This window comes from Desulfopila sp. IMCC35008 (assembly GCF_010646885.2).
Lineage (GTDB): Bacteria > Desulfobacterota > Desulfobulbia > Desulfobulbales > Desulfocapsaceae > Desulfopila.
In genome coordinates this window covers 4,184,704-4,242,374 of sequence record NZ_CP050700.1, presented here as the reverse complement: position 1 = coordinate 4,242,374, position 57,671 = coordinate 4,184,704, and the positions used below count along the sequence as shown (strand labels likewise).

At 46.7% G+C, this 57,671-nt stretch carries 50 protein-coding genes and 1 tRNA gene (1 of these 51 running past the window's edge); 23 read left to right on the top strand and 28 right to left on the bottom strand.

Features of this window, described 5'->3' with window-relative positions:
• Positions 1-9,931 carry the 3' portion of an Ig-like domain-containing protein gene (locus GA520_RS18435; RefSeq protein WP_304511247.1) on the top strand. 12,383 nt of this gene lie to the left of the window's left edge, so only the last 9,931 of its 22,314 coding nucleotides appear in the window; its start codon lies beyond the left edge, outside the window; it ends in the stop codon at positions 9,929-9,931.
• A 510-nt stretch (positions 9,932-10,441) separates the two neighbouring features.
• On the opposite strand, the gene GA520_RS18430 is transcribed toward GA520_RS18435, so the two are convergent.
• The 6 genes from GA520_RS18430 to GA520_RS18405 all read right to left on the bottom strand — a co-directional run bounded on the left by GA520_RS18430 (position 10,442) and on the right by GA520_RS18405 (position 14,297).
• The gene (locus GA520_RS18430) at positions 10,442-11,074 is read right to left on the bottom strand and encodes a metallophosphoesterase (RefSeq protein ID WP_163337884.1); all 633 of its coding nucleotides are present in this window, start codon (positions 11,072-11,074) and stop codon (positions 10,442-10,444) included.
• A 76-nt stretch (positions 11,075-11,150) separates the two neighbouring features.
• Positions 11,151-11,498: a hypothetical protein gene (locus GA520_RS18425; protein WP_163337602.1), complete on the bottom strand. Its 348-nt coding sequence runs from the start codon at positions 11,496-11,498 to the stop codon at positions 11,151-11,153.
• 109 nt (positions 11,499-11,607) lie between these two features.
• Positions 11,608-11,850 (bottom strand): YheU family protein, encoded by a 243-nt coding sequence (locus tag GA520_RS18420; protein WP_163337883.1) that lies wholly within the window; start codon positions 11,848-11,850, stop codon positions 11,608-11,610.
• Positions 11,851-12,193: 343 nt separating this feature from the next.
• The gene (locus GA520_RS18415; RefSeq protein WP_163337882.1) at positions 12,194-13,264 is read right to left on the bottom strand and encodes a linear amide C-N hydrolase; all 1,071 of its coding nucleotides are present in this window, start codon (positions 13,262-13,264) and stop codon (positions 12,194-12,196) included.
• 154 nt (positions 13,265-13,418) lie between these two features.
• Positions 13,419-13,937 (bottom strand): hypothetical protein, encoded by a 519-nt coding sequence (locus GA520_RS18410; protein WP_163337881.1) that lies wholly within the window; start codon positions 13,935-13,937, stop codon positions 13,419-13,421.
• Positions 13,938-14,045: 108 nt separating this feature from the next.
• Complete coding sequence (locus GA520_RS18405; RefSeq protein ID WP_163337880.1) at positions 14,046-14,297, bottom strand: hypothetical protein; 252 nt, start codon at positions 14,295-14,297, stop codon at positions 14,046-14,048.
• A 193-nt stretch (positions 14,298-14,490) separates the two neighbouring features.
• Here GA520_RS18405 and GA520_RS18400 point away from each other — a divergent pair, with 193 nt between their 5' ends.
• From GA520_RS18400 to GA520_RS18390, 3 genes are all read left to right on the top strand, one after another.
• Positions 14,491-14,658 carry a hypothetical protein gene (locus GA520_RS18400; protein ID WP_163337879.1) on the top strand — a complete coding sequence of 56 codons (168 nt, stop codon included), beginning with the start codon at positions 14,491-14,493 and terminating at the stop codon, positions 14,656-14,658.
• A gap of 439 nt (positions 14,659-15,097) precedes the next feature.
• Complete coding sequence (locus GA520_RS18395) at positions 15,098-15,871, top strand: hypothetical protein (protein WP_163337878.1); 774 nt, start codon at positions 15,098-15,100, stop codon at positions 15,869-15,871.
• Between the two features lie 78 nt (positions 15,872-15,949).
• Positions 15,950-16,672: a hypothetical protein gene (locus GA520_RS18390; RefSeq protein ID WP_163337877.1), complete on the top strand. Its 723-nt coding sequence runs from the start codon at positions 15,950-15,952 to the stop codon at positions 16,670-16,672.
• 294 nt (positions 16,673-16,966) lie between these two features.
• On the opposite strand, the gene GA520_RS18385 is transcribed toward GA520_RS18390, so the two are convergent.
• Both GA520_RS18385 and glyQ read right to left on the bottom strand, forming a co-directional pair.
• Positions 16,967-17,710 carry an ABC transporter substrate-binding protein gene (locus tag GA520_RS18385; RefSeq protein ID WP_163337876.1) on the bottom strand — a complete coding sequence of 248 codons (744 nt, stop codon included), beginning with the start codon at positions 17,708-17,710 and terminating at the stop codon, positions 16,967-16,969.
• A gap of 512 nt (positions 17,711-18,222) precedes the next feature.
• The gene (gene glyQ, locus GA520_RS18380) at positions 18,223-19,092 is read right to left on the bottom strand and encodes a glycine--tRNA ligase subunit alpha (protein ID WP_163337875.1); all 870 of its coding nucleotides are present in this window, start codon (positions 19,090-19,092) and stop codon (positions 18,223-18,225) included.
• A gap of 237 nt (positions 19,093-19,329) precedes the next feature.
• On the opposite strand from glyQ, the gene GA520_RS18375 reads away from it, so the two are divergent.
• The 3 genes from GA520_RS18375 to secB all read left to right on the top strand — a co-directional run bounded on the left by GA520_RS18375 (position 19,330) and on the right by secB (position 23,437).
• Positions 19,330-19,752 (top strand): CoA-binding protein, encoded by a 423-nt coding sequence (locus GA520_RS18375; RefSeq protein WP_163337874.1) that lies wholly within the window; start codon positions 19,330-19,332, stop codon positions 19,750-19,752.
• A 25-nt stretch (positions 19,753-19,777) separates the two neighbouring features.
• Positions 19,778-22,639, top strand: a complete 2,862-nt coding sequence (uvrA, locus tag GA520_RS18370) for an excinuclease ABC subunit UvrA (RefSeq protein WP_163337873.1) — start codon at positions 19,778-19,780, stop codon at positions 22,637-22,639.
• A 324-nt stretch (positions 22,640-22,963) separates the two neighbouring features.
• Entirely contained in the window at positions 22,964-23,437 is a 474-nt protein-coding gene (gene secB / locus GA520_RS18365) for a protein-export chaperone SecB (RefSeq protein WP_163337872.1), read from the top strand.
• A gap of 105 nt (positions 23,438-23,542) precedes the next feature.
• Here secB and GA520_RS18360 read toward each other — a convergent pair whose 3' ends face one another.
• From GA520_RS18360 to pilM, 7 genes are read right to left on the bottom strand one after another with little or no spacing between them, the layout of a single operon-like run.
• A complete protein-coding gene (locus GA520_RS18360) occupies positions 23,543-24,565 on the bottom strand; it encodes a hypothetical protein (RefSeq protein ID WP_163337871.1) in 1,023 nt (340 codons plus the stop codon).
• A gap of 54 nt (positions 24,566-24,619) precedes the next feature.
• Positions 24,620-26,368 (bottom strand): pilus (MSHA type) biogenesis protein MshL, encoded by a 1,749-nt coding sequence (mshL, locus tag GA520_RS18355; protein WP_163337870.1) that lies wholly within the window; start codon positions 26,366-26,368, stop codon positions 24,620-24,622.
• 56 nt (positions 26,369-26,424) lie between these two features.
• Positions 26,425-28,308, bottom strand: coding sequence for a secretin and TonB N-terminal domain-containing protein (locus GA520_RS18350; RefSeq protein ID WP_163337869.1), 1,884 nt, complete (start codon positions 28,306-28,308; stop codon positions 26,425-26,427).
• A gap of 3 nt (positions 28,309-28,311) precedes the next feature.
• Positions 28,312-28,848 carry a pilus assembly protein PilP gene (locus tag GA520_RS18345; protein ID WP_163337868.1) on the bottom strand — a complete coding sequence of 179 codons (537 nt, stop codon included), beginning with the start codon at positions 28,846-28,848 and terminating at the stop codon, positions 28,312-28,314.
• Positions 28,849-28,872: 24 nt separating this feature from the next.
• Entirely contained in the window at positions 28,873-29,493 is a 621-nt protein-coding gene (locus GA520_RS18340) for a type 4a pilus biogenesis protein PilO (RefSeq protein WP_163337867.1), read from the bottom strand.
• 35 nt (positions 29,494-29,528) lie between these two features.
• Positions 29,529-30,107, bottom strand: a complete 579-nt coding sequence (locus GA520_RS18335; RefSeq protein ID WP_163337866.1) for a PilN domain-containing protein — start codon at positions 30,105-30,107, stop codon at positions 29,529-29,531.
• Between the two features lie 26 nt (positions 30,108-30,133).
• A complete protein-coding gene (gene pilM, locus GA520_RS18330; protein ID WP_163337865.1) occupies positions 30,134-31,192 on the bottom strand; it encodes a type IV pilus assembly protein PilM in 1,059 nt (352 codons plus the stop codon).
• Between the two features lie 411 nt (positions 31,193-31,603).
• Between pilM and lepB the strand changes: the two genes are divergently transcribed.
• The 3 genes from lepB to GA520_RS18315 are packed head-to-tail and all read left to right on the top strand — an operon-like array spanning position 31,604 to position 34,492.
• The gene (gene lepB, locus GA520_RS18325) at positions 31,604-32,227 is read left to right on the top strand and encodes a signal peptidase I (protein WP_163337864.1); all 624 of its coding nucleotides are present in this window, start codon (positions 31,604-31,606) and stop codon (positions 32,225-32,227) included.
• Positions 32,228-32,256: 29 nt separating this feature from the next.
• A complete protein-coding gene (locus GA520_RS18320; protein ID WP_163337863.1) occupies positions 32,257-33,213 on the top strand; it encodes an aspartate carbamoyltransferase catalytic subunit in 957 nt (318 codons plus the stop codon).
• 1 nt (position 33,214) lies between these two features.
• On the top strand, positions 33,215-34,492 hold the full coding sequence (locus GA520_RS18315) for a dihydroorotase (protein WP_163337862.1): 1,278 nt from the start codon (positions 33,215-33,217) through the stop codon (positions 34,490-34,492).
• Positions 34,493-34,527: 35 nt separating this feature from the next.
• Here GA520_RS18315 and sfsA read toward each other — a convergent pair whose 3' ends face one another.
• Positions 34,528-35,223, bottom strand: coding sequence for a DNA/RNA nuclease SfsA (gene sfsA / locus GA520_RS18310; RefSeq protein WP_163337861.1), 696 nt, complete (start codon positions 35,221-35,223; stop codon positions 34,528-34,530).
• Positions 35,224-35,395: 172 nt separating this feature from the next.
• On the opposite strand from sfsA, the gene GA520_RS18305 reads away from it, so the two are divergent.
• From GA520_RS18305 to GA520_RS18280, 6 genes are all read left to right on the top strand, one after another.
• Positions 35,396-36,613: a type I glyceraldehyde-3-phosphate dehydrogenase gene (locus tag GA520_RS18305; protein ID WP_163337860.1), complete on the top strand. Its 1,218-nt coding sequence runs from the start codon at positions 35,396-35,398 to the stop codon at positions 36,611-36,613.
• Positions 36,614-36,619: 6 nt separating this feature from the next.
• Positions 36,620-37,090 carry a ribosomal protein S18-alanine N-acetyltransferase gene (gene rimI, locus GA520_RS18300; protein WP_163337859.1) on the top strand — a complete coding sequence of 157 codons (471 nt, stop codon included), beginning with the start codon at positions 36,620-36,622 and terminating at the stop codon, positions 37,088-37,090.
• A gap of 1 nt (position 37,091) precedes the next feature.
• Entirely contained in the window at positions 37,092-38,267 is a 1,176-nt protein-coding gene (gene pgk, locus GA520_RS18295) for a phosphoglycerate kinase (protein ID WP_163337858.1), read from the top strand.
• A gap of 39 nt (positions 38,268-38,306) precedes the next feature.
• A complete protein-coding gene (gene tpiA / locus GA520_RS18290) occupies positions 38,307-39,071 on the top strand; it encodes a triose-phosphate isomerase (RefSeq protein ID WP_163337857.1) in 765 nt (254 codons plus the stop codon).
• 10 nt (positions 39,072-39,081) lie between these two features.
• Complete coding sequence (gene secG / locus GA520_RS18285) at positions 39,082-39,465, top strand: preprotein translocase subunit SecG (protein ID WP_163337856.1); 384 nt, start codon at positions 39,082-39,084, stop codon at positions 39,463-39,465.
• 19 nt (positions 39,466-39,484) lie between these two features.
• Positions 39,485-39,570, top strand: a tRNA-Leu gene (locus tag GA520_RS18280).
• 706 nt (positions 39,571-40,276) lie between these two features.
• On the opposite strand, the gene GA520_RS18275 is transcribed toward GA520_RS18280, so the two are convergent.
• Genes GA520_RS18275 through GA520_RS18240 form a run of 8 tightly spaced genes read right to left on the bottom strand, consistent with a single transcriptional unit; the run spans position 40,277 to position 47,672 of the window.
• Positions 40,277-42,409, bottom strand: a complete 2,133-nt coding sequence (locus tag GA520_RS18275) for an FAD-dependent oxidoreductase (RefSeq protein ID WP_163337855.1) — start codon at positions 42,407-42,409, stop codon at positions 40,277-40,279.
• 40 nt (positions 42,410-42,449) lie between these two features.
• A complete protein-coding gene (locus GA520_RS18270; protein ID WP_163337854.1) occupies positions 42,450-43,022 on the bottom strand; it encodes an electron transport complex protein RnfA in 573 nt (190 codons plus the stop codon).
• 11 nt (positions 43,023-43,033) lie between these two features.
• Complete coding sequence (gene rsxE, locus GA520_RS18265) at positions 43,034-43,651, bottom strand: electron transport complex subunit RsxE (protein ID WP_163337853.1); 618 nt, start codon at positions 43,649-43,651, stop codon at positions 43,034-43,036.
• A gap of 14 nt (positions 43,652-43,665) precedes the next feature.
• Entirely contained in the window at positions 43,666-44,253 is a 588-nt protein-coding gene (locus GA520_RS18260) for an FMN-binding protein (RefSeq protein ID WP_163337852.1), read from the bottom strand.
• Entirely contained in the window at positions 44,246-45,241 is a 996-nt protein-coding gene (locus GA520_RS18255) for an RnfABCDGE type electron transport complex subunit D (protein WP_163337851.1), read from the bottom strand. The genes GA520_RS18260 and GA520_RS18255 overlap by 8 nt, the downstream gene beginning before the upstream one ends.
• Positions 45,238-46,560, bottom strand: a complete 1,323-nt coding sequence (locus tag GA520_RS18250) for a 4Fe-4S dicluster domain-containing protein (RefSeq protein WP_163337850.1) — start codon at positions 46,558-46,560, stop codon at positions 45,238-45,240. Before GA520_RS18250 ends, GA520_RS18255 begins: the two co-directional genes overlap by 4 nt.
• A 13-nt stretch (positions 46,561-46,573) precedes the next feature.
• Positions 46,574-47,206 carry a cytochrome c3 family protein gene (locus GA520_RS18245; RefSeq protein ID WP_163337849.1) on the bottom strand — a complete coding sequence of 211 codons (633 nt, stop codon included), beginning with the start codon at positions 47,204-47,206 and terminating at the stop codon, positions 46,574-46,576.
• Positions 47,196-47,672: a hypothetical protein gene (locus tag GA520_RS18240; protein WP_163337848.1), complete on the bottom strand. Its 477-nt coding sequence runs from the start codon at positions 47,670-47,672 to the stop codon at positions 47,196-47,198. The genes GA520_RS18245 and GA520_RS18240 overlap by 11 nt, the downstream gene beginning before the upstream one ends.
• A gap of 678 nt (positions 47,673-48,350) precedes the next feature.
• On the opposite strand from GA520_RS18240, the gene GA520_RS18235 reads away from it, so the two are divergent.
• The 6 genes from GA520_RS18235 (at position 48,351) to GA520_RS18210 (ending at position 52,894) form a co-directional block, all read left to right on the top strand.
• Positions 48,351-48,926 carry a helix-turn-helix domain-containing protein gene (locus GA520_RS18235; protein ID WP_163337847.1) on the top strand — a complete coding sequence of 192 codons (576 nt, stop codon included), beginning with the start codon at positions 48,351-48,353 and terminating at the stop codon, positions 48,924-48,926.
• Positions 48,927-49,187: 261 nt separating this feature from the next.
• The gene (locus tag GA520_RS18230) at positions 49,188-49,427 is read left to right on the top strand and encodes a ferredoxin family protein (RefSeq protein WP_163337846.1); all 240 of its coding nucleotides are present in this window, start codon (positions 49,188-49,190) and stop codon (positions 49,425-49,427) included.
• Between the two features lies 1 nt (position 49,428).
• Entirely contained in the window at positions 49,429-50,490 is a 1,062-nt protein-coding gene (vorB, locus tag GA520_RS18225) for a 3-methyl-2-oxobutanoate dehydrogenase subunit VorB (RefSeq protein WP_163337845.1), read from the top strand.
• Positions 50,490-51,233, top strand: a complete 744-nt coding sequence (locus GA520_RS18220) for a thiamine pyrophosphate-dependent enzyme (RefSeq protein WP_163337844.1) — start codon at positions 50,490-50,492, stop codon at positions 51,231-51,233. The genes vorB and GA520_RS18220 overlap by 1 nt, the downstream gene beginning before the upstream one ends.
• Position 51,234: 1 nt before the next feature.
• Positions 51,235-51,804 carry a 2-oxoacid:acceptor oxidoreductase family protein gene (locus tag GA520_RS18215; RefSeq protein ID WP_163337843.1) on the top strand — a complete coding sequence of 190 codons (570 nt, stop codon included), beginning with the start codon at positions 51,235-51,237 and terminating at the stop codon, positions 51,802-51,804.
• 49 nt (positions 51,805-51,853) lie between these two features.
• Positions 51,854-52,894 (top strand): Glu/Leu/Phe/Val dehydrogenase, encoded by a 1,041-nt coding sequence (locus GA520_RS18210; RefSeq protein WP_163337842.1) that lies wholly within the window; start codon positions 51,854-51,856, stop codon positions 52,892-52,894.
• On the opposite strand, the gene GA520_RS18205 is transcribed toward GA520_RS18210, so the two are convergent.
• Complete coding sequence (locus GA520_RS18205) at positions 52,872-54,185, bottom strand: thiamine pyrophosphate-dependent enzyme (RefSeq protein ID WP_163337841.1); 1,314 nt, start codon at positions 54,183-54,185, stop codon at positions 52,872-52,874. The two genes, GA520_RS18210 and GA520_RS18205, sit on opposite strands and share 23 nt — an antisense overlap.
• Positions 54,182-55,249: a pyruvate flavodoxin/ferredoxin oxidoreductase gene (locus GA520_RS18200; protein WP_163337840.1), complete on the bottom strand. Its 1,068-nt coding sequence runs from the start codon at positions 55,247-55,249 to the stop codon at positions 54,182-54,184. The genes GA520_RS18205 and GA520_RS18200 overlap by 4 nt, the downstream gene beginning before the upstream one ends.
• A 95-nt stretch (positions 55,250-55,344) precedes the next feature.
• Between GA520_RS18200 and GA520_RS18195 the strand changes: the two genes are divergently transcribed.
• Complete coding sequence (locus GA520_RS18195) at positions 55,345-55,683, top strand: tRNA-binding protein (RefSeq protein ID WP_163337839.1); 339 nt, start codon at positions 55,345-55,347, stop codon at positions 55,681-55,683.
• Positions 55,684-55,707: 24 nt separating this feature from the next.
• On the opposite strand, the gene nikR is transcribed toward GA520_RS18195, so the two are convergent.
• Together nikR and GA520_RS18185 are read right to left on the bottom strand one after the other, a co-directional pair.
• Positions 55,708-56,118 carry a nickel-responsive transcriptional regulator NikR gene (gene nikR, locus GA520_RS18190; RefSeq protein ID WP_163337838.1) on the bottom strand — a complete coding sequence of 137 codons (411 nt, stop codon included), beginning with the start codon at positions 56,116-56,118 and terminating at the stop codon, positions 55,708-55,710.
• 88 nt (positions 56,119-56,206) lie between these two features.
• A complete protein-coding gene (locus GA520_RS18185; protein WP_163337837.1) occupies positions 56,207-57,574 on the bottom strand; it encodes an MFS transporter in 1,368 nt (455 codons plus the stop codon).
• Positions 57,575-57,671 lie beyond the last annotated feature (97 nt).

Here is a 57,671-nt window from a genome sequence, read left to right as displayed (position 1 = left end):
CTATATTGAGGCGTTAGGCACCTTGTCAATTGGCTCAGCCGGAGGCATAGTCACCGATGGTGGTTCTGGTGGTAGTGGTGTGTTAGGTAGTAGTAATTACGGTGCCAGTGGTGGTGGCGGTTCCGGTGGCGCGATCTGGCTTGTTGCTTCTGTGCTTGAGAATAATGGTACACTAAGTGCGGTTGGTGGAGCTGGTGGTCCTAACTACTACAGCACTTACCGTCTGAATGGAGGTCAGGGAGGTGTCGGCCGGATCAGGGTGGATGCTTCTGTGTTGCGCATAAACGGAGTTGAAGTTGATGAGAGTACCTTCGGTCAGAGCTCGAGCCCATCAGTCGGCTATTTTGCCCTGTCAGACTACGACCAGGATGGGCTGACCAACGAAGAGGAGTCAGCCTTTGGTACGGATATGCTAGTTTCCGATAGCGATGGAGACGGCATGGATGACGGTGATGAAGTGGAATATGGTCTGGATCCTCTGGTTGACGATGCTGCTGAAGATTCCGATAACGATGGTGTAAGCAACGTTGATGAGTTAGCCCTTGGGACAGATCCATTCCGCGACGACCGTGGTGCGGACCTTGATAATGACGGTCTTGTAACGGAAACCGAGCTGCAATTAGGTACCGATCCGCTGGTGGCCGATACGGATGGAGATGGTCTACTTGATGGTGTGGAAGATGCGAACCAGAATGGTATTACAGATGCCGACGAGACCGATCCGTTGCTTTCCGATAGTGACGGTGACGGTATTGCGGACGGTTCAGACAGCAATCCGCTAGTCGCAGACCAGGACAACATTCTCGATACAACCGGAGTGAGTGAGCTCGTGCTTTCCGGAACCCATACCTACACTTCAATTTACGTTGCCCCGGAGACGACCATCCGCGGCAGTGGTGATGAGCCGCTGCAGCTGATCTCTATGGGTGATATTTCAATTGAGGGTATCATCGATGTCAGCGGTAAGGCAGGTTCAGACGCTCAGAACACATATATAATCAATGCGTTTGGTGGTCGAGGCATAGCTGGCGGCGGTAGCGGTGGAAGCGGGGGTATCCTTAGTGCGGGTTCTGCAGGAGTCGGTTCTGGCTTCGGTGGAGGCGGTCCATGGTTTGATAACCGGTCCCAGGGAATGACTGGTGGTGGTGCCGGATACGGTTCACCCGGTTTACAGGGCGGATATTATTGGACGGCAGATCCTTTATCTAGAGGGAGTGCCGGCATTGTTTATGGATCTACCCGTCTGGTTGATTTTACGGGCGGTTCCGGTGGTGGTGGCGGCAGCAGTGCCAGGAGCAGCTACGTACCTGAAGTATCCTACGGTTCCCATGGGGGCGGTGGTGGAGCCGGTGGCGGTGCGGTCTATATTGAGGCGTTAGGCACCTTGTCAATTGGCTCAGCCGGAGGCATAGTCACCGATGGTGGTTCTGGTGGTAGTGGTGTGTTAGGTAGTAGTAATTACGGTGCCAGTGGTGGTGGCGGTTCCGGTGGCGCGATCTGGCTTGTTGCTTCTGTGCTTGAGAATAATGGTACACTAAGTGCGGTTGGTGGAGCTGGTGGTCCTAACTACTACAGCACTTACCGTCTGAATGGAGGTCAGGGAGGTGTCGGCCGGATCAGGGTGGATGCTTCTGTGTTGCGCATAAACGGAGTTGAAGTTGATGAGAGTACCTTCGGTCAGAGCTCGAGCCCATCAGTCGGCTATTTTGCCCTGTCAGACTACGACCAGGATGGGCTGACCAACGAAGAGGAGTCAGCCTTTGGTACGGATATGCTAGTTTCCGATAGCGATGGAGACGGCATGGATGACGGTGATGAAGTGGAATATGGTCTGGATCCTCTGGTTGACGATGCTGCTGAAGATTCCGATAACGATGGTGTAAGCAACGTTGATGAGTTAGCCCTTGGGACAGATCCATTCCGCGACGACCGTGGTGCGGACCTTGATAATGACGGTCTTGTAACGGAAACCGAGCTGCAATTAGGTACCGATCCGCTGGTGGCCGATACGGATGGAGATGGTCTACTTGATGGTGTGGAAGATGCGAACCAGAATGGTATTACAGATGCCGACGAGACCGATCCGTTGCTTTCCGATAGTGACGGTGACGGTATTGCGGACGGTTCAGACAGCAATCCGCTAGTCGCAGACCAGGACAACATTCTCGATACAACCGGAGTGAGTGAGCTCGTGCTTTCCGGAACCCATACCTACACTTCAATTTACGTTGCCCCGGAGACGACCATCCGCGGCAGTGGTGATGAGCCGCTGCAGCTGATCTCTATGGGTGATATTTCAATTGAGGGTATCATCGATGTCAGCGGTAAGGCAGGTTCAGACGCTCAGAACACATATATAATCAATGCGTTTGGTGGTCGAGGCATAGCTGGCGGCGGTAGCGGTGGAAGCGGGGGTATCCTTAGTGCGGGTTCTGCAGGAGTCGGTTCTGGCTTCGGTGGAGGCGGTCCATGGTTTGATAACCGGTCCCAGGGAATGACTGGTGGTGGTGCCGGATACGGTTCACCCGGTTTACAGGGCGGATATTATTGGACGGCAGATCCTTTATCTAGAGGGAGTGCCGGCATTGTTTATGGATCTACCCGTCTGGTTGATTTTACGGGCGGTTCCGGTGGTGGTGGCGGCAGCAGTGCCAGGAGCAGCTACGTACCTGAAGTATCCTACGGTTCCCATGGGGGCGGTGGTGGAGCCGGTGGCGGTGCGGTCTATATTGAGGCGTTAGGCACCTTGTCAATTGGCTCAGCCGGAGGCATAGTCACCGATGGTGGTTCTGGTGGTAGTGGTGTGTTAGGTAGTAGTAATTACGGTGCCAGTGGTGGTGGCGGTTCCGGTGGCGCGATCTGGCTTGTTGCTTCTGTGCTTGAGAATAATGGTACACTAAGTGCGGTTGGTGGAGCTGGTGGTCCTAACTACTACAGCACTTACCGTCTGAATGGAGGTCAGGGAGGTGTCGGGCGGATCAGGATTGATGCCCCTGTCCTACGCATAAATGGTGTTGAAGTAGATGAGAGTACTTTTGGTCAGAGCTCGAGCCCATCAGTTGGCTATTTTGCCCTGACAGACTATGACCAGGATGGACTGACCAACGAAGAGGAGTTCGAACTTGGGACCGATATGCTTGTTTCCGACACCGATGGTGACGGTATAGATGATGGTGATGAGGCAGAAGCGAACCTCAATCCTCTGGTTGACGACAGCTTGGAAGACCCGGATAATGATGGTGTAAGTAATTTTGACGAGTTGGCGCTTGGGACAGATCCATTCCGCGACGACCGTGGTGCGGATCTCGATAATGACGGTCTTGTAACGGAGACAGAGTTACAATTAGGAACCGATCCGCTGGTGGCTGATACGGATGGAGATGGTCTTCTTGATGGAGCGGAAGATGCCAACCAGAACGGTATTGTTGATGTCGACGAGACCGATCCGCTACTTTCCGATAGTGACGGTGACGGTATTGCGGACGGTTCAGACAGCAATCCGCTAGTCGCAGACCAGGACAACATTCTCGATACAACCGGAGTGAGTGAGCTCGTGCTCTCCGGTACCCATACTTATACCTCGATCTACGTTGCTCCGGAAACGACCATCCGCGGCAGTGGTGATGAGCCGCTACAGCTGATCTCCATGGGTGATATCGTTCTTGAAGGATTTGTTGATGTGACTGGTGGTACTGGCAAGAATGCTGACAACACTGCTGTTTTCGTTAATACACCTGGAGGTACAGGAATAGCCGGAGGCGGCGCTGGTGGTCGTGGTGGTCTGTTGAGTAACGGTTATGCAGGTCGAGGTCCTGGATCCGGTGGTGGCGGTCTCAGGGTGAGTGGTTATGCGAACGGAACAACCGGTGGAGGTGCTGGTTACGGTACCCCGGGAGTGCATGGTTTTTGTACATTCTCTTCCAATACTACGTATGGAGGAACAGGAGGAACTGTTTATGGCTCTGCCATCCTTTTCGATTTCATTGGTGGTTCCGGTGGTGGTGGTGGCGGCAGTGCCGGTTACTATGATGTGGCAGGAGATGATTTGGGAGCCAACGGCGGCGGTGGCGGCGGTGGTGGCGGTGCTGTCTACATACATGCATCCGGAGGGCTTCTAATTGGTGAAAATGGTGGTGTAAGGGCTGATGGCGGTTATGGTGGCAGTGGAGTGTATGACACCATAGGTGGCTATGGCGGTAGCGGAGGCGGTGGTTCCGGAGGTGCGATCTGGATTGCCGCCAACGTTCTGGAATTTAACGGAGGTGGAATTACGGCTTTAGGGGGGCTTGGTGGAGAAAGTGTCATAAATAGTTCGAATTCAATGATCTCAGGTGGCCCTGGAGGTGTCGGCCGAATCAGGATAGATGCGCCACGGCTCCGTATTAAAGGTGTTGACGTTGATGAAGATGAATTTCTGTTTGCCAGGGTGACTGCTCCACTAGTTGGTTATTTTGGACTTGGAGATCATGACCGTGATGGTCTTCTGAATGATCAGGAACTTGAGATAGGGACCGACATGTACCAGGCCGACACTGATGGTGACGGAATGCTTGATGGCCTGGAAGTCGAGTTCGGTCTTGATCCGCTGGTTCCTGATAATACTACTGATTTTGATAGTGACGGATGGAGTAACGGTGAGGAGGTCAGTCTTGGACTTGATCCGTTCCTGGATGATCGTGGTGCAGACCTAGATAATGACGGTCTTGTAACGGAGATAGAATTACAGCTGGGTACGGATCCACTGATCACCGACACCGACGGTGACGGGTTACCGGATGGGGCCGAAGATGCTAACCGAAATGGTGTTGTAGATGCTGGCGAGACAGATCCGTTGCTGGTGGACTCAGATGGCGATGGGTTTGATGATAACACTGATGGTAACCCGGTTACTGTAGACCAGGAAAACGTATTAAATACTACCGGCATAAGTGAATTGGTTTTGTCTGGCACAAACATTTATACCTCTATCTATGTTGCTCCCGGGACTGTAATCAGAGGGATTGGGCAAAAGCCACTACGATTAATATCCACTGGTGATGTCAATATCGAGGGAACCATCAGCGTTCGAGGAAGTGATGGTCTTGGTGGTGAGGACTCGATTTTCCTGAATGTTCCAGGCGGTTATGGAGTTGCTGGTGGTAGTGGGGGAGGCTATGGTGGACTCCTTGGAGATGCCGGTAATGGTTTTGGTCCTGGCGCTGGTGGCGGCGGCAAGCTATGTGGGACGAATGTAACTGGTCTCACTGGAGGAGGTGCTGGATATGGTTATTCTGGCTTACAGGGCGGGCTGTATAATGGGAGTTGTTCAGCGAATAGGGGAGCAGCAGGGATTACTTATGGTGGAGCTTCGTTATTTGACTTCACGGGTGGTTCCGGTGGTGGTGGTGGAAGCGGTACGTCTGTGTCCTACGTTACAGACCCGGTCAAGTTAGGAGCAAATGGCGGTGGTGGCGGTGCGGGTGGTGGTGCTGTGTATGTGGAAGCTTTTGGCACGTTGGCTATTAGTGCTACAGGCATCGTAGCTGCTGATGGTGGTGCTGGTGGAAGTGGAATATATCAAGGCACTACTCATCACTATGGTGCCAGTGGTGGTGGCGGTTCCGGCGGAGCTATCTGGCTAGTTGGGCAGGCAGTCGAAAATAATGGAACCGTTACGGCTATTGGTGGCGGTGGTGGCGCTAATATTGGTTATAACACGTATGGTGGTCAAGGCGGCGCTGGCCGAATAAGAGTTGATGCTCAAGTACTTAGGAAGGAAGGGGTTGAAGTAACTGAGAATGAGTTTGTACAAAACTTCTATCCTGGAGTTGGCTATTTTGCCCTGGCAGACTACGACCAAGATGGGCTGATCAACGAAGAGGAATTCGAATTTGGGACAGATCTGTTTGTCTCTGATAGTGATGGAGACGGCATGGATGACGGTGATGAGGTTGAAACTGGGTTTGATCCTCTTATCGATGATGCTGGTGAAGATCCGGATGATGATGGTGTAAGTAATCTTGACGAGTTGGCACTTGGCACCGATCCGTTCCGTGATGATCGTGGTGCAGACCTTGATAATGATGGTCTTGTAACGGAGACCGAGTTGCAATTAGGTACCGATCCGCTGGTGGCCGATACCGATGGTGACGGTCTACTTGATGGCGTGGAAGATGCGAACCAGAATGGTATTACAGAGGCCGATGAGACAGATCCGTTGCTTTCCGATAGTGACGGTGACGGCATTGCGGACGGTTCAGATGGCAATCCACTGATAGCGGACCAGGACAACATTCTCGATACAACCGGAGTGAGTGAGCTCGTGCTCTCCGGTACTCATACCTATACCTCGATCTACGTTGCCCCGGAAACGACCATCCGCGGCAGTGGTGATGAGCCGCTGCAGCTGCTCTCTATGGGTGATATTTCAATTGAGGGTATCATTGATGTCAGCGGTAAGGCAGGTTCAGGCGCCCAGAATACATATATAATCAATGCGTTTGGTGGTCGAGGCATAGCTGGCGGTGGATCCGGTGGAAGCGGTGGTATCCTTGGTTCGGGTTCGGCTGGTACCGGTCCCGGTGGCGGTGGTGGCGGTGTTTACCCAAGCCGAACTGTGGCAGCAACTGGAGGTGGTGCCGGTTATAGTTCACCTGGTCTCCAAGGTGGATCATATAGTACAGACTATCGAGGTAGCGGGGGCAGAGTTTATGGTTCTTCCCGGTTGGTTGACTTCATGGGTGGTTCTGGTGGTGGCGGAGGCAGCAGTGCTCAGACCAGCTACGTCCCTGAAGTGTCCTATGGTTCCCATGGCGGCGGCGGAGGCGGCGGTGGCGGTGCTGTCTATATCGAAGCGTTAGGCACCTTGTCAATTGGCTCAGCCGGAGGCATAGTCGCCGATGGTGGTTCTGGTGGTAGTGGTGTGTTAGGTAGTAGTAATTACGGTGCCAGTGGTGGAGGTGGTTCCGGTGGTGCTATCTGGTTAGCAGCTTTAACCATAGAGAATAATGGAACACTAAGTGCGTTAGGTGGCCTTGGTGGCCCCAACTACTATAGTTATTATAACCTCAATGGCGGTAAGGGCGGTGTCGGGCGGATCAGGATTGATGCCCCTGTCCTACGCATAAATGGTGTTGAAGTAGATGAGAGTACTTTTGGTCAGAGCTCGAGCCCATCAGTTGGCTATTTTGCCCTGACAGACTATGACCAGGATGGACTGACCAACGAAGAGGAGTTCGAACTTGGGACCGATATGCTTGTTTCCGACACCGATGGTGACGGTATAGATGATGGTGATGAGGCAGAAGCGAACCTCAATCCTCTGGTTGACGACAGCTTGGAAGACCCGGATAATGATGGTGTAAGTAATTTTGACGAGTTGGCGCTTGGGACAGATCCATTCCGCGACGACCGTGGTGCGGATCTCGATAATGACGGTCTTGTAACGGAGACAGAGTTACAATTAGGAACCGATCCGCTGGTGGCTGATACGGATGGAGATGGTCTTCTTGATGGAGCGGAAGATGCCAACCAGAACGGTATTGTTGATGTCGACGAGACCGATCCGCTACTTTCCGATAGTGACGGTGACGGTATTGCGGACGGTTCAGACAGCAATCCGCTAGTCGCAGACCAGGACAACATTCTCGATACAACCGGAGTGAGTGAGCTCGTGCTCTCCGGTACCCATACTTATACCTCGATCTACGTTGCTCCGGAAACGACCATCCGCGGCAGTGGTGATGAGCCGCTACAGCTGATCTCCATGGGTGATATCGTTCTTGAAGGATTTGTTGATGTGACTGGTGGTACTGGCAAGAATGCTGACAACACTGCTGTTTTCGTTAATACACCTGGAGGTACAGGAATAGCCGGAGGCGGCGCTGGTGGTCGTGGTGGTCTGTTGAGTAACGGTTATGCAGGTCGAGGTCCTGGATCCGGTGGTGGCGGTCTCAGGGTGAGTGGTTATGCGAACGGAACAACCGGTGGAGGTGCTGGTTACGGTACCCCGGGAGTGCATGGTTTTTGTACATTCTCTTCCAATACTACGTATGGAGGAACAGGAGGAACTGTTTATGGCTCTGCCATCCTTTTCGATTTCATTGGTGGTTCCGGTGGTGGTGGTGGCGGCAGTGCCGGTTACTATGATGTGGCAGGAGATGATTTGGGAGCCAACGGCGGCGGTGGCGGCGGTGGTGGCGGTGCTGTCTACATACATGCATCCGGAGGGCTTCTAATTGGTGAAAATGGTGGTGTAAGGGCTGATGGCGGTTATGGTGGCAGTGGAGTGTATGACACCATAGGTGGCTATGGCGGTAGCGGAGGCGGTGGTTCCGGAGGTGCGATCTGGATTGCCGCCAACGTTCTGGAATTTAACGGAGGTGGAATTACGGCTTTAGGGGGGCTTGGTGGAGAAAGTGTCATAAATAGTTCGAATTCAATGATCTCAGGTGGCCCTGGAGGTGTCGGCCGAATCAGGATAGATGCGCCACGGCTCCGTATTAAAGGTGTTGACGTTGATGAAGATGAATTTCTGTTTGCCAGGGTGACTGCTCCACTAGTTGGTTATTTTGGACTTGGAGATCATGACCGTGATGGTCTTCTGAATGATCAGGAACTTGAGATAGGGACCGACATGTACCAGGCCGACACTGATGGTGACGGAATGCTTGATGGCCTGGAAGTCGAGTTCGGTCTTGATCCGCTGGTTCCTGATAATACTACTGATTTTGATAGTGACGGATGGAGTAACGGTGAGGAGGTCAGTCTTGGACTTGATCCGTTCCTGGATGATCGTGGTGCAGACCTAGATAATGACGGTCTTGTAACGGAGATAGAATTACAGCTGGGTACGGATCCACTGATCACCGACACCGACGGTGACGGGTTACCGGATGGGGCCGAAGATGCTAACCGAAATGGTGTTGTAGATGCTGGCGAGACAGATCCGTTGCTGGTGGACTCAGATGGCGATGGGTTTGATGATAACACTGATGGTAACCCGGTTACTGTAGACCAGGAAAACGTATTAAATACTACCGGCATAAGTGAATTGGTTTTGTCTGGCACAAACATTTATACCTCTATCTATGTTGCTCCCGGGACTGTAATCAGAGGGATTGGGCAAAAGCCACTACGATTAATATCCACTGGTGATGTCAATATCGAGGGAACCATCAGCGTTCGAGGAAGTGATGGTCTTGGTGGTGAGGACTCGATTTTCCTGAATGTTCCAGGCGGTTATGGAGTTGCTGGTGGTAGTGGGGGAGGCTATGGTGGACTCCTTGGAGATGCCGGTAATGGTTTTGGTCCTGGCGCTGGTGGCGGCGGCAAGCTATGTGGGACGAATGTAACTGGTCTCACTGGAGGAGGTGCTGGATATGGTTATTCTGGCTTACAGGGCGGGCTGTATAATGGGAGTTGTTCAGCGAATAGGGGAGCAGCAGGGATTACTTATGGTGGAGCTTCGTTATTTGACTTCACGGGTGGTTCCGGTGGTGGTGGTGGAAGCGGTACGTCTGTGTCCTACGTTACAGACCCGGTCAAGTTAGGAGCAAATGGCGGTGGTGGCGGTGCGGGTGGTGGTGCTGTGTATGTGGAAGCTTTTGGCACGTTGGCTATTAGTGCTACAGGCATCGTAGCTGCTGATGGTGGTGCTGGTGGAAGTGGAATATATCAAAGCACTACTCATCACTATGGTGCCAGTGGTGGTGGCGGTTCCGGCGGAGCTATCTGGCTAGTTGGGCAGGCAGTCGAAAATAATGGAACCGTTACGGCTATTGGTGGCGGTGGTGGCGCTAATATTGGTTATAACACGTATGGTGGTCAAGGCGGCGCTGGCCGAATAAGAGTTGATGCTCAAGTACTTAGGAAGGAAGGGGTTGAAGTAACTGAGAATGAGTTTGTACATTTTTTTAATCCTGATGTTGGACATCTGAATTTGATTGAATAGTTCTAGATTGATATGGTTGCTCACCTGTTTAAATATTCTTTTAGACTCAAAGGTCTAAAAGAATATTTTGCAAAAACTCCAATTCAATATTTTGTCAATTGTGCTCAAAATTGTGTTCTATTTACAAAGTATTGTTCGCAATATTTTGAATATATACAATATTTTGTTTGGTTACACCTGGGCTTCAAATCCGGTGTAGGGGGTTAATAGCCTCCTAGGTGGGTTCGATTCCCATGCACTTCCGCCATTTTATTCATTATTTCAGGTCTTTACCTCTCTCTCTTTGTGTCCCGAGATTATCCCGGAATTTTGAAGAGCCGAATTGTGTCACCCTGATGTTCACGCCACAACACTATTTCTTTATTTGCTAGAAAATGAAGTTGCGGGACACATCTGGGACAACTCGTAGCGTTTTCATCACAACACCGCCATCGAATGATCAGAAAAGCGCGGAAAATATCTTTGTCTGGTGTAAATGCTGGTTCGACATTTTTATGTCTTTTCTATATGTCACAACCAGGTGTCGCCACACTCCATCCCCCAGTTCCACACGTGCGTTAATTTTTTATTTGATAGAGGAAATAATTGAAGTTCCATCTCGGGTAGGTTGAGTATCGCACAGCTATGATTGAATTTGGTGCTTCCTGGATTGATCACCAAAACATCGTCCAGCTGTTCGGCAAACACCTGGTGAGTATGGCCGACCACTAGCACATCGAATTCAGATCCTTCCAATTTTTCGGACCACAACTTTTTCCGGTCCGCCAGGATCTCTGCACGTTTATCCAACAGGGTAATCCCGTCCATGAGTGACTGTGGAGGACTTGCATGAACCAAGTAGACACGTTTCCCTTCGAGAGTTACTAATAGCCACAACGGCAATTTCTCGAAAAAAGTGAGAACCGAGTCTGCTTTCCCGTCATTGGGGTTGGCCAGACACCAGAGGTCATGGTTACCCATAATAGTTGTGCATCCACTCTCATTTAGCAAATTAACGGTTTGGTTCAGTTCGTTCCCGTACCCGGCAGTGTCTCCAACACAGAAAACATAATTCACCCTTTGACTCTGAAAAACCGCCAAGGCTTCCCGTACGGGGTCTGCTGTGGCATGGACATCACTGATTAAGCCAATTTTCGTGGGCACGCTAGTTCTCTTCCGGTTTCTTATGGGTGCACTGATTTGATATTTGATATAGCATGATTTGACCCCATGTTTTTCATTAACTGCTGTTTTTATTGGAGTATTTTTTATAGTCTGCCCAGAATTGTTTTTTTACTTCCTTAACTCCTTCGAAGTAATCTTCAAAAATGCCAACCTTATTCCAGTTTTCAGGATAAGAGTATTCTTCTCCATCTTCGCCAAACTCGGTTACCCAGAATGGAGGTTTTGTATCATCTACAATTTCAAAACAATCTGGAGGATATAGGTATGGCTCTTTATCAGTATCACTAATTATTCTGTAATCGTCTGATTCGATGCCAATTACCTCATACTCGTTTTCAATGTCTAGACTTTCAATTTTGAATTCATCATCATCTGATGTGTTTTTAACTAGCTTGACGATCATTTCAATGTTTTTGTACAGGTAACGTGATGATCACCAGTTTATCCGGTGAATTATTATGTTAGCAATAATTCGCGACAAGAATCAAAAGCCAACGCGTCCTCTTTTCGTCTTATGAATCAATAGATTTCAAAATTTGATCATCCTTGTGAAGGATAGTAGTTGTCTCAGAATTATGATCAAAGACAATAAAGGCTTCTTTAGATTTAAGTTGTTTTAACACTTGGGCAATTTTCGTCCCAAGTGGGATTTCGGCTTCGCCGTAATCAGTACCATTACGGGTTACAAATTCTTCGATAACACCGTCCAATGCCTCTTGACTCAATTGATCATATGGGATTTTAACAGCTTTCATTTTTTAATAAGAGAAATAAGTGAGAACCAAAAAGGAACAGCGTTCGACTTCCCCAGTTTTAAATAGCCGATTGAGCTATGCTTGTCAGGGGGAACAAATGCAAGCAGAATGAATGTCCTAAGAGAACCCACTCCTGCTTATAGTACTCTTTTTTGCCCCTAAAAGATGCTTCTAAGGTGTAAAAAAAAATCTTAATATTTAATAGGAATACATACATTCCGATGGTTCTAGTTGGTCCGACCCCGATCACGTCGGGTTCTGTGGAACAGTTTGTTGTGCGATTATAATTCTTTATTGATGATGTTCGATTACATGCTGGCTGTTAAGTAATACCTTTGTACTGCTAGTTGCAAAAAGTAGTTTCTGGGTAACCTGAAAATAGATCTAAAATGTGATCGGGAAGCGCAGAAAAGTACGATTTTAAATAAAAATTCCTTATCTGATTTCGATTGGCCTGATATGAGTATTGAATAAATTTATCTGCAATATAACCGGATTGCCCAGAATCTGTATTCATAACTTTTACTGGTGTTGAACATGAAAGATCAAAAGACTTTAAACTGAATATTCTAGTTTTTTGATTGTCATATGTCCGAAAATAAATAGTAAAACCTACAATATCATAGACAATACTCCATTGAGTTTTAAGAGAATCATGTTCAGCTTTTTTCAAAATGTTAAATGCATATTCAATCGGCTGGCCAAGTGTAAGCGGATCATATTCATTAACTAAGTTTGCTGTCCGATTAAAGCGTTCTATTGATTTATTTTTGTCAGATTGGGGTAGCTCCCCTTTTCTCCAATAGCTGAGAGATTCAGTGTACGTGCTGTTTGTAAGAGTTTTAACAGGCAACCGTTCATTGGTATGGTAAATAAGTTCCCCTTCAATAAATTCAATGGTAGCGCATATACCTGATCGTTCACATATAAAAAAGTGTAGTTTCGAATCCTTTGATGCTTGAATTCTCATTTTTGATCCACTTGAGATTACGTCTTCTACCTTGGAAAAATTATCAAGCTGATACTGAATCCATTGTGAAGCCATAATTTCTGGACGCGAATCCTTTGGTGGGTATTGAGTTTCATCTAACATCATTGATTCAACCACCAGGCCAGCTTCGTTCATGCCACCCATCGGGAATTCTCGTCCGAATAGGTTAAACGTTGCACTTCCATATTTTGATACCCAACTCAAACTATTGTTCACTTCATCCGTTTCATATGAGATTGTAGTTTTTACAACACCTCGTTTATTAATAAATATACAACCGTCTCCAAGCCTCCAATCGAAATTTCTTCCGTAGACGGGTCGGTTCGTAATGTCTAGACAGAATGTAGTGCAAGCAGGCGCAAGATTTGAATCAAATATTAAAAGGAAAAAGCAAAATATTGATTTTTTCTTAAAACTTATCATTTGTGTTTGATCCAATTCATTGAGGCGCAACGTCAGGCAAAACCAGCCTCAAGAAGCCCTCCACGAAACGACAACTATTAATGGTACGAAAATAGGCACGTTACGAGAATGTAAAAAAATCGCGCGCTTCTTGCGGTCTGTGTGGACGCCCTTGTTATATGCGTTTTCCTTTTACTTTTTTCGATTTCCAAGGTTTGAAGATTGAAATAAAAATCGTCACCATCAGCACCAAGACTTGAATAGTGCCAAAAATTAAGTTCATCTTTTCATTGTACAGGTATTCATCGTCACTCATAGAGGACATTCCAAGTTTTCCAGAGATTTCCATCATATTTGTTTCCCACGGCCCCAGAAAAAAAGTGCCAAATAATATGGCCGTAATAGTGACAATCCATTTTAATATAAGCCAATTGTGTTTGAAATAACCCCAATTGCTGAAAGAAGAGTATATTAAACCGGTTACCAAGCATCCAAAGGCACCGGGGATTACAACAACTGCCATATCAACATGGTGAATGCTCTGGTTTATTCCATACAGAATTCCATCATCAGTTACTTTACCTTTTAAGAAATAAAGCAATATCAGGGAAACAGCACCGCCAACCCAACAAGAAACTGCAATCAAGTGAAAACTTTTTAGCCATTTCATTCCATTTGCATTTAATTTAATCATGTGTGCCTCAAAATAATTTATCCATATAACGTTGAGTTATGTGGCGAGTTTCAGCGAATCTGAACGACCGTAGGGAGTGTTCATAATCGGTTGGTTATATTAATTTTATTAATGATAGATACCTAGTAAGATTATTGCACCGAAACCTGATATAGTCATCAAAATTTGCCAGAACCTGTTTTCTTTTCCAAATTCTGCCATTTCATAATACGCATTAAATCCTTCATTCTCCATTGGAAATGGAATCATTCTCCCGATTTTTTTCTTAATTCTTAAATACCATTTAATATTGAGAAATATCACTAATATTACTGCAACAATTAATAATGGGATTGATATGTATAATGAATATTTTTCCATTTTATTATGCTAGTAATGATTACTGCTTCCACGAGTACTAATTAATTTTTCTAAATATAACGTTAAATTCAGCGGCCCGATGTTTTTCGGGTCCGCTGGAATGATTTGATAATAGTTATGGCCTTCCTTCAGGTGAGATAAGATTGTGGAAGTACCACCAACCACATCCCACACACCCAAAGGAGGCCATAGCATGAAATTTTATAGCAAACAACATCAGTATTACTGCGGAATCGTTCTTCATGCCAGAAAAATGTATGTCGTCGTTATTAATAGCAAAAGAGATGTGAAAGTTCACAAGAACATCAAAACAGACCCCGATGAACTGCTTTCACTCATCACAAGTTTTCGAGGTGATTAATATTATAAGGGTGATGGGCCAAAGGGTTTCCCAAAGTTGATGTGGCGAGAATGCACCCCAAGAACGCTCGAAGTCTACGCTTATCTGGTCCAGATTGAGGCATGTGAAAAATTTTACCATAGGCATATAAGAGAAATCTCGGCGTCTCGTTGCTCACTTAACGGAGGATAAAATATTGAGCATAACGAAAATATTGATCAAAAGGGCAGTTTTAGGATGGGAACTAGATATGAATTATTTCTCTATTTTTCATCAGCAAATAGAGGGAAGGCATGAGTCAAATTACTCTTACCAGCAGTTCGCTTGAGGATACATAATCCCCCTCGGAACAACTAACCCATATAATACGGTACCTTTGGGAAAGGTATTGCGTATCATGTATAGTTATGGTTTGGTTTCTGGGCGATTTTTATCCAGATAAATGAAAAGGAGAGACCAAATGCCTTCAAAATTTCAAAAGGTAAAAAAGTACAAACAGAAAAGAAGCGGGAAATGCCCCATTCTTGCATTTTTACTCATAGCTATCATTACTCCGATCACGCTCTGGTTGGGTATAGAATTGGCGCTGTATATTATCGGCTTAATCAATGTAGATATTATTATACTTACAATTGGGATTATCTGGTGCGCAGGCATAGCCGGAGCTTCTTTGGGCAACTCGCTTGGTGGAACATGCCGAAACATGATAGCCCTCAGTTTTGCCCTTGTACCCCTAACCCTGGTATGCCTGTTCTGGGCGGCCATCTTTTTTGGATCCGACACCGGAGATTTCACATCGACGGGTTGGAATATGATTGAAGCCGTTTTCATACTGGCTATGCCTGTTATTGTCTTTTTCCATTTGAAAGGGGAATACTATTGTGAAAAATGCCTGTGTTCCTATGATATTAAGGATAAACTATGGTATGCTGCGGCTCCTCCCTATGAGGAAATACTGCATGATCTCAGTGCTCGCCAATGGAATGCAGGGCCCTGTCCTGAAGAGAAGCCGTCAAAAGAAGAGAACATCCTGAAAATTACTGCAGAACACTGCCCCAAATGTAACGACTCAGTTTTACATGCTTATTTCAAGAAGCCAACTGAAAGCAGTGAAGTTCTTATTTTTTCTGAATTTATAGAGGGAAATGTGTTCGCCCCGCTTTGCTCATTGATGGAGAAAAAAACTTCAGTCAAGTCTGAAGATACAGAAGCAGAAGCAGCTGGCAATAAATGAACAGATGCCATCGGTATTATGGATTCTTTACTCAACATATACCAAAGCTAAACACGAAGAAGAAAAGAGAGATGAATTATGCTTTTTATCGGTGATTTTTCCCTTAAAGCAAAACTTATTCTTCTTCCTTTTCTTTTCGTTCTATTGTTCTTTCTCTGGAGAAAAATTAAGAGAACAAAGACCAGTTATGAAGAGTTTTCAAAGGATAAAACACAAAATAGTACGACCATAAGCTGGCAGTGGCATTCTCCACCTGCCGAGGTGGATCTTGAAGTTGAACAATCTGCTGATGAAAGCAGGTTGCGCCTCTATTCCACGCGCAGCAGTACTGAAATATTTTGTGGTCTTGCTGGAATCGTATTTGCAACTCTGACGCTCTGTATGCTACTTGCAGCATTGTTAAACACCGGTGGAAATTATACCTATACCATATCACCACTTGGTCTGGCATGTGTGACACCTGTCCTGCTTTTGCTTGCATACGGGCTCTGCTCTGTTGAAACACCGGTGACTGACATAATCCTCTCCCCGAACAGGCTGATTATCCGGCGTCGTTTTGCCATTTATTTTCACAAATCAACGACCTATGCTGCTCACAAAGCAAAGGGGCTTACTATTACAGCGAATGTGCAGAATATTCTGCAATCAACGGTTGATCAATTTTACAGGCTTCCTGATTTTTATCTGTATGTCAAAAAAGGCTTTGGGCCTTCGAAGCGGTTCATTCTACGGTGCACGCCAAAACAGACTGGCTGGATTGTGGAGGGACTCAATCAATGGGTATCTTTTATAGTTCATTAAATGGCTACTATGACATGAATGGAAAAAATCTTCCCTATCTGATCTGCAGACAATCACAGACCATGGAAGAATTGATTCGGTACGTCGATAAGCAAAGATAGAAGTCTCCAGGAACAGTTAAAAGAGCTGCTTTTGGTTTACCAGTTGTCTACGTGGAGAGGATAAATCCATATCTCAAGCTGCAATCAACAATAGTATTCTCGATAACATTTCTTTGCGATTAAAACTGTACATTCTCTAAGGTCCAGCGCTGAAAGGATAAAAGTTGAGATGCTGATCAGCACAAGAGGTGTCTTATTTATATTCGGGTATGGGTAAGCCCTTACTTCGGAAATACGATTGAATAATTCGATCAATTTCTCCGGATTCCACCATTAATCGAAAAACATCTTCTAATTCATCCTTACGGTTAAAGAGTTTGGACTTCCGAGAAATCGCCATATAAACAGGTTTTTTTTCTGTATGCATGAATGGTGCGACCTCCACATTATCTTGCAAACTCAATTGATTCATAATTTCTAGTCCATACACATCTGTGTGGATTACGACATCGATCCTGCCAGACACAAGCATCTTGAAACTATCCGCGTAGTAGGGAGTGACGAATTTTTTCAGTTTCTCATCTTCATCGAAACGTGGAAAATATTTTGATCCTATGTGTACCCCAACTCTCAGTTTGTATAAATCCTCATACGTTTGCAGGCGTTTTCCTTCTCCTTTTCTGATGAAGAAATACTTGTTTGATCTCAATTTGTATGGGGGCCTCAAAAAATAGGCAAAACGTTCCCTGTCATTATTTTTTAAGAGACCACATAGAACGTCAATTTCTCCATTTTTCAACTGGTCTAGTCTTCGTGCAAAAGGAACTTTATTTGCCGTCAAGGTTGCGCTGAATTTGTCAGCGAAAGCTTTGGTGATGGCGTAATCAATTTCTAAGGTATCTGGCAAAGAGGTTTTCCAAATTGCTTGATGAGCGTGACTTGGTTCAAGGTACCAACAAAAGAATAATAAACTAAGACTAAAAAATTTTACTCTCATTATTCTAACCTTGGAAAGTGGGACTGAGCATTTTTCAACCTTCTTCTAACTTGCTCAATGTAATGTTTGGCTGGATGAATAGTATCACCAGTAAAGGGAATAAGGAAACTGTGTGCACTATGAAAACAACAGTATAACCTGTTGAAAGGTATCGTAAATCAAATCTATAATTAAGGTGTAGGTTAATAAATACACGAGAGATGATCAGTCATCTAAAGGCAACCTGACTGATTGAAATGTTTATTGAGAGCTGTACATGAAAGGGAAAAGTGAAATATTGCTCCTGAAACAATTAGCAAACCTGAAAGAAGGGGGTCGATCAACGATGCGTATCGAATAATCATCTTGATAATATCTGCTACTTGTCTGTGGTGACATTCGATACATGCCTTGATCCTGAACAAAATGATGAGTTTTCGGATTGAAACAGAATAGGTTTTTATGCGGCAGTACAAATACCTGTCCGCTGATAAATGAAAACGGACAGGCGTTTATATGCTGAAGTAGACAGGTTATGCTTTGATGAGCGGGTGACCCATTTCTTCGCGTTGAATGACGTATCTTTCAGCGACTTTTCTGGCAATATTCCGAATACGACCGATATAGCGGGTGCGTTCAGCAACACTGATTGCTTTGCGCGCATCAAGCAGGTTAAAGGTGTGCGAGCATTTCAGGCAGAAATCATAAGCCGGCAGGATAAGGTTTTTTTCAACCAGCTTGAGAGCTTCTTCTTCGTACACATTAAAAAACCTAATCATTTCCTCGACGTTGGCTTCCTCGAAATTGAATGTTGAAAATTCAACCTCGGCCTGGTGAAAGATCTGGCCGTAAGATACCGTATTGTTCCACTTGATGTCGTAAACGCTCTCGACACCCTGCAGGTACATGGCAATGCGTTCAAGGCCATAGGTGATTTCTACCGTTGTCGGGTGTAAGTCGATGGAACCTGCCTGTTGAAAGTAGGTGAACTGGGTAATCTCCATCCCATCAAGCCACACTTCCCAGCCGAGTCCGGAGGCACCAAGTGTTGGTGACTCCCAGTCATCCTCGACAAAACGAATGTCATGCTCCAGAAGATCCAGACCAAATCGTTTCAGGCTTTCCAGATAAAGCTCCTGCACATCCAGTGGGGATGGTTTGATGACTACCTGATACTGGTAATAATGCTGCAAGCGGTTGGGGTTATCACCGTAACGTCCATCGGTTGGTCTACGGGAGGGTTGAGGGTAGGCTGCTTTCCATGGTTCCGGCCCCAGAGCTCGTAGCAGGGTCGCGGGGTGGAATGTCCCTGCTCCAACTTCCATGTCATATGGTTGCTGAATAACGCAGCCCTTTTCGGCCCAATATGTGTCCAGTGTAAAAATAATATCCTGAAAGTTCATGAATTATCCCTTGCTGTATGCTGAATATTGAATGAGAAAGCTTTTTTTATCAGGCAACGTGGTGTTGCACTTTTCTCCCTCCTGAAATCCTGCTCAACTATAATTGTTCTCTTGACTTTTGTCTATGGGGTCATACTTTTAAGCTACCATGTAAGTGAGAGGTGGCGTAGCTGTAACTCATCTTTTATCCGTACTAATTTAACACCGGTATCATCGGTCCTGTCACCACTAATAACTATGTTGAATATTCCAGAAATGCAGGAACTGCGGGATTTACTCAGTGAAGTCAAAACCATTGCCGTTGTCGGGTTATCTCCCAAGGAGGCGCGTCCGAGCAATATGGTTGCCAGGTACCTGATTGAGGCCGGCTATACTGTAATTCCTGTGAATCCGGGCCAGACAACCATTCTGGAACGTACCTGTTACAGTAGCCTTGATGAGATCCCAATTGCTGTTGACCTTGTTGACATTTTCCGTCGTTCTGAGGAGGTGTATCCTATTGTTGAGTCTGCTGTGAAGATTGGTGTAAAGGCTGTCTGGATGCAACAGGGGATAGTGAACGGTGAGGCGGCTGACTATGCCAGGACGCAGGGCCTCAAAGTAGTTATGGATAGATGTATCAAGATCGACCACCAGAGTCTGCTCGTCGAGCCTTCCTGATTTCCTCTTAACTCCTCCAAAACTTATGGAACCGAAAACGTTAAGCATACGGGGTGCCCGTATGCATAATTTGAAAAATATTAGTGTTGATTTACCCCGGAATAAACTAGTTGTGTTTACCGGATTGTCCGGTTCCGGAAAATCCACTCTGGCGTTTGATACTCTTTACGCAGAAGGGCAGCGCAGGTACGTAGAGTCTCTCTCCACCTACGCCAGGCAGTTTCTAGGCCAGATGGATAAACCGGAAGTGGATGCACTGGAAGGACTCTCACCCGCAGTATCCATCGAACAGAAGACAACCAGTAAAAATCCTCGTTCGACCGTCGGGACGGTAACGGAGATTTACGATCATCTTCGACTCCTGTATGCCAGATGTGGTAGACCTCATTGTCCGGATTGCGGTAATGAGATCCAGGCACAGTCGATTGAGGATATGGTCAATACGCTGCTGGCAGAACCGGAGGGGAAGAAGGTAATCCTGCTGGCGCCGATAGTAACAGATAGAAAAGGTCGTCATGAGCAGGTCTTGGCCCGTATTCGTAAAGAAGGGTTTGTGCGCGTACGGATTGATGGTGAAATGTACCATGCAGACGATGTTGAGGCGTTAGAAAAGAATAAACGCCATACCATCGAGGTAGTTGTTGACAGATTGGTGATTAAAAATGAGATCAGGAGACGGTTATCTGATTCGGTTAGTACGGCTGTAAAGCTGACGGAAGGCTTTTTGCTGGTTGACTATCCTGATGATAAGAGAGAACAGCTGTTTAGTGAACATGCCGCCTGTCATGAGTGCGGAATCTCCATGCCTCAACCGACAACTCAGCTTTTTTCCTTTAACAATCCGCAGGGAGCCTGTGAAGAGTGCGGTGGGTTGGGGGTAAATCAGTTTTTTGATGCGGCCCTGGTGGTCCCCGATCATTCGAAAAGTATTGCTCAAGGGGCCATAGCCCCATGGGGATGGCGATCTGAATCCACATATACCGGGCAATTACTTGCAGCTGTAGCAAAGCATTATGGCTTTTCACTGGATAGCTCGTTTAAACAGCTTACACCAAAACAGCAGGACGTTATCCTCTTTGGCTCTGGTGGTGAGGAAATTCATTTTCATTACCAGAAAGGACGACGGGTGATGACGGCAGAGAAGGCGTTTGAAGGAGTCATTCCTCAACTTGACAGACGGTATCATGAAACGCAGTCGCCGATGATTCGGGAAGAATTAGCGAAGTTTATGAATGAGCAGGTCTGTTCAAAATGCTCCGGAGCACGTCTTAAACCAGCGGCCTTATCTATACTTATTGGGAAACGCTCTATTTATGAATTGACCTGTTTTTCAATCGAAAGGTTACTACAGGAGCTTCCGCTTTTACCATTCAATTCACGTGAGAGGCAGATTGGAGAGCCGATCTTGAAAGAAATAGTGGATCGCTTGTCGTTTCTTGAAGATGTCGGGCTTGGTTATCTCTCTCTTGAAAGGAAGGCGGGGACATTGTCCGGTGGCGAGGCTCAGAGAATAAGGCTTGCTTCGCAGATCGGATCCAGGTTGGCAGGGGTTCTGTACATTCTTGATGAGCCGAGTATAGGTTTGCATCAGAGGGATAACCAGAAATTGATTAATACTCTTATTGAACTCCGTGATCTCGGAAATAGTGTCATCGTCGTCGAACATGATACAGATACCATTGTGGCTGCTGACCATATTCTAGATATGGGGGTCGGAGCTGGTGTTCATGGTGGTGAGATCGTATATAGTGGAGACCTGGATGGATTGCTGGTAAATGAAAAATCTATAACCGGAGCTTTTCTTTCTGATAGAAAACGAATTGAGATCCCTGCAAAAAGAAAACAGGTCAGCAAGAACGGGAAGATGAAATTGGCGGTCATGAAGGCTACTACCAATAATCTGAAAAATGTTTCGGTCAAGTTCCCGCTTGGTGTTATGACATGTGTAACCGGTGTTTCCGGGTCAGGGAAAAGCTCGCTGGTGATAGAAACATTATTTAAATTGGCGCGGAAAGGTTTATCCCTGAGACGGGAGAAAAGCTTTGGAAATGGGGCAGGTACCATCACAGGTTTGGATCTGATTGATAAGATAATCGATATTGATCAAAGCCCTATTGGTAGGACACCTCGCTCAAATCCTGCAACGTATACCGGTGTCTTTACTCCGATCAGGGACCTGTTTGCAAGGCTACCTGAAGCACGAGCACGTGGCTATAAACCAGGTCGATTTAGTTTTAACCTCAAAGGTGGACGCTGCGAGGCATGTGATGGCGAAGGGGTCATTAAAATTGCCATGCACTTCCTGCCGGATATTTATGTTGTATGCGAAACATGCCATGGGAAAAGGTATAATCAGGAGACCCTTGATATAAAGTATCGTGAAAAAAATATTCACGAAGTCCTGAGCATGACAGTAGAAGAAGCACTCGAATTTTTTACAAATATCCCTCCGATCAGGAATAGATTACAGACCCTATATGATGTTGGGTTGTCTTATATTAAGCTTGGACAGTCTTCTGTAACACTTTCAGGTGGCGAGGCACAGCGAGTTAAACTTGCCAGGGAGTTGTCAGGGAGAAGTAGCGGAAAGACTCTTTATATCCTAGACGAGCCGACAACTGGGTTGCATCCTTCAGACATCCAACATCTGTTGCACGTTTTGGAGAGGTTAGTGGATCAGGGAAATACAGTAATTGTAATCGAACATAACCTGGATGTAGTGAAAACTGCAGACTGGATAATTGATGTAGGGCCTGAAGGTGGAGATCGTGGTGGCGAAATCGTGGCATGTGGTCCGCCTGAAGAAATATCTGAGGTTGAACAATCTTATACCGGGATGTTTTTAAAACCGATTCTTACCCAGAATAGAAATACAGACAGGAATTGAAAAACTTGCTTGATCTTGATAAGTGGAGTTTAATGCGATCCAAATTCATAGGATTCGTGGAAAAGTCCTAATTCGGATTTTTCATCAGTTCAAGCGATGCCGAAGTCAATATTTTTTGGAAGAAGATAAGCGTTGATTCTTTTTGCAAGCGAAACAAGTCTGTAGACGGCACTGGATGAACTGACCTTTGGTGAACATTTTGTAAGATTGGGCTACGTACATCAAGATACTGAAAGCCATGTCGCAAGTGGAATCAAGCCAACTCGATGCAATGTTCATGAGAAATTCAGGCTAAATTTGTAAATAACAATATATGAGGAAAAAATGACTGAAAATACCGGTACACAGGAGTCTGCACCGCGTCCTGAATTCAGGATGCAGAAGATGTATATGAAGGATCTTTCTTTTGAAAACCCTAACGCTCCTGGTGTGTATATAGCACAACAGCAATCTGAACCAAAGGTTGAACTCAACCTCAACCTCAACCATAAAAAAGTAGATGATGACCATTATGAAGTCACGCTGCAGATTTATGCAAAAGTCGGTTCCAAAGAAGAAGATAAATCACTCTTTATCCTTGAGATGGAACATGCAGCGATTTTTCTGCTGAAAAATATCCCAGAAGAACATCTGGAAATGGTTCTTGGGGTTGACTGTCCGACACTGCTCTTTCCGTTTACCCGCCAGATTGTGAGTCAGGTCACTGTAGATGGAGGTTTCTCTCCATTTCTTATGGAGCCTGTTAACTTTATGGCTCTATTCCAGAACGCTCAGGCAAAGAAAAAGGCCGGAAATTGATTCGGTTTTAACAGTAATCAAAATACAATCAAAAAAGGGGTTGTCTCAATAGAGACAACCCCTTTTTTGATTAGGAGAAGAGTGTAATTAAAGTAAATTCAGTTCTTACAGGCCATACGTCACAAAGTTTTCGATAAGTGTTGTGACTCCTTTCTCAATAGCCTTGTTAAAAAGGGTATCATACTGGTTGTCTGCAAGGAATGATTCAGGAGATACCTGTACACGAACCCTGTTTGTCCACACAACGTTTCCTGTAGCAGCTTCCTGTACCCAGATTCTCAACTGAACAACAGCCTGATCTACTTTGCCACTGTTATATGTGTTTTCACCAAGACCGTATCCGATAGCACCCCAGAGGATGGAGTTCGCAGTGTCACCCCCACTTATACCAAGTACTGTGTCACCACTGCCCCATGGCCAGTGTGAAGACTCGTAGCCAATCCGGGCGCCATAAATTCCACCTGTAATCTTGTTGTTATCAAGATCATATTCATCGGAATCGGCGAAACCAAACAGTATGCGGTTCGTACCGTTATTGATGAACGGTAAAAGACCTTTCTTCCATGGTTCCCATGTCGCTTCCTCACGAGTTTTGAATTCAAGAATTCGGCCACGAATTATATAATCGGCGTCAAATTGTCGTCCGATTTTTGCAATAGTCTTAGGTGTAAGACCATGTGCGCCAGGACTTGTAATAGCATCATTTTTCAATTCATTTTCTTGCTCTGCTATATACTTTTTGATTTCGTTTCTCATCTGAGGTGACCAATCACCATCAGTCAATTCAAAATTCATTGAGCTTGAACGCTTATCTTCATACGCCATGAGAGATATAACGTTCTGGTTAATCATGTATTGAAAGACATCTTCCTGAATGGGTAAGGAAAATCCATTTGCAACAAAACGATCTGTCAACGTTTCTGTAACTATCATATTACGTCTGTGTGCAGACTCAATATTTGCGCCACCAGAATAGTCAGCAAACGGTAAAATAACGACAGACTTTCCGACTCCTGGAGCGTTGAAACCAGGATTTTCAGGAACGTTTAATGTTTCTATGACTGTCTGTCCGCATCCGGTAAGTACTAATGCCAGAACGCCTGCGATAAAAAAATTCAGCCTATGCATTTTCATCTTCTCCATATCTTTATGATAGAATTCCCACTTCTACAAAATGTTGAATTATATGATTCTAGGTTTTAAGAGAATGATCAGCTCACGTTTTCTGACTACTTTCTCTTCATATCCGAACAGATAGCGCAGCAAGGGAATATCCCCTAAAACAGGGGCAAATTCTCCTTCTGTTTCATCAACATTACTGATAAGGCCACCAATCACGAGCATTTCTCCATCATTTACCCTAACAGTTGTACTCATTTCACGCACATTCACAATAGGAAGGCCAACTGTTCCACCAAGATTACCTACTGCAAGGTATTCAATGGGTTCAATAAGTTCTGATGTAACAGGAACTAAGTTCATGATGATTTGTTTATCATCAAGTACAGTCGCTGTTAATGCCATTCCAAGACCGGATAGAATCCTTTCAGTTTCAACAGTATAAGTAATAATGCCCGTGTCTGAATCGAGATCTGATTCAATAGAATCTACGTATGTTACGTTACGTCCAACGGTAATGAGAGCTGGTTGACCATTCATTACGCTAATCTTGGGATTTGACAGTATTTTGGTATCACCTTGCTCTTTTAAAGCGTTCAAAAAGATGTCAAAATTGGCAGATCCGAGTGTGATTTTTGAAACAAAACGGCCAGGATCGTGCAGATCAGTATGTGCATTAATAGATGAATATGTGGAATAATCCTGACCGGTATTATTATATGGAGCACCAGCAGGGTTTGGGCTTTCGTTGGATGAAATATATGGATAAATTTGTCCATTATAACCAAAGTCAACAGTGCCAGAAATATTGAAATTCTTAAGAACAGAAGACCAATTGATACCAATAGACGAAGCATCCGTTAATTGAACTTCAATGATTTTTGCTTCGATAGTAACCTGTTTATAAAGTTCCTTTTTTAATGAATCAAAATATGTTTCAAGACGGTCAAGAAGAGGGCGGGGTGCTGTAACTGTTATCATCCCGATCGGTTTATCAATTATATACATGCTCCCACCGGATGAAACTTGCCGGGTAGCTAATTGTGCATCATCACCAGTTGCTTCGGCATCATCCGCTGCAGCAGGAGGAGTGTCTACTGGGTTAACCGCTTGAGTGTTCCAGGTGTTGATGATAGCATCCATATTTGCCTGGATGTTTTGCCAGAGATCGAACTCATTTTCCATGCTTTTTAGTTGGATCGTTCCATCTATATTGCTAGATTCCTCATCATTTCCAAGCAGATTCCCACCAGTTCCTGTACCGTAATTGGATTTAGTAAAAGGCATTGCTATATGGAATCTTCTTACTTCCTTGTACTTAACAACGATCGTATTTCCTTTCACTTCGTGATAATAATCGACCTGTCGTAGTAAGTTATCAATAGCTAGATAAAAATCATCACTAGCATTTATATCAACATCGACAAGGACCTTTTGATCTACATCACTCGCCCAAGAAACATTCATTTTTTTCAGCGCGGCTAATCTCTTAAGAATGTCCCACAGTGGTTGAGGACCGCGAGTTGACCTGATAGATGCGCCAACTTTTATTGTCGAAATTTCTTCATTCCCAAGCTCTTCCTTGCTTTCTAAGTCAACCATGTAACTCGGGGTTTGATAATTGACTGGAAGAGTTAGGGGATTGGCTGTTACTTCTTGGGCAGGGGCTACCGCCTTCTGACCTGAGGCCATTTCCGTTGTCTCTTCTAATGCAGTAGTGTCGCTTTCGGTATTAACCTGATTACAAGCAGATAAACTGATTAGAAGAAATACGAAGCTACTGAACAATAGACTTTGTTTGAAATACTTCATACGATCCTCTTTGAGCTGTCTTTTTGCCTTAGTCATTGGTAATCGCTCAATGGTAATTAGTTAGTTCCGGCAGCTATACGGCCGAGAATGTATTTTTTTAGATCCGGACGTAACTGATATCCGGAAGCCATAATGGATTTATATTGCTCAGTAGCTTTTTCTGGTTGCTTAAGCTTATCGAAGAGTCGAGCTTTTGCAAGCATGGTATCCACGGTTTCTCCGTAGTTCTCATTGTATTTATCTAGAAGTTTTAGTGCAATTTCTTCTTTGTTGTTGTTCTCACTGAAGGCAGCGAAACTGAATAAAGCTTCTTTCATAGGAGGGGTACCGCTAATTGCCTGAGTAAAATATTCGGATGCCTCTTCTACACGTTGCATATTTGCAGATGCTATCGCCGCATATAATGCCGCCTTCAAGTTTGATTTGTCTTTTTTAAGGCTTTCCTTGGCATAGTATAACGATTTGGCATTCATACCCAGGTTTACAAGATAGAGTGTGGCTAACTTGTTATAGATTTTGGGATTGTCTGGCCAGAGAGAGCCAGCTTGCTCATAGAGTGCTGCCGCATCTTCGTAGTCCTCACTTTTCAAAAACTCCTGTGCCTTCACCAAAAGTTCTTTAGCCTTAATGATTTCTTTTGATTGATTAGCAGATTCACTGATGATGAGTGCTTCCTGCTCAACAACTTCAACATCAGCCTCAAAAGAGAGATTGTCCTCTGCTCTTTCAGGCCACAGAAAAGCCTTCTTTTTCGGATAAATTACTATAGTGTTGAAACGCTCCTCTTTCTCAAGATCAAGTAGATTGAGGATAATATCAAGAGCAAAATCCCAGGGTACATCTGTTAGTGCGAGGGTTAGTGTACCACTGACGCCTTGATCAACGATGATATTCAGATCAGTAATTTGGCGAAATAGCCTGAAGACATTATGTATGTCGATCTTGTAAAAATCGATACTAATCCGTTGCTTGTTATAGCCAGAGAAAGAAAAAGTATCCTGCAGATTATCTGCGTCTTCAGAGGGAGGAATAGTTTCACCTGATAACATTCCAGTGGATGATTCAATAAGCTCATCGAGAGTATCATCAGCATTTGTACCTGGGGGAGACGCAGGTTTCGTTGCAGAAGAATTTACAATGGAAGACTTAACTTCTGATACGATAACCTGTAGAGAATCTGGTGTAGATTTGACATCATACGGGAATAGTTCCGAAGAGACAGAATCTATAACAAAACGAGCACCTGTACCCCGAGGAGCAACTCTGATTCTGGAAACTGCCGTGTCAATCTTTTTCTCGCGAACAAGATTCGTAATTGAGACATCGGGTATGTCGATATAAAGTCTCGCTGGTTGATTTGAATCTCCAGCTAATGTTCCTACCTTGTAATCAGTAAGCGTTTTGGCACTCATTAGATCAATGGTGGTAATATCCTTATCTTTAGATATTTTAATGTCAGTAATAGCTGCCTGAGCTGAACTTTCCTCAGCTTGCTTTACGGATGGATAAATATTTATTTTTATACCGTTACCTGCACGATTAATCTTATAATCGTGGGTATCTGCAAGTTGAAAGGAAAAACGTTTTATTCCAGGAGTTTCTGTCGCAAGATCCTTGATGGACATCTTGGCAATTGTATTCACCTGCAGTGTAGGTGGATTAGGTGTGATGACATCGGCAAAAACAGCTCCGGAGATATCAAGAATTACCGTGAAAGGAGCAAATTCCTCTGAAACAGTAAACGCCGGTATCGTATCACCCATTATCTCTATAGAGAGAGTATTATTCGTAATATCCGATTTAAAATCAGATATCATATATACCGGATCTACACTGTCACCTTTATTTTGTTGTGCCCATGATGTACTCATGAATAAGGTGAGCACAAGAGACAGTACTGAGTATATTACCAGTTTAGGTATTGCAGATCTGTCGTACATTTTTTACTCTTCTCCCTCTTTCTTAAGAACCATCACTACTTGAGTGACAATTTTTTTCCCGGCACGTGTAAATGCCGTTTCTTCAATAAGTACTTTATTTGGAATTATGTCTTTTACAACACCACGCCGACCAATTTTTATACCTTGGGAAAGGATATAACCTTTGCCTGTGACGTCTTCTACCATTGCATATCGGACGTTATCCCTTTCCAAAAGCGCGACGAGATTCAGCTGCCCAGGCTCAAAAACCTGCATACCTGAAAGTTCACCTGCTGTGTCGACAATTTCATCCAAGTCAACGGAACTTGAAGTTGACTTTGGTGATAAGAAAGGGACAAATGGGTCTCTTCGACTTTCTAACTCATATGAAAATGTTTCAGTATCTTGTTTGGTATCTGATATCATTGAATTAGTGCCTGAAGTAGCCATCGTCGATGGGGACCACAGGAAGGATATAGTCACGCATGAAAAGATACTGAGAACTATTTTGTTCAGCGTTATAGAAGATCTAAGTTTATATTTATGAAGTATTTTTTTCATAATCAACTCCCAAATTGATCTTTATTATTTCTTCCCATTTTTCTTTGGGAGAGGTTTATTGGTGAATTGATAAGTAACAAGACGACAATCGGACTTCAGGAGCATTTCGCCTGCCTCTTCTTTGGGAGAACTCATCTTAATATTGGATACAGTAACAATCCTTTCCAACTTGCTCACCTGATCAAAGAAGAAGCCTACATTGTGATAAGGTCCTCGAACATTAATAGTTATGGGGATTTCATCGTAGAAATCCTTTTTAATGTTATTTCCAGGTTTGAAAACCAGAAAGTCTAAGCCGGCATTCCTGCCTAATGACGAGATGTCACGTAGGAGTTGTGGAATCTCCTTTTCCTTAGGTAACAAAATGGATTTTTCGTCAAAAATCTGCTGTGTCTCCGCCAATTCCTTTTCAAGTTTAGGCAGATCTCGTGCTCTTTTCTTAGCGGTACTGAGTTCTTTTGCGACTTTAGCCTTTTTGGTATCCAGCCTATCCAATTGTTCCAGATTTGGCTTCAGAAAAAGAAAGTAGAATGCAACAGCTGGAATTAGAAAAATAACAATCAATATAATTGATTTATACTTTGGTTCCAGCGGGATATATTTTTTATCCAGAAAATCGGTAAATGCTTCGTTCTTTTTTTTCATGCCATCAATACTCAGCTGTTCAGGAATGTCGATTGTTATTGTTGAGTTGCAGCAACGTTTTGTACAGGTGCCGGTTGGGATACTGCACAACTCAAGGAAAAACTCTTCAAATCCCTTCCTGCTACTTGCTTAAGGGATGAGTTGGAAAGATTTACTGATGTAATAAATGGTGATAATTTAAGGTTGTCCATAAACTGGGCAACTGTCTGGTTGTCCAAAGCCATGCCGCTCAGTGAAAGCGAACCACCCTGCTGGTTCAGGGTTAATAACCACATTCTTTCGTTATCTATAATATTGGCAACCTCATCAAGAACTCGTACCGTTAATGAAGAATCTGCTTTTAATTTATCAATGACGGCAGTTTTTCTTACGAGTTCTTTTTTTGCGGCTTCAATCGTCTTTATTTTGTCGAGAATAGGTTGATAGGATTTCTTTTCCTTTTCTATAGCAGCGATGGTCTCATTTAATGCAGCTACTTTTTGAGTTTGGAAAAATCCGATAAAGCCAAGAATAGCTAAGAAGGCCAAAAATAAAAGGAGGACACTAAATATCTGATAACGAGCTTTTGCGCGTTTTTTTAACTGCCGGACGGGGAGTAAGTTGATTTGTAACATATCTCTTCCAAAAAATGGATGGAACCCTAAATTACAGATGGTCTGATAGCGATACCTGAGGCTATTGCCATTTCAGGTCCGATACTGTTTAAATATTCAGTGTCAATTTTCTTGGAGTTATATTGCATGGTTGCAAAAGGGTTGAATAGTTCAACTTCCAAACCGGTTTCCTTTTCAAGGAAATCGGTAAGACCTACGATCTTTGATCCACCACCGCTTAATACGAGTTTTGAAAGAGGTGAATCAGGGTTGTTGGCTTGATACAGATCAATAGCCTTTTTAATTTCAAGTACCCATTGTGTACATGTTGAAGAGAAAATTTCTTCTATCTGTTGTTGGTGTTCTCCAGGCGGGTTTTGGCCTAGTTTTAATGATTCTGCCTCATCGTACTCAATATCAAGGGTAGCCTGGATCTGTTCAGTTAGCTGCCTACTGCCTACAACAATATCCCTTGCGACAACGGATAGCCCGTTTGAGAGGATATTGATATTCATTTTTGAAGCCCCGATATCAACTAAAGCAACGTTCATATTGTCCGGATAGCTGTGCTCGTAGGTGTTTTCAAGAGCAAAACCATCAACGTCTACAAGGACTGGCTGTAAACCCAAACCTTCCAACATGTTCAGGTAATCATCAACAACTTCCTTTTTGGCAGCGACGAGCATTACCTCAATACGATCCGGATTTTCCGTTTCTCCTTTCAGCGCCTGGAAATCGAGATATACATCTTCAATATCAAAAGGGATGTATTGCTCGGCCTCAGTTGTGATATGCTCTTCGAGTTTATCGTCATCCATCATGGCAAGGTTTATCTTTTTAACAATGACGGAATATCCGGAAATGGAGAAGCCTACTTTCTTGCTCTTGATTTTGAGGTTACTTAAAAGGTCTGAAATCGCTTTGGATACGATCTCTGGTTCGATAAGTGTTCCGTCATCTACAGCACCCTCTGGTAATACGGTGCTTCCGATAGCCAGAACGGAATATCCCTTGTCGGTTCGCTTGAGCTGACATATTTTGACAGCGTGGGAACCGATATCCACACCTACAACAAGATTGTCCTTGGACAGAAACGGCAAACTCATAATTGATGATAGGGTTTAAATTTTTATACTGCATTAATACCGTTTGAAAAGGTATTGCTAACATGTAGATTTTTCTTACATATGTCTATTTAGGACATAATTAATGGGAATTGTCAAGTGAAACACTCTTCTTTCTTTTACTTTTTTTCTTTTTAAACAGCATGTTAATACGATTGTCAAAATTTTTATACTCTAATTTTCTACAACATATTGTCACAAGGAGATGAGGTTACTCTTTATATGGTATGTCATCTGTTGATCTGTAACTTATCCGGCAGAACTATTTGATCCTTGATGGATTTATTAATGCTGGTTGTAATTCATAGCAGTATAATGTAGCTTCTTGCCAAAACAAAATGAGGATAATCACACTTTGTGTCTTTTAGAATTGTGAGGAAAAAGTTGGAAAATATGATCAAAAACAAATCTGTTGTTAGGGAGTATGTCGAGGCTATTCTTATTGCCGCAATACTCGCTCTTTTCATCCGTACATTTATCATTCAGGCGTTTAAAATTCCATCTGGCTCAATGTTGCCTACCCTGCTTATTGGGGATCATTTACTGGTAAACAAATTCAAGTATGGGGTGAAAGTGCCTTTTACCGGAACAACAATTCTCCCATTTAAGAAACCTGTTAGAGGGGACATTATTGTTTTTCGATATCCGCGTGACAGATCTATTGATTATATAAAACGTCTCATTGGCACACCTGGTGACACTATCGAATTACGTAATCAGGTAGTGTTGGTTAACGGTGAAAAAGTCGATGATCCTTATGCGTGGATAGATCCAAACAGTCTCCGGTCACCAAAAGCGACATTTGGTCCGGTGACTGTACCGGAAGGATCATATTTTGTTATGGGGGATAATAGAAACAACAGCTCAGATAGTAGATTTTGGGGATTTGTTGACCAAAAGGATATACTCGGCAATGCATTTATTTTATACTGGTCGTGGGATCTGAAAAAGCCGTTGATATCTATTGGTAGGTTTACGTCTATAAGGTGGAGCAGGATTGGAGATATTATCCACTGAAATTCGGTTCATGAAATAGGAAAAGTATCGTGCAGTCAGAATACACTTTCAGGCATAAACATATTTTAGGTATTAGGCAACTCGACGTAGATGATATTAACCATATCATTTATACTGCTCGTTCCTTTAAAGAGATTGGGAACCGGCCAATTAAAAAGGTTCCTACACTTCGCGGGAAGACGATAGTCAACTTCTTTTTTGAACCATCTACCCGAACGCGTGTCTCTTTTGAAATAGCGGGCAAGAGAATGAGCGGAGATACCTTTAATATCTCTGCTTCTTCGAGTTCTGCAACCAAGGGTGAAACGCTTATAGACACAGCCAAAAACCTGCAAGCAATGAGCCCGGATATAATAATTATCCGGCACTCCTGCTCTGGTGCTCCAAATCTGCTTGCAAAACATGTTCAGGCTTCAGTAATTAACGCGGGTGACGGTACTCATGAACATCCGAGTCAGGGGCTTTTGGATATCATGACTATTATGGAGCACAAGGGCTCACTTGAGGGATTGAAAATCGCCATTGTCGGCGATATCGCCCACAGTCGTGTAGCTGGATCTGATATGATTGGTTTTACCCGTCTGGGGGCCAAGGTTTATCTTGCAGGACCCGCAACCTTCATGCCGGTCGGAGTCGAACAGTTTGGTGTGCACGTCTGTAAAAGCGTCCGAGAGGCCGTTGAGGATGCAGATGTGGTTATGGCACTCAGGATACAGATGGAGAGGCAGAAGGATCCACTGATACCAAGTTTACGTGAATATGCTTCCTTTTATGGAATAAACAGTGATCTTCTTAAGAATGCCAAAGAGGATGTCCTTGTCATGCATCCCGGGCCAATCAACAGGGGGGTCGAGATGAATCCGGATGTCGCCGATGGCAAACGGTCGGTGATACTGGATCAGGTAACCAATGGTGTCGCTGTAAGGATGGCACTTCTTTATCTGGTCCTGGGTGGTGATAAAGGCGAAGTTGCACAGGGGGCATGAAATGGGAAAGCCGATATTGCTGAAAAATGGTAGAATTATTGATCCGGTCACTAACAGGGATGGTAAAGCAGACCTTTTCATCAGAGATGGTCTAATCTCCGATCTGGCTGAATGCCTGGCTGAAGAAGTTGTGGAATTTGACCTTGACGGTAAGTGGGTCGTGCCGGGTCTTATTGATATGCACGTGCATCTGCGTGAACCCGGGCAGGAATATAAAGAGACTATTGAAAGCGGCACTAACGCCGCTGCCGCCGGCGGCTTTACTGCGGTTGCCTGTATGCCCAATACCGACCCGGTGAATGATAGCGCCCAGGTGACCCAGTACATCCTTGAGAAGGCTGAAAACTGCAAGGCTCGCGTTTACCCTGTAGGGGCTGCATCCAAGGGCAGTAAGGGAGAAGCGCTCGCACCCTATGGGGAGATGAAGGATGCAGGAGTTGTTGCTGTTACAGATGATGGTCTACCTGTAGTCGAGAGCCAGCTGATGCGCAGGGTGCTTGAGTATGCAGGCAGCCACGAACTGCTGGTAATGTCCCATGCTGAAGAGTTGTCTCTTAGTCGCAACGGCTGCATGAATGAAGGGCTTGCTTCCACCCGGTTCGGGCTTAAGGGAATTCCCGCAGCTGCGGAATCGATAGCGGTTTATAGGGAGGCCGCTTTAGCTGAACTTACCGGCTGTCGTGTCCACATTGCTCATGTCAGTACAGAGGCCGCCCTGGATGTGGTTCGGCGTGCAAAAGAACGTGGGGTCGCAATTACCGCTGAAACTGCCCCGCATTACTATTCTCTCACCGAGGATGCTGTCGAGGGGTACGATACCCACGCAAAAATGAGTCCTCCCCTGCGGTCGGAGCAGGATCGGCAAGCGGTAATCACCGCCTTGCAGGATGGAACTCTTGATGCGGTCGCCACCGATCATGCTCCTCACTCAGTGCTGGAAAAGGAGCTGGAGTTTCAGTATGCAGCAAATGGTATTACCGGTTTGGAGACGGCTCTGTCCCTTACATTGTCATTGATTCGCCAGGGCTTGATCGATGAGAACAGGTTCGTGGAACTTATGAGTGTAAACCCTGCCCGCATCCTGGGTGTTCCCGGCGGGAGCCTGGCTGTCGGAGAGGTCGCCGATATTACTGTTATTGACCCGGATGAGAAATACCTGTTCACCGCTGATGGGTGCTATTCTAAAGGGAAAAATTCACCATTTATCGGCAAGGAGCTGCAGGGACGAGCTGTAATGACATTCGTAGAAGGGGTATTGCGTCACAGGCTTGGTGAGTAACCATAGCCTTTCGGCGAGCGATCTTTGCCGTAATGTTAGAGTTCGATCGGAAGTCTGCGAACAATCGATATACCTTTCGGAGTCACTTCCGCCTGACTGGCGATTGCCATAACCCCCCTTGAGACAGCTCTTTTCAGGGTTGTGCTATAGACGTGATCTATTTCTATGGCCGGCCGGAATCTGTCCGCGTCCATTCGCTGGACGAGGAAGAAAATGCAGGCGTTGCTCCCTTCCTGCACCAGAGACATCAACTCCTCAAGATGCTTGGTGCCTCTTGCAGTTACGGCGTCCGGGAACATGGCGCAGCCGTCAATTGCCAGGGAGCAGTTCTTTACCTCTATAAATGTTGTGGTGTTGTCATGTTCGACTAAAATATCCAACCGACTCTTCTTTGACACCTTCACTTCCTGACGAAGTGTTGTCACATCTCTGAATTCCTCGATTTGCTGTTCGGTGATGGCTTCGGCCACAAGGTGATTGGTGCGGGAGGTGTTCACTCCGACCCATGTGCCATTGTCTTTTACCATTTCGAGGGTATGCGGATACTTTCTTTTCGGATTGTCTGAAAGGGATACCGCAGCCCTGCTTCCTGGTGTTGAGCAGCAACTCATGGAGCCGGTATTCGGGCAATGTGCCGTAATCTGGGTGCCGTCGTCAAACTCGATATCTGCAAGAAATCTCTTATATCTTTTCAGGAGAGTGCCTGTTTGCAATGGTGGCTTAAAAAACATGAATTATCTCTTGATTTGTGGTAGTACTTAAAGGTTTTTTTTGATAAGATTATTTGAATTTGCGTATCAATGAAATAGATAGCTGATTGCATGTCTGACCCGACCAGATTCAGGACGGGAATACTCTTACAATCCGTTTACGACACTTTACAGAGAAAGGAGATCCATTGCCATGAATTTAGGTATAAACGGTCTGGGAAGAATTGGGAAACTTTCACTTTGGCACCATGTATCAAGGAAGCATTTTGAAGGCCTGGTGGTCAATATAGGTCGTGAGGTAGGTGTTGGATTGAATGATCTGGCTGCTGCAATTGAAAGGGACTCGACATATGGGCGTCTGGGGACGTATCTTCATGGGCATAAGGCGGGAAGAATAATCCAGGAATTAGATGATGCCGCCGGCACTATGCTGGTCAATGGCCTCCCTGTGAAAATTCTACGCTCTTCAAGGAATCCCAAAGATATTTCCTGGCGGGATAATAATGTGAAACTGGTTGTTGATACGACCGGTGTGTTTAATGATCCGACTGCAGACGCCAATGATAAGCGTGGCGCCCTGCGAGGTCATTTGCAGGCGGGAGCAGAAAAGGTGATGTTGTCCGCTCCTTTCAAGATCAAGTCAAAAGGGCTTGAAATGCCGGGCGATGCCGTGACGACGGTTATGGGTATAAACGATGAGGTGTATGACGCTTCTGCACACTCCTTGATCTCTGCAGCTTCCTGTACCACAACCTGCTTATCATACATGATCAAACCGTTAATGGAGAGGATGGGGGCCGACAAGTTGTTGAGTGCTTCTATGGTTACGGTACACGCAGCCACGGGGAGTCAGCAGGTGCTCGATAGGTTGCCCAAGTCGGGAGCTATCGATCTCAGGAAAAACCGTTCCATCCTTAATAACATTATCCTGACCACAACGGGTGCGGCAAAGGCGCTTGCCCTGGTCATTCCAGAGATGGAATCAATTGGGTTTATGGCTGAGTCGGTACGTATTCCCACATCGAGCGGTTCCCTTATTATATTGGTACTAAATATTCAGGACGATCCTGATAGATCGACCCGTAGGGCAGATATTAACACGATTTACCGGGAGTTTGCAGAGACGACTCCTTACCTTGAATACACCGAGGAGCAAAACGTTTCGTCAGATATTCTGGGTACACCCTGTGCTGCAGCGGTCATTGAGGGAACAGAGACCCACACCCGGACGGCATCCATTCAGGTTGATCTGTCCAAGGTGAAGGGTGGCGAGACTCTCTCGACCGACGATTCTTATTTGGATGTGCCGGTAACACAGGTTGTTGTCTATGGCTGGTATGATAACGAACTTGGCAGCTACACAAATATGCTTGGTGACCTGACGGTACAGGTTGCAGGTTCGATGCTTTAGGCGTTCATGCGTGTTGTTGTCCGCAGGTTTACGAGAGATGATATCCAGGCTATTGCTTTTATAGAACAACAGTCGGTATCATCCTGGTCGAAAGAGCAGGTGTCTGCGGAACTTGATTATGACAGGAGTGTGTCTTATTGTGCCGTATCAGAATCTGGTGCGCACCTTGGATGGTGTACGGCCAGGCTCGTCGGTGGTGAGGCTGAATTGTTAAAAATTGCAGTGCGAAATGACTCTAAACGTCTGGGTATTGGTACCCTCCTGTTTAACCATCTTGTAGCAAGCCTTCATGCGAGAGGTGTGAAGGATCTTTTTCTGGAAGTTCGCTCGCAAAACATTCCGGCAATTCATTTTTATACCAGACTTGGTTTCCAGGAAATCGGTCGAAGAAATGGTTATTATAAGCATCCCGATGACGACGGTCTACTTTTCAAGAGAATCATAGAGAAGGGCATGGGCCCTGAACAAGGAGAATAGAATGAAATCAATCCTCGATCTTGATGTTGCGGATAAGAGGGTGCTCGTCCGGGTAGATTTTAATGTACCCATGGATGATGACAGAAATATCACCGATGATATTCGCATCAGGACGGCCTTGCCAACCCTGCAGCATGTGGTCGATAAAGGTGGCAAGCTGATAATTTGTTCGCATATGGGTCGACCAAAAGGAGAACGGGTTGAAAAGTTTAGCCTCGGGCCAGTAGCAAAGTACCTGTCAAACCTGATGGATAGAAAGGTGACTCTGGCACCTGATTGTGTTGGTGAGCAGGTTGAAGTGATGGTGGCGGCTATGCAGTCCGGTGATGTTGTGCTGCTTGAAAACCTGCGATTCAACAAGGCCGAAACTGTAAACGACCCTGTGTTTTCAGAAAATCTGGCAAAATTGGCCGATGTCTATATCAATGATGCCTTTGCCGTTTCACATAGGGCGCATGCGTCAGTTGTGGGTGTGGCTGAAAGGGTCGCGGAAAAGGGCATGGGATTTTTACTGCAGACTGAGATGGAATATTTTCATAAATCAATGGATAATCCGGTCCGCCCCCTGGTAGCCCTGGTTGGTGGCGCGAAAGTATCTTCCAAGATCGGTGCGTTGGAAAATATGCTCGATAAAGTTGATCGGATGGTCATTGGTGGAGCCATGGCCAATACTTTCTTGAAAAGTATGGGCGTGGATGTGGGATCGTCAAAAGTAGAAAACGATCTTCTGGATGTGGCGAGCAAATTTATCGAAGCAGCTGAGAGGAAGGGGGTCAAGTTGTATCTGCCCGTAGATTTCGTCGTTGCCGATTCATTTAGTGCCGATGCGGTTACTAAAAATGTTACTTTCAGGGATATTCCCGAGAATTGGATGGCCCTTGATATTGGTCCGGCAACCTCTATCCTGTTTGCTGAAGCACTTGCCGATGCTATGACAATTGTCTGGAATGGTCCCATGGGGGCCTTTGAGATGGATCCCTTTGCAGGTGGCACCATGGCAATGTGCCGGGTTGTCGCAGCGTCCCAGGCTTTGACGATAACGGGTGGCGGAGATTCCAATGCCGCTGTGAAAAAATCAGGAGAGTCCCGTTTCATCAGCTACATGTCCACTGGTGGCGGGGCCTTTCTGCATCTGATGGAAGGGAAGACCCTGCCGGGCGTGGATGTCTTGAATTAACAGAGTGACTGATTCAGTTCAGTTTTGGAAGGAGATACGATGAAAAGAAAAGCGATGATGGCCGGCAACTGGAAGATGCATATGACGATATCTGAGGCATGTAAATTAGCTGAAGATGTTGCTCAACAGTGCAAAAAATATGACGACCGTGAGGTGCTCCTGGCTCCGGCATATACAGCTTTGAGCGATGTGGCGGCGGCTATAAGAGAAGACGATATCATCGTTTGTTCCCAAAATGTGTGTTGGGAGGAAAAGGGCGCATTTACCGGCGAGATATCACCGGTAATGATCAAGGATGCTGGAGGAAGTGCCGCAATAATAGGCCACTCTGAAAGAAGACAGATATTTGGGGAAAGTGATCAGCTCATCAACCGTCGTTTGCAGGGAGCCCTAAATTTTGATCTCCTGGGTGTGCTGTGTATTGGCGAGACGCTGGAAGAGCGCGAAGCAGGAAAAACATTTGAGGTGCTTGAGACACAGGTGAGGGAGGCTTTGGCAGGTGTTGAGGCCGGACAGATGGGAAATGTGGTGCTGGCCTATGAGCCTGTCTGGGCAATAGGCACAGGTAAGACCGCTTCAAAAGAGCAGGCGCAGGAGGCCCATGCATTTATCCGGCAATTAATCGCAAATATCTACGAAAAAAACATTGCTGAGCAAACAAGAATATTGTATGGTGGCTCGGTCAAGCCAACCAACGTTGATGAACTTATGGCCCAGCCTGATATAGACGGAGCCCTGGTTGGTGGAGCCGCGCTGGACGCCGACTCCTTTGGCAGAATTATTAACTTTGAACAAGCCGGATAGATATATCTGAATGGATACTTTACTTACCATAGCCCACGTTGTTGTGTGCCTCTTTCTTGTCGGTATTGTCTTGCTGCAGCATGGCAAGGGTGCGGACATCGGCGCAACTTTCGGTGGATCCAGTCAGTCGCTTTTCGGTACGGAAGGACCTCTGCCGCTGCTTAATAAGATTACGACTGCAGCTGCCATTATCTTCATGCTGACCTCTGTCTCACTTGCGTATCTTTCAACGCAAAAAAGTTCGAGCTCTGTCATGAAAAATGTGGTAATAGAGCAGCCTGCTGCTCAAGAAGAAGCTGCCGTACCTATGGCTCAGGAAGATGCGATGCAACCTGTGGCCGAAGAAGCAGCACCGACTGCAACACCTGCAACAGAAGGGGCGCAGCAACAGTAATAGAAACTCTCTTATGAGTGCCGAAGTGGTGGAATTGGTAGACACGCTATCTTGAGGGGGTAGTGGGCCACGCCCGTACGAGTTCGACTCTCGTCTTCGGCACCATTCTTATAAAACGCCTGTAATCTTAATTGATTACAGGCGTTTCTTTTTTTAGTGGTTTGCTATTTCCAGGCAAGCCTGAATCTTTCCAAGGCCAGGCAGGTACCTGCTGTATTGTGGTATTCAAAGAAGAAATTTTAAAGCTCACCCTGATTAAGGCAGGCGTATTGATGTCTGTGAGTAAATTGTGTTATTGAGCTGTATAGTTCAGTACGTCATTGGCGTCATTGAAGAGGGAACCTGGTAGGGGTGCAGGCCTGTGCTCTGTTGGGATTTACCCTTTGAGATCGATTGATCCCGCTATCTTAAAGATGAATGAACAAATCTTTTAACAGGCCATATGGTGCGCGATATTTAAGTAAACGATATCGATATCCATAGATGCTGTAAGTTGGGGTCGGAAATGCTCTGGCCTGATTATACGTTCCCGTCTAAAAGCAGATTTTCATTTTATGAGCTGATAGAGGGAGGAGCTGTAAGACTATTGATGTGTTTGCCGCCAGCAGTGATATGCATTGTCATCGGCTGTGACAATTTCAAAGTAAGATGACAGTCTCTGAAGGTGCTGATCAGTCATGGTGTTGCAATGATGCAGATAAAGAGGAAGAGGTCGTGTGGGCATTCTGCCTGCGAGGGCAACCGTAAAAGAAAAGGCCAAAAGCACGTTATGCTTTCGGCCTTGAAGCTGTGTATGTAATGATATGAGAGACTATGCAGCAGCAGTATCCTTTTGCTTTTCTACAATATGTGGCTCGTTGGGGCAGGATTTGGCGACCCTGAGTTCATCTGAAGGAAGATCATTCTGGTCGTAGCAGTAAATTCCGCAATTGAGGCAGCGACTCGCCTCATTCTTGCACTGCTTTTCACTAATAGTCCCCTCGACCTCAATGAAGGTACCCATGCGTTCTTCAACCGTTATAACTGGTTTCACAGCCTTGGTGGGAATCGGTTTAACGTTAACCAGTGAATCAACCAGCGCCGGCGCCATCATCTCACGTTGTCTGTCCTCAATGGGTGGGATCTTCCCTTCGGTTACGTGGTAGTGAATGGATCGTGCTGCGAATCTACCACCCGCAATCGCATCGACAAGCAGGCGTGGGCCGGTAAAGCAATCGCCACCAGCGAAAACACCGGGGATATTGGTTTCGAGGGTGTCTTCGTTCGCATCGACCGTGCTGTAGCGAGTTCTGTCGAGGCCATCAGCTTCAACAATTGCGTCCAGATCACATCCCTGGCCAACTGCCTGGATAACGACATCGCAGGGGATAACGCGCTCCGAGTCTTCGACAGGGATACAATCAGGCAAGCCGCCTGGATTGTGTTTTAAGGTGACATCCTGAACCTGGATACCTGTCAGCTTGCCGTTTTCTCCGACAAAGCGCATCGGCGAGACAAGGCAATGCATGTTGACACCTTCATTCTCGGCATCGACAATTTCATGGGCATTGGCTTCCATCAGATCGCGAGAGAACCTGAACAGTAAATTAACATTGGCAGCGCCGTCACGAAGGGCGGAACGGGCACAGTCCATTGCCACGTTGCCGGCGCCGATAACGATAATATTGTCACCCTTAATGAGGTCCTCATCGGTATGGAAACGCCTGAGATAGTCTATTCCGCTGCATATGCCATCAAGTTCCTTTCCTTCAAAAGGAAGCAGGCGACCTGTCCAGAGGCCAAGAGCGAGGTATATTGCATCAAATCCCATGGCCTTGAGAGAACGGATTGTGAAATCTTTTCCAAGTGCGACACCGGTATGCGCTGTCACGCCAAGTCCAAGTACTCCTTCAATATCCCAAAGATACTGTTCTTCTGAGAGACGGTATTCTGGGATGCCGTAAAGAGGCATTCCACCAAGTTTATCCATCTGCTCGAAGATATCAACCTGATGCCCTAATCGACGGAGGTAATAAGCAGCGGTAAGTCCCGAGGGACCACCGCCAACCACTGCGATTTTGTAACCCGTATCGGCGGCAACAGGAATTTTGATTCTTTGTCCGCTATTGCGCTCCCAATCAGCAACGAACCTCTTTATGGCATTGATTGCCAGCGGGTCATCCTGTGTCTGGCGACGACACTCCGTGGCGCAGAGTTCAGGACAGACACGCCCGGTCGCTACGGGAAGCGGATTGTTATCCTTGACTGTCATGAGTGCCGCGCCATATTCGCCGCGACGAGCATGAGCCAGATACTTGGGAATGTTAATCTGGGCAGGACAGCGCTGCCGGCAGGGCGAAAGGCACTGGGTATACTGGTTCCAGTGAAGGATTTTTGTTTTCTCGCCAACAAGGTTAATGATTCCCTTCGGACAGGTGGTGACACAACTGCCGCAGCCCACGCAGCGATCCGGATCGAAGACCGGAAGGCCGGTATCCGGATTCATGGTAATAGCTGAGAATTTACATGCCCTCATGCAGGAACCAAGGCCCAGGCAGCCGTTTTCGCAACGGATAAAACCGTGATAGAGCTGTAAGGCGGCGCGACAATCCTGAAGGCCGGAGTAGTCATATTTACGTGCTGCGCGGTAACCACCTTCGCAGGTAGTACAGGCCAGTGCTGGCTCTGCACCAGCCACATCATAGCCAAGATAGGCGCCAATAGCTTCAGCAGTTTCGGTGCCGCCAACCACACAGGCATTGACCTCTAAATTGCCGTTAACCATTGCTTCTGCGGAAGCAGAGCAGCCTGCCATTCCGCAGCCACCGCAGTTAGCACCGGGTAGAAGGGCTGCAACAGCTTCGATCCGGGGGTCTTCCTCAACATAAAATACTCTTGCTGCGATCCCAAGAATTACAGCTGCCACAAAGGCGATTCCTACTAGCAGGATTATTGGTGCGGTCACGATACGTCTCCTTGTTTCTTAACTAGTTCTCTTTTGAAAACTAGGCCATCCCCTGGAAGCCGATAAATGCTAATGCCATAATACCAGCGGTTATCAGCGCAATGGAAGTTCCCTGCATTGACTTCGGTACTGCCGAGATCATCAATCGTTCACGAATGCCGGCAAAAAGGATCAGGGCAAGACCATAACCAACGGCACTAGTGAAGGAGAAGACGAGCATTTCAACAAATCCATACTCTTTTTTGGCGACCAGAAGGGCAACACCCATAACCGCACAGTTTGTGGTGATGAGTGGCAGGTAGACTCCAAGCGCATTGTAGAGAGTACGACTCTGCTTTTTCAGGATGATCTCCACTAACTGAACCAGGGAGGCAATGATCAGGATGAAGCTGAGTGTCTGCAGAAATTCCAGGCCGTATGGTTTCAAAACAAATGTAAATACCGACCATGTGAAGATGGCTGCCATGACAGTAACAAAAACGACAGCCATGGCCATACCCAGTGCGGTCTCAAGTTTTTTGGAAACGCCAAGGAACGGACAGTTGCCAAGATACTGGGCCAGCAGGATATTGTTGACAAAGGTGGCAGATATTGCCAGGAAGAAAAGATCCATGAGTTATTCCTCTATCCCTGAATGAACTTCTCACCGCGCCAACGGGAGAAGAGGTTCTGTAGTGCCAGCAGGGTGCCGATAGTGACAAATGCTCCCGGTGCTGAAACGAGAAAGGCCATTGGCTCAAAAGACTCACCGAAGACTGGCAGGCCAAACCAGGTCCCGGCTCCGAATATTTCCCGGAGGGAACCGATGAGGGTCAGGGAGATGGCGTAACCGGTGCCGACGCTGAAGCCGTCGATCATGGAAAGAAATGGTGGATTCTTCGCCGCGAAACCTTCCGCCCGTCCAAGTACGATACAGTTCACTACAATAAGTGGTATATAAATGCCGAGTTGCTGCGAAAGTGGGAAAAAGAATGCTTTCATCAAAATCTCGACTATAGATACGAGGGTTGCAATAATGACGATATACGAGGCAATGCGTACCTTGCTCGGAATAACATTTCGCAGGGCCGAAATCGCCCCGTTGGATAAGGTTACGACAAATGCCGTGGCCAGCCCCATGCCAAGCCCATTCTCTGCCGACATTGTTACCGCGAGAGATGGGCATAAGCCGAGAACGAGGCGGAACGGCGGTATGCGTTTCCACAGTCCGGCAGTAAGTGTGTCTAGATATTTGTTTGCCATGCTGGTTGTTCCTTCTAAAGCTCTGCGATCATTTTAAGGATCTCATCCTTGTTTTCGCCAAAAAAGTCCAGCACATCGTTGGTGCCGTTAACAGCGGCACGTGAGGTGGTGGAGGCGCCGCTGATCGAGTCAATTATGCCGCCATCAGCGGTAACTGCTAAATGTTTGTCGAGTGGCAGACCCTGCCATTGACGACGAAAACCGGGTTCTTCGATTCGCGCTCCCAGGCCGGGTGTCTCACTGTGGCTGACTACTTCCATCCCGGCTTGTCGTTGATTGATGAGGTCTATGCCAACTATGATTTTGAGATCGCCCCCGAATCCTCCCTTGCCGATAGCTTCTACAGCAAGTATTGATACATCTTTCCCTTCCCTGCTGAAGAAAACAGGTACGTCTCCTTTTTCTGACGGGACAACTATTTTATTACCGAGCACTTTCTCTGCGGGTTGTCCAAAAAGACGTTCAAGGGCCGGGCCGCGCACGTAGAGATCCGTTTGCTTATCTACGTATGGGGCGAGAAGGACATTGGCTGAGGTGAGTGCTGCGGAGCACACCCCTGCGATCAGGCAGAGCACAACGACCATGCGTGTGATTTCAGACATCTTCAGCCCCCTTAATCTTCGGTTTAATCATATCCATAAGCGGTGCACAGAGATTGGCTAAAAGAACGGCAAAGACGATGCCGTCAACATGTTTTGAGTAGCCCCTGATGAGGATCAGTAGTACTCCCGCCAGTATTCCGTAGAAAAACAGAGGTAATTTGTTCACCGGTGATGTGGTGTGGTCCGTGAGGAGGAAGAGCCCCATGAAGACAGTGCCGCCACTAAGCAGGTAAAAGACGGGAGAGGCAAATGTATCAGGATAGACGAGATGAAAAATACCCGCAGTCACCACCAGTCCTGCGAGAAAACCGGCAGGAGCCTGCCATTGGATCTCACGCATGGCGAGGAGCAGAAGGCCGCCAATCAGGATAAAGATGACCATGCCGTTAGCTATGCCTGCAACCTGTTGGCCAAGCAGCATATCAAGCCAGTGGTATTGTGATTCTGCCGATGAGCCAATCGATTTCAGCAACTTCAGGGGTTCGATCATGGTCACCTGCCAGTCCATGTCTTTCATGGCGCCGGTGTAATCCATGCGGTTTGGCCATGAGAGCTGCATGACAGCAAGGGCGAGAACCGCTGGCTGAGCCGGGTACGCTCCAACACCACCGAAGAATTTCTTGCCGACGATAATCATGAAAAAGCAGCCGACCAGGATCAGCCACCATGGAGTGTTGAGTGGCAGCATAAAGGCCAGCATCAGGGCCAGGCTCACGCTGCTCCAGTTGGAGGTGATGTCGCGTGAGGGGGCAAGTTTTTCTGCAATAAAGTCGATGACGACTGAAAAGCATACACAGAGCCCGAAGATGCGGAGTGCGGCGGGGCCAAAGAAGAAAAAGCTTGCCGCCATGGCGGGTGCCAGGGCGAATACCCAGCGCTGATAGATCTCTGCCAGTCCGTTACCTATTCGGACGTGAGGTCCGACGGCTACATTGAGCATCTTTTTATCGGGTGGCGTTGGTTGTCTGAAGAGTCGTAGTTCTTTCATGAGTCACCTCCGGCGGCCCAGGTGAAACGCTCACCGTGGATCATGTCGTGGTTGCAGAAGTGGAGGAGTTGAACGATGGGTCGCTCTGCCGGGCAGACATGAGCACACAGCCCGCACTCGTGACATGCCTCCGGGTGAAGCGTTCTTGCTGATTCGAGCTGACCGAATTCTATCATCCGGTTAACCAGGTGGACTTGGATATTTACGGGGCACACCCTGGCACACCTGCCGCAGTTTATGCAGGGGGCGATGGTGTCAAATGGGTTGACATCGTCTGCTATGAGATAGATGCCATTATTATAGGTAAGAGGTGCCTGGTCTGAGTATTGGGCAAAACCCATCATGGGGCCCCCGACAACTGGCCGGGTAAAATCTGAGGCTTTTAAGCCCTGGCTTGCCAGGACATGGGCCAGTGAACTGCCTAGTGGAAATCGGACAGTTACGGCCTTGTCGATCGTGGTCCCGCTTATGGTTATACATTTCTGGGTAAGGGCTGCAACCCCATCCAGCGCATCGACCATGGCCAGCAGGTACTCTACATCCAGTACGGTAATGCCGTGATACCGGTAACTTTCCCTGTTTGGAATGCGGTGTCCTATAAGGGTGGCGATAACCTCACGCTCAATACGGGCGGTATAGTTGTCCCGAAGAAAAACGAGCTCCGCCAGATCGTTGAATATTGGCTCGGCCCAGGACCTGAGATGCTCGGGAGCGGTGAGGCAAATGCGGGCGCCTGGTATAAATGCAGCTATCTGTTTAAGGCCTTTGGCAACTTTTTTACTCTGCTGCTCAAGAAGCAATTGGGAGGTGAGTATGGTTGTTTCCTGGCGAACACCGGTAATAATGACGGTGTTGACGGGTGGCAGGTCAGCCAGCTCACCTTCCTCTTCCCACTCTCGTCCGGATAATGTCCAGGGCGGGGCCACGCCCGCGCTGCGCATCCTGTCCATTGCCGACTCCAGGTCGCCTTGACGAACGTTGGTGTCGAAAATCTCTTCAGGAGCAAGAGGTTCACCGCCGTCGTTCTCTATAACGATGGCAGGAGAATGGACTGATTGTGCAGTCCAGACTGTGGTGATGTCCTTTACCTTGCCGCTTATAGAGGCGATAACGCTGTTGCCAACTCTAGACTTACCGATAACCTGTCCCTTGCGGACGGTATCTCCTGTCTCGACAATCGGGAGATAGCGTACCCTGCCCGGGTACTCAAGAGGGATAACAACATGATCCGGGTCGTCAATCTGGCGAATGACAGGGTCGTACGCCGCCAGGCTTGGAAGTGCCGGTTCCTTTTTTAATAGTTTCAACAGTCCTTGCATGAGTGAAACATCCTTATCGTAAATGGCAAGCTGCACACTTTACAGCACCGTCGGCTTCGGCAAATCTGTCCGGTGCAGACTCCAGGTGGCATGGTGTACAGTTTGTATGGAAGGATTCCGAGACAGACCGGGGGGCGTGGCAGCCCGTACAGGTGTGTTCACCGGCGTCCATGTACTCATCGTGGGCCATCATATCCGGGGAGTAGCTGTCATCGTGACATTCCGTGCAGCTGAGAGTGCGTTGCTCGCTTTCCTGTTTGCCTGGATGACACTCGCGGCATGATGCAGCCCGATTTTCCTCTCCGCTTGGTTCGTGACATTTGGCACAGTCGCGACTGTGGATTTCCTTTAATTCGGTATGCTCGAACTCATCCGCCTCGACATCGTCGTCGTGGCATTCTGCGCAACTTGTTGCTTGTTCTGCACTGTAGAGATCGTGATGGCACGAGGCGCATGAGTCGATAGATCGACCATGCTCTCCATGATCGAAAAGCACGGATCCTGCGCTGCTCTGGAAATATATCCTGTCTGCCTTTTTGGTCTCTCCGTCAGCCATGCTGCCGAAAACAGCTGCGGCGAGTGCTGCAATGGTTACGATTGTCAATGTTGGGGTCCAGTTTCGACGCCCCCGGTTGTTACCACTCATGACTATCCCTTAAAATGAGGCGTTCGTTGTCCTCTTCGCTCATTGTGTACCAGCGACAGGTCCGGCGGACGCAGAGGGTGATTAGTAATTTGATTGAGTTGGATACCGAAATATGAAATTTAAGCATCTTGCAGTTGTCTTTCTTGCAGACCATGTCCGGTTCGATGAGGGAGGCATCACAGTGGGGGCAATGAACATCTGCCAGCTCCTCATCATCTTCCACATGAATAGTGCTTTCCCGGTCCAGCACATTGAGATAGGGTGAAACCCTGCTGATTCCTACCTCGCCTGCTTTGTTAACGATTCGGAAAACGGCCTTGTCGTCTTCATTAAGCCCCTCTCCGCAATGGGGGCACCAACAGGTCAGATAGGTGTCCTTGTTGATGTGGGAACGTTTCATTAATGGATCGGAATCCCATACTTCATTTTCCCAACTGGCTGGCTGATCAGGACGTTTATCTGTCATTGTGGACTCCTTTAAAGCAGTTTTTTTGATATTGAATGGTTAATTTCGGTTATTATACACTATCAGTTATCGGGGCAGATACCACTTTGTACCTTGCCGCCTGGCTTAATGCTCAATTGCCAGGGGCTAGACAGGGTTACTGCCGGTTCAGATATTGTTGTTTTCGAAGTTTATCAATATCAGCTTATTTGAATAAGTGTTACAGGGTGGTGGTCAGACCAGCTTTTCCTTGAAAAAATGAGACTATAATAGGGTCGGGAAAAGGTTTCGAGAAATATTTACAAATTTGGCGAACTTTTTTACAAAATGTCGTGATACAGGCGTCTTGATGGAATTACTACGTTGTAGTGGTTGCGGTAGATGGGCGCTATGCAGGCGCACAAGATGCACATTTGGAACACTGGCGGATAGTAGGGTGCCAGGTGGGAGTTTCTGCTCGTTTTTATTTCGGGATGAATTTATTTTATACGCAATACTGCATTTGAAATGTCATGAAAAATAAAATTAGTTAAGTTTTGGTTTATGATATCATTAAATAGACTCAAATGTGGTTTTGGCTTAGTGGGGCTGTGTAATTACTAGAAGTGACCTGATAACAGGTGGTAAGGGTGTTTGAGTTGAGTTTTGCTCCTTCATCTGTAATTATATGTAAATGCATAACAAAACAGGTTTGATACTATGAAAGATGCTCTCGCTTCACTCGATCTTGGAAACCAGGTCAGAAAACTAAGGAACAAGAGAGATTTAACTCTTCAGGATCTCGCAAATTTGACTGGTCTGTCCAAGCCGAATCTTTCGCAAATAGAAAATAATCTGGTTACTCCGCCTATCGCCACCCTGTTAAAGATTGCCACTGCGCTGGGGGTGCCGATAGGTCACTTTTTTCAGGAATCGCCACAGAAAAGCAATATGATCGTGACTCGCAAAGAAGATCGATATGGGGTGGCCAAGGGACCGCATATTTCCCATATAGGTTATCAGTATGAACCGCTCGCTTACCCTAAGATAGATAAGAGCATGGAGCCTTTTATCGTTCACATGGAAGAGCGTGAATCAACTGATATCGTATATAACAATCACCGTGGTGAGGAATTCCTTTATGTCCTCGAAGGTCGGCTTGAGTTTTGTTATGGAGAGGAGACCGTTGTTCTTGAGGAAGGGGACAGCCTCTATTTTGATTCGGTGCTTCCGCATGGTTACAGGGGGGTCGGCGGACCTGCCAAGACACTTGTCGTAATATACAGGCCTCTCTGATTGTTGTTCTCTCTCTTATCTGCCGTATACCAATCGTCATACGTTTTCCCTGTACCTGTTTGTCTTTGTTCTCCTGAGTGAAAAATGTTGGCGGCAAGACTATCCGCTGGGAAGGCCTTTCCCATGTTAATTAATTGAAAATATTGTTCATAATTTATTGGCTCGGGGTGTGATTGAACTCTTTTCCTTGTTTGACATAACCAAATCATATTTGATACTATAAAACAAAAGCAGGGGATTTAACTACCAGTGGAGGTGAGTATGGCCAGTAAGAAAGGGATTCCGCATATCGCTACCGACAGTTGTAAAGGCTGTGGGCTTTGTGTGTCCGTTTGTCCTGGTTCTGTCCTCGCTATTGACACCGGTCTGGTTAATGTGAAGGGGTACAATCCGGCATATGTCCAGTCTCCGGATAAATGCATCGGCTGTGCCAGTTGCGCCCTCATCTGCCCCGATGTGGTGCTCACCATTTCGCGTGTTCCCAAGGGAGAGGAGGGTTGAGATGGCCAAAACATTGATGAAAGGCAACGAAGCACTCGCTCGTGCGGCAATCCATGGAGGCTGCACCCATTTCTTTGGGTATCCTATAACCCCCCAAAACGAGATTCCTGAATATTTTGCACGCGAGTTGGCTCAAGCGGGAGGGTTCTTTCTCCAGGCAGAAAGCGAGATCGCGGCAGTTAATATGTTGTATGGAGCTGCTTCTGTCGGAGTACGGGCTATGACCTCGTCCTCCTCGCCGGGTCTTGCTCTGATGCAGGAAGGTATCTCTATGCTTGCTGCTACGGAGCTACCATGTGTTCTCGTTAATGTGATGCGCGGTGGCCCAGGTATAGGAGGCATTCAGCCGGCACAATCCGATTATTTTCAGATGACCCGTGGCGGTGGAAACGGTGATTACAGGATACTCTCCCTGGCGCCGTCGACGGTGCAGGAGTCGGTTTCCATGATGCAGGAAGCTTTTGACCTGTCTCAGAAGTATCGTACCCCGGTTTTTATCGTCAGCGACGGTATGCTTGGCCAGATGATGGAGCCGGTTGAGTTTGTTTCAGTCAATAAAAGAAAACAGGCAGGCAGGGACTGGATTCTTGAAGGGCACGGTAATGCCCGCCCACCTAAAACGATCAAATCCCTGGTGCTCGACCCCGCTGGATTAGAAACACACAACAGGATGCTGCAGGAAAAGTATGCGCGTATCAAGGAGGCTGAGGTTCGTTTTGAAGAGTATCTGGTCGAGGATGCCGAACTGGTCTTATGTGCCTACGGCTCGACCGCGAGGATTGCCAGGAATAGTATCGACGAGCTTCGACAAAAGGGATACCGTGCAGGACTTCTACGGCCACAGACCTTATGGCCGTTTCCTCAACAGCCCTTGAAAGACTTGCCTTCAGTTTGCCAGGCGGTGCTCTGCGTTGAAATGAGCTGCGGACAGATGATTGATGATGTGCGCCTTGCAGTAAACGGCAGGGTGCCGGTTCACTTTTACGGTCGTTGTGGTGGCATGATCCCTGAACCTGCAGAGCTGGTTGATAAGGCGCAAGCCATTATGGCAGGAGGTTCGTAATGAGCGTGATCTTCAAAAAGACGCAAGGGCTCACCAAAACACCAACTCATTATTGCCCCGGCTGCACTCATGGAATCGCTCACCGGTTGGTTGCTGAGGCGCTCGATGAGCTGAACCTGCTGGGGGATACCATTGGCTGTTCCGCTGTGGGTTGTTCAATCCTCTCCTATAACTATTTGAATGTGGATATGATTGAATGTTTGCACGGCAGAGCGCCGGCAGTGGCGACTGGAATCAAGCGGTCTGTGCCGGAGAAAACAGTCTTTACCTACCAGGGAGATGGTGATCTCGCCTCTATTGGTACCGCGGAGATTGTTCATGCCGCTCACCGGGGAGAAAATATAACCGTTATTTTTGTGAACAATGCTATCTACGGAATGACAGGTGGGCAGATGGCACCAACAACGTTGCCAGGGCAAAAGGTGACAACCGCACCGGCCGGGAGAAATCCCAAGGTGAGCGGTATGCCGCTGAAGGTTTCCGAAATGCTCGCCCAGGTTCCAGGTGCTGCATATGTCGAACGGGTTTCGTTGCACAGCCCCAAAGAGATTCGCAAGGCAAAAAAAGCAATTATAAAGGGGTTTGTCTGTCAGAGAGAGCAAAGGGGGCTGGCAATTATTGAACTCCTTTCCACCTGCCCAACCGGTTGGGGGCTTAGCCCGGTTGCAGCCCTTGAGTGGCTTGAGGAAAATATGATCCCCTATTATCCACTTGGTGTTCTGAAAACACCGGAGGAGGTCTGAAATGCTTACTGAAAGAGTTCTCTGTGCCGGTTTTGGAGGTCAGGGCGTGATGTCGCTTGGACAGATGTTAGCGTATGCCGGTATGCTCGAGGGCAAAAATGTTACCTGGATGCCTTCCTATGGTCCTGAAATGAGGGGTGGAACGGCTTATTGCAGTGTGGTCGTGTCAGATGGGCCGGTTGGCTCGCCAATTGTAACGACCAATGCCACCAGCCTGATCGTTATGAATCTGCCCTCGTTTGAACGTTTTGAAAAAAGTGTTGTACCCGGTGGTCAGATCCTGATGAACAGTTCATTGATCCATAAGCAGGGGCACCGCCGGGATGTCCGCGTTTATCCTATTGCTGCCAATGAACTGGCTGCAGCCTGTGGTGACCCGAAGGCTGCCAATATGATAATGCTTGGAGCTTACATGGCGTTAACCGGTTCACCCAAGCTGGTAAATGTTATCGAGGCCTTCAAGAAGGTTTTCGGTACCAGGTCTGCAAAGATGCTTACACTGAATATGAAGGTGTTGGAGAAGGGTATGGAGGTAGTCTCCGTAGATGTCGAGCCACGAAAAGCTGCATAGGGGCTTTTCGTGATTGCCGGTAAATCAAGAGATGAGAGTAGAGAGCGTCATGAATAGATACACTACGTTGAATAGTACCGATTATGAGGAAGTGGTCCGGTGCGATAACGAAGAAGTGGGATTTTCCGCCTGGATTGCTGTTCATAACTCGAACCGGGGCCCGGCCCTCGGTGGTTGCAGGGTGTGGAATTACATCTGTGATGATGATGCGTTGACAGATGTGTTGCGGCTCAGTAAAGGCATGACCTATAAAAATAGCCTTGCCAGGCTGTCTCTCGGCGGGGGGAAATGTGTTGTCCGGGCCGATCTGGAGAAGGTTGACCGGGGTGCCATGTTCGAATCTGTGGGCCAGTTTGTAGAGACTCTTCATGGCAGGTATATCACGGCAGAGGATGTGAACTCGACTGTCGAGGATATGGTGGCGGTCAAACGACACACAAAACATGTGGCGACTGTCGGTGCTTCAGGTAATCCGAGTCCCTTTACCGCCTATGGTGTTTATTGTGCGATCAGGGCGTGCGTGCAATTCAAGTTTGGACACGACGACCTGAAAGGGCTGCGGATTGCCATCCAGGGTGTTGGTGAAACCGGAGGCAGGCTTGCTCGCCTGCTGGCCAATGATGGCTGCACCATTTTCGCGACGGACATCAACCAGAACAATCTTTCCGAATTACAAAAAAATGTAAAGTTTCATGCAGTAGAACCCGAGGATATCTACGGCGCTGCCTGTGACATTTTTTGTCCCTGTGCTTTAGGTGGGATCTTGAACAGTTTCACCATCCCCCGGCTGCATTGTTCGATAGTTGCAGGGAGCGCCAATAATCAGCTTCTGGAAAGGGCGGATGGTGATTTACTTGATGCCAGGGATATTCTTTACGTTCCTGATTACGCGGCGAATGCTGGTGGTGTTATAAATATCAGTTGTGAAATTGGCCAGACGTATGATGCAGGTCGTGCCAGGCAGAAAACAGAAATGATAGGTGAAACGGTTACAGATATCCTGCGCCAGTCAAAAAGTATGAAGCGCCCTACCCATGTTATCGCCGATAGAATGGCCGAAGAATTGATTATGCTGGGTGTGGCGGCATAATCGCCGTGGTGAGTCCGGATATGATCTCAATACTTTGCTGCAGGGCTTTATCCTCATATCTCAAGGAGAGTCCTGTTTCCAGCATTGAATAGGTGAGGATGGAACTATTGTTTACCAAAGCTCCCAGCGAGGCGACTCCTTTCTGGGAGTTTTTTATTGCCTGGGCAGCATAATCAATGGTGATTGTCCGGGCTTGTGAGACTGGGATTTCTAGCGTGTTATCGGTTATGATAATGCTGTGGCTATCCAGGTCTGAAAAAATGCCCTTCTTTTTGTTGATTCCTTCCTGGGATGTGCAGAGGATGATATCAGGCCTCGTTATTCCTGTGTACCCTATAGGCTCAGGGGCGAGAACGATCTCACAGATTGAATGGCCTCGAAGCACGGTGATAGGGTAATCTGTTTTCAGGCTCGCCTGATGACCGGCGCTCATTGCCGCAAGGCAGAGTATTTCCCCGACGGTGTTGATATATTGTCCAGCCGCGCCGAGAATAAGTATCTCGGTCCTCTTCACCAGCGTTGGCGGCTGTGTTTTCTCTACGGCTTTGCAATCAGGGGCAGGTTTTGCGGTTGCGGCCCGTTTTCTGTATTGTGTGCCGTATTCCCTGTCTGGAGTTTCGAGCTGTGGGGCCGGTGTTTCTCTACTGTGAATTTCTTTTTTTAATTCTGTTTGACTGAGGCGGTTTTTTTTCAGGTATCTCCCGGGGCAGATTCCCCAAATATCCAACAGGGCGAAACCATCATATGTTATCGCCGATGAGATTTTTTCTACCAGGCTCTTCTCGGAAGCCAGTTCCCTGTCGACGTAATGAGCACCTGCGGCTGAAGCTACCGCGCAGATATCAAGATCTGTTTCAAGTTGATTTAGAAAACCTGAAGAGGTGTTTGCTTCGGGTGGAGTTGTTGCTGAGCATTGACCACCTGTCATGCCGTAATTGAAATTATTGAGCACCAGCAGGGTGAGGTTGAGATTGCGACGGCAGGCAGCAAGTACATGGGCTCCTCCAATACCGAGTCCGCCATCTCCCATGATAACGACGACGTGCAGATCCGGTTGGACCATTTTCAGGCCGGTGGCGTAGGTGAGTGCCCTGCCGTGCAGGCCATGGAAGGCGTGGCAGTTGAAAAAAGTATCGAAAAGGCCAGAGCAGCCAATATCAGTGACAAGTGCCAGCTCGCTGCTGCTGATCCCTGAATGCTGCAGGGCCTTGTCAAGTGCTTTGACCACCTGGCTGTGAGAACAGCCAGGACAGAACAGCGGAGGACGTTTTGTGTTTAACAGGCTTGTCATGACTGCAGCACCTCCAGAATCTGGCTTGGGGTGATCAACTCACCATTCATGCGTCCCAGGAACTGAATTGACTTGTTGGCGGCAATGCGTTCGATTTCACGGACGTACTGCCCACAGTTCATTTCGATGACCAGGATTTTCTCTTTTCCATCCAGAGCATAGCTGATTATATCCCTCCCGACAGGATAAAGGGTTTTCAGGACCAGTAGCGATACTTTTTCTCCCTGTGTTCGCAAAGTGGAAACAGCATCAGTTGCGGCCCGTGCTGTGACCCCGTAGGTGATGAGCAGGAGGGTGCTGTCTACCTGTTCATCGAAATTGTAATAGCAAAAATCCACTCCGGAATTTTGAAATTTATCCTGTAAGTGTTTGATTCTGTTTTCAATTTGTCCGGTATCAGCAGTAATGTACCCGTCGGGTCCGTGGGTCGAAGAGGTTAGCCTGGAGAGTTCTGATCCTTTCTGCATGGGTAAAAGCCGCGGGGCGGTCTGACGTTTACGAGATTCGGGGAGATCGATATCTTCCACAATAATACTTTCCCTGGTCATGCCGATTTCCTTGTTCGAGGCGATAAAAACTGGGCACCGATAGGTTTCGGCCAGGTTGAAGGCATGGCTGGTGAGGATATAACAATCACGAACATCCACAGGAGCCAGGACAATAACCGGCAGGCCCCCGCTATTGCCCCACCTCAAAAACTGGATATCTCCGTCTGCCCCCTTGGTGGCGGAACCGGTGGAGGGCCCCAGTCTTTGCACATCGACGATAACGATGGGAATCTCGCTGCCGATCGCAAAGGAAATATGTTCGCTGAAAAGACTGATGCCCGGACCGGAAGTGGCGGTCATCGCCATGGCCCCTCCCATAGAAGCACCCAGGCAGAAACCGATGGAACCTATCTCGTCTTCTCCCTGCATACAGACCCCGCCGGAGGGAGGGAGGAGTTGCAGCATATGGTGGAAAATAGAAGTGGCGGGGGTTATCGGGTAGCCGGCGAAAAAATCGCAACCTGCATGCACTGCCGCTCGGGCGATTGCCTCATTGCCATCGAGAAAGTTGATCATTGGAGGTACCTGTGGATCATGTTATGATGAAAATCGGAACAGATATGAGAACCTTATCGCGACTATAAAGTTAAATCAAAAGAAAAGGAAGATATATGGAGCAGATCAGCTGGGACGATTTTGAGAAAGTGGAATTACGGGTCGGCAAAATCTTACAGGCGGAAGTTTTCAAGGAGGCCAGGAAGCCCGCTTATAAGTTGCAAATAGATTTTGGCGAAGAGATCGGGATACGAAAGTCAAGCGCCCAGATAACCGAGCATTACACTCCGGAAGAGCTTGTTGGCAGACTGATTGTCGGCGTCGTGAATTTTCCGAAAAAGCAGATCGGTCCCTTTATGTCGGAGTGTCTGACCACAGGGTTTTATAGCGAAGACGGAAATGTGGTACTCTGCGTTCCGGATAAGGGGGTCCCTCTCGGGGCCAAGCTCCTGTAACGAATCAAAGATACTAAGCGCCTGTTAGTGAAGGGCTTTACCGGTGCTGGACATCGCCAGGTTACCGTCCCGAACTCCTTTCAATGCAATAAGGTGGTCAGCCAGATCCTGGACCTCTTTGGCCTTGCCGCGGACGATGATTACCTCCAGGCAATTGTTGTGGTCCATATGCACATGGGTGGTGGATACGATATGGTGATGGTAATCGTGCTGTACTTCCGTTACTTTTTCCTGAAGTTTATGCTGGTGGTGGTCGTAGACCAGGCTGATAACCCCCATTACCTGTTTGTCTGCCTCCCATTCCTCCTTGACAAAGGCCTTGCGGATCAGGTCGCGAATGGCCTCAGAGCGGTTGTTATAGCGCCTCGACTTGATATGTCTGTCAAATATTTCCAGCAGGTTGTCTTCCAGTGAGATAGAAAACCGTTTAAGCATAAGTGTGGCTCCTTTTCGCCAGGGTGCCTTGATGAAAAGTAGATTTTTCTAAGGCACCAGCCAGTGAATGTGCGTCATTTTGCCTCTATTACCCGAACTGCCTGTACTCCGGACTGCTTTTTAAACGGTTGTGAAAATAGACCAGAATGATCACGAATAATATAATAGTGTACCACGGAAACCAGCCTATTGCTGCAATAAAGCTCGAATCCTCAGTGAGTTGTTGACTCCAATCCGGGTGTGTGGCCATATTTTTATCCCGTAACTGTTGTATGAGCAGGGCGAACAGAACACCGATAATACCATAAGCAAGGTTGAAGGCCATGCCCTTGAAGCTGAGTACAGTTGCTCTTTGAGATGATTCCGTTATCTGGTTCAGGTAGTGCGAGGTAAAAAAAGAAATCATCATCAGGCCGGTATACACGCAGGCCATGGGTAAAAGCCCAATATAGGGAAAAAATCCCGTTAAACCGAAAAGGCCCAATACGGTTATCAGAAAAAGAATCCACAGGTTTTTTGCAGCACTGTTGCGCTCCACCAGTGTTTCGCAGATCTTCGGGATGGTGAGTCCTAACAGGGAGAGCGTTGCGCTGATCAGGCCGAAACTGGCTTCCGGTAACTGGATCAGGCGAAAGTACTGGCTGGTCATGGTGATGATCATCCTGAGGATGTGGTCGTGGAACATGCCAAAAGCGATAATAGCTAAAGCAAAGGGGGTTTTGATAATCCAGGTCCCCGCCTGCAGGGTGAGTCGAAGTGCTTCAACTATTTTATGAAACATATTGCTTTTTACTGCAGGTTGTTCTTTGGGGTTTTCAGTGAACAGCAGGGATGTCCAGGTAGCCAGGGCTGCCAGGACCAGAGTCAGATATATCGGATATCGCATGCTCTGCTGCTGCTCGACTATGATCCCGCTTGCTGTCAGGTTTAACAATTTGTTGATGATATCGGGGTCATAGACCAGGGCGCCGGTTGTGGCTGTAATTATGGTAACTATCGATTTCAGCCGCATCTGTACGCTCAAGACATGTGGCCATTTTTCTTCAAGTCCCACTTCTTTGAGAGAATCGAAAGCGATCGCTTCATCAGCTCCGCTGGCCAGTGCTTCAGCAAGTCCACTTAAAATACGGTTGAGCAGGAATGCCCAGAATACCAGGCTGATATTGGTTATAGGGACAAAAGCGATCAGGCCGATCTCAAAAAGCATCAAAACGGAGGTGGTGATAATCAACCGCTTTCGCCCGATAACGTCGGCAAGTGCCCCGGACGGGACCTCGGCACAGACAATAGTTATGGCCCAGACACTGTTGAGCAGGGCGAATTGTTCAATGGTAAGGCCGTAGTCGAGAAAGAGAATGGTAAAGACCGGATAATAGAACCGGGCATTAAAAAAAATCCGGAAGGCAATAAAGAGTCTGATATTGGGGATTGCAAAGGGCCCGGTTGTGGGAAACATAAAAGAGACCTTAAAGATGAAGGATGAGTGCTAAATAATACCAACAAAGAACAAGTATTACCAGCTCTCCCGAATTTCTCCTGCACATTGTGCAAAT

Coding starts and splice junctions, on each gene's coding strand:
- GA520_RS18205 (WP_163337841.1), bottom strand. CDS start 54,185: ATGACAAGCCTGTTAAACACAAAACGTCCTCCGCTGTTCTGTCCTGGC.
- GA520_RS18425 (WP_163337602.1), bottom strand. CDS start 11,498: ATGATCGTCAAGCTAGTTAAAAACACATCAGATGATGATGAATTCAAA.
- GA520_RS18395 (WP_163337878.1), top strand. CDS start 15,098: ATGCCTTCAAAATTTCAAAAGGTAAAAAAGTACAAACAGAAAAGAAGC.
- pgk (WP_163337858.1), top strand. CDS start 37,092: ATGAAATCAATCCTCGATCTTGATGTTGCGGATAAGAGGGTGCTCGTC.
- secG (WP_163337856.1), top strand. CDS start 39,082: ATGGATACTTTACTTACCATAGCCCACGTTGTTGTGTGCCTCTTTCTT.
- GA520_RS18210 (WP_163337842.1), top strand. CDS start 51,854: ATGAATAGATACACTACGTTGAATAGTACCGATTATGAGGAAGTGGTC.
- GA520_RS18230 (WP_163337846.1), top strand. CDS start 49,188: ATGGCCAGTAAGAAAGGGATTCCGCATATCGCTACCGACAGTTGTAAA.
- GA520_RS18270 (WP_163337854.1), bottom strand. CDS start 43,022: ATGGATCTTTTCTTCCTGGCAATATCTGCCACCTTTGTCAACAATATC.
- sfsA (WP_163337861.1), bottom strand. CDS start 35,223: ATGTTTTTTAAGCCACCATTGCAAACAGGCACTCTCCTGAAAAGATAT.
- GA520_RS18375 (WP_163337874.1), top strand. CDS start 19,330: ATGTTGAATATTCCAGAAATGCAGGAACTGCGGGATTTACTCAGTGAA.
- rimI (WP_163337859.1), top strand. CDS start 36,620: ATGCGTGTTGTTGTCCGCAGGTTTACGAGAGATGATATCCAGGCTATT.
- GA520_RS18255 (WP_163337851.1), bottom strand. CDS start 45,241: ATGAAAGAACTACGACTCTTCAGACAACCAACGCCACCCGATAAAAAG.
- GA520_RS18360 (WP_163337871.1), bottom strand. CDS start 24,565: ATGCATAGGCTGAATTTTTTTATCGCAGGCGTTCTGGCATTAGTACTT.
- GA520_RS18185 (WP_163337837.1), bottom strand. CDS start 57,574: ATGTTTCCCACAACCGGGCCCTTTGCAATCCCCAATATCAGACTCTTT.
- glyQ (WP_163337875.1), bottom strand. CDS start 19,092: ATGAACTTTCAGGATATTATTTTTACACTGGACACATATTGGGCCGAA.
- GA520_RS18385 (WP_163337876.1), bottom strand. CDS start 17,710: ATGAGAGTAAAATTTTTTAGTCTTAGTTTATTATTCTTTTGTTGGTAC.
- uvrA (WP_163337873.1), top strand. CDS start 19,778: ATGGAACCGAAAACGTTAAGCATACGGGGTGCCCGTATGCATAATTTG.
- secB (WP_163337872.1), top strand. CDS start 22,964: ATGACTGAAAATACCGGTACACAGGAGTCTGCACCGCGTCCTGAATTC.
- GA520_RS18420 (WP_163337883.1), bottom strand. CDS start 11,850: ATGAAAGCTGTTAAAATCCCATATGATCAATTGAGTCAAGAGGCATTG.
- GA520_RS18345 (WP_163337868.1), bottom strand. CDS start 28,848: ATGAAAAAAATACTTCATAAATATAAACTTAGATCTTCTATAACGCTG.
- nikR (WP_163337838.1), bottom strand. CDS start 56,118: ATGCTTAAACGGTTTTCTATCTCACTGGAAGACAACCTGCTGGAAATA.
- mshL (WP_163337870.1), bottom strand. CDS start 26,368: ATGAAGTATTTCAAACAAAGTCTATTGTTCAGTAGCTTCGTATTTCTT.
- GA520_RS18200 (WP_163337840.1), bottom strand. CDS start 55,249: ATGATCAACTTTCTCGATGGCAATGAGGCAATCGCCCGAGCGGCAGTG.
- GA520_RS18250 (WP_163337850.1), bottom strand. CDS start 46,560: ATGCAAGGACTGTTGAAACTATTAAAAAAGGAACCGGCACTTCCAAGC.
- GA520_RS18235 (WP_163337847.1), top strand. CDS start 48,351: ATGAAAGATGCTCTCGCTTCACTCGATCTTGGAAACCAGGTCAGAAAA.
- GA520_RS18415 (WP_163337882.1), bottom strand. CDS start 13,264: ATGATAAGTTTTAAGAAAAAATCAATATTTTGCTTTTTCCTTTTAATA.
- GA520_RS18335 (WP_163337866.1), bottom strand. CDS start 30,107: ATGTTACAAATCAACTTACTCCCCGTCCGGCAGTTAAAAAAACGCGCA.
- rsxE (WP_163337853.1), bottom strand. CDS start 43,651: ATGGCAAACAAATATCTAGACACACTTACTGCCGGACTGTGGAAACGC.
- GA520_RS18260 (WP_163337852.1), bottom strand. CDS start 44,253: ATGTCTGAAATCACACGCATGGTCGTTGTGCTCTGCCTGATCGCAGGG.
- GA520_RS18405 (WP_163337880.1), bottom strand. CDS start 14,297: ATGGAAAAATATTCATTATACATATCAATCCCATTATTAATTGTTGCA.
- GA520_RS18195 (WP_163337839.1), top strand. CDS start 55,345: ATGGAGCAGATCAGCTGGGACGATTTTGAGAAAGTGGAATTACGGGTC.
- vorB (WP_163337845.1), top strand. CDS start 49,429: ATGGCCAAAACATTGATGAAAGGCAACGAAGCACTCGCTCGTGCGGCA.
- GA520_RS18315 (WP_163337862.1), top strand. CDS start 33,215: ATGGGAAAGCCGATATTGCTGAAAAATGGTAGAATTATTGATCCGGTC.
- GA520_RS18215 (WP_163337843.1), top strand. CDS start 51,235: ATGCTTACTGAAAGAGTTCTCTGTGCCGGTTTTGGAGGTCAGGGCGTG.
- GA520_RS18305 (WP_163337860.1), top strand. CDS start 35,396: ATGAATTTAGGTATAAACGGTCTGGGAAGAATTGGGAAACTTTCACTT.
- GA520_RS18390 (WP_163337877.1), top strand. CDS start 15,950: ATGCTTTTTATCGGTGATTTTTCCCTTAAAGCAAAACTTATTCTTCTT.
- GA520_RS18350 (WP_163337869.1), bottom strand. CDS start 28,308: ATGTACGACAGATCTGCAATACCTAAACTGGTAATATACTCAGTACTG.
- GA520_RS18340 (WP_163337867.1), bottom strand. CDS start 29,493: ATGAAAAAAAAGAACGAAGCATTTACCGATTTTCTGGATAAAAAATAT.
- tpiA (WP_163337857.1), top strand. CDS start 38,307: ATGAAAAGAAAAGCGATGATGGCCGGCAACTGGAAGATGCATATGACG.
- GA520_RS18400 (WP_163337879.1), top strand. CDS start 14,491: ATGAAATTTTATAGCAAACAACATCAGTATTACTGCGGAATCGTTCTT.
- pilM (WP_163337865.1), bottom strand. CDS start 31,192: ATGAGTTTGCCGTTTCTGTCCAAGGACAATCTTGTTGTAGGTGTGGAT.
- GA520_RS18220 (WP_163337844.1), top strand. CDS start 50,490: ATGAGCGTGATCTTCAAAAAGACGCAAGGGCTCACCAAAACACCAACT.
- GA520_RS18245 (WP_163337849.1), bottom strand. CDS start 47,206: ATGAGTGGTAACAACCGGGGGCGTCGAAACTGGACCCCAACATTGACA.
- GA520_RS18240 (WP_163337848.1), bottom strand. CDS start 47,672: ATGACAGATAAACGTCCTGATCAGCCAGCCAGTTGGGAAAATGAAGTA.
- GA520_RS18410 (WP_163337881.1), bottom strand. CDS start 13,937: ATGATTAAATTAAATGCAAATGGAATGAAATGGCTAAAAAGTTTTCAC.
- lepB (WP_163337864.1), top strand. CDS start 31,604: ATGATCAAAAACAAATCTGTTGTTAGGGAGTATGTCGAGGCTATTCTT.